The organism is Agrobacterium sp. CNPSo 3708 (assembly GCF_028674915.1).
Taxonomy (GTDB): Bacteria; Pseudomonadota; Alphaproteobacteria; order Rhizobiales; family Rhizobiaceae; genus Agrobacterium; species Agrobacterium cavarae.
Map to the genome: position 1 here is coordinate 55,749 of NZ_JAQZSF010000012.1, position 57,671 is coordinate 113,419.

49 protein-coding genes, 2 tRNA genes, 1 pseudogene, 1 riboswitch and 1 other annotated feature (1 of these 54 only partly in view) are annotated in these 57,671 nt (G+C 57.6%); of the genes and pseudogenes, 20 read left to right on the forward strand and 32 right to left on the reverse strand.

Annotated elements, in window-relative coordinates; genetic code table 11:
- Both PVA19_RS21605 and pcsA read right to left on the reverse strand, forming a co-directional pair.
- On the reverse strand, positions 1-1,399 hold the 5' portion of the coding sequence (locus PVA19_RS21605; RefSeq protein ID WP_274104135.1) for an ABC transporter ATP-binding protein. 191 nt of this gene lie to the left of the window's left edge; 1,399 of the gene's 1,590 nt are visible here — the first part of the coding sequence; its start codon is at positions 1,397-1,399; its stop codon lies beyond the left edge, outside the window.
- 166 nt (positions 1,400-1,565) lie between these two features.
- A complete protein-coding gene (pcsA, locus tag PVA19_RS21610) occupies positions 1,566-2,297 on the reverse strand; it encodes a phosphatidylcholine synthase (protein ID WP_062598080.1) in 732 nt (243 codons plus the stop codon).
- A 207-nt stretch (positions 2,298-2,504) separates the two neighbouring features.
- On the opposite strand from pcsA, the gene PVA19_RS21615 reads away from it, so the two are divergent.
- Positions 2,505-3,719 carry a UbiH/UbiF family hydroxylase gene (locus PVA19_RS21615; RefSeq protein ID WP_274104136.1) on the forward strand — a complete coding sequence of 405 codons (1,215 nt, stop codon included), beginning with the start codon at positions 2,505-2,507 and terminating at the stop codon, positions 3,717-3,719.
- Here the strand turns inward: PVA19_RS21615 and PVA19_RS21620 are convergent.
- Together PVA19_RS21620 and PVA19_RS21625 are read right to left on the reverse strand one after the other, a co-directional pair.
- A complete protein-coding gene (locus PVA19_RS21620) occupies positions 3,697-4,641 on the reverse strand; it encodes an AEC family transporter (protein WP_274104137.1) in 945 nt (314 codons plus the stop codon). The two genes, PVA19_RS21615 and PVA19_RS21620, sit on opposite strands and share 23 nt — an antisense overlap.
- Positions 4,642-4,678: 37 nt before the next feature.
- Positions 4,679-5,425 (reverse strand): cytochrome c biogenesis CcdA family protein, encoded by a 747-nt coding sequence (locus PVA19_RS21625; protein WP_111850599.1) that lies wholly within the window; start codon positions 5,423-5,425, stop codon positions 4,679-4,681.
- 183 nt (positions 5,426-5,608) lie between these two features.
- Here PVA19_RS21625 and PVA19_RS21630 point away from each other — a divergent pair.
- The 4 genes from PVA19_RS21630 to PVA19_RS21645 all read left to right on the forward strand — a co-directional run bounded on the left by PVA19_RS21630 (position 5,609) and on the right by PVA19_RS21645 (position 9,354).
- Positions 5,609-5,684, forward strand: a tRNA-Lys gene (locus PVA19_RS21630).
- A 347-nt stretch (positions 5,685-6,031) separates the two neighbouring features.
- Positions 6,032-7,393, forward strand: a complete 1,362-nt coding sequence (locus tag PVA19_RS21635; protein WP_274104138.1) for a hypothetical protein — start codon at positions 6,032-6,034, stop codon at positions 7,391-7,393.
- A gap of 47 nt (positions 7,394-7,440) precedes the next feature.
- Positions 7,441-9,030, forward strand: a complete 1,590-nt coding sequence (locus PVA19_RS21640; protein ID WP_274104139.1) for a hypothetical protein — start codon at positions 7,441-7,443, stop codon at positions 9,028-9,030.
- A 90-nt stretch (positions 9,031-9,120) separates the two neighbouring features.
- Positions 9,121-9,354 carry a hypothetical protein gene (locus PVA19_RS21645; protein WP_062425408.1) on the forward strand — a complete coding sequence of 78 codons (234 nt, stop codon included), beginning with the start codon at positions 9,121-9,123 and terminating at the stop codon, positions 9,352-9,354.
- A gap of 227 nt (positions 9,355-9,581) precedes the next feature.
- On the opposite strand, the gene PVA19_RS21650 is transcribed toward PVA19_RS21645, so the two are convergent.
- From PVA19_RS21650 to PVA19_RS21660, 3 genes are all read right to left on the reverse strand, one after another.
- Complete coding sequence (locus PVA19_RS21650) at positions 9,582-10,892, reverse strand: homoserine dehydrogenase (protein ID WP_274104140.1); 1,311 nt, start codon at positions 10,890-10,892, stop codon at positions 9,582-9,584.
- Between the two features lie 65 nt (positions 10,893-10,957).
- Positions 10,958-12,178 (reverse strand): LL-diaminopimelate aminotransferase, encoded by a 1,221-nt coding sequence (locus PVA19_RS21655; protein WP_062425410.1) that lies wholly within the window; start codon positions 12,176-12,178, stop codon positions 10,958-10,960.
- Between the two features lie 290 nt (positions 12,179-12,468).
- Positions 12,469-13,428 carry a nucleoside hydrolase gene (locus PVA19_RS21660; RefSeq protein ID WP_274104141.1) on the reverse strand — a complete coding sequence of 320 codons (960 nt, stop codon included), beginning with the start codon at positions 13,426-13,428 and terminating at the stop codon, positions 12,469-12,471.
- Between the two features lie 273 nt (positions 13,429-13,701).
- On the opposite strand from PVA19_RS21660, the gene PVA19_RS21665 reads away from it, so the two are divergent.
- Positions 13,702-14,505 carry a TSUP family transporter gene (locus tag PVA19_RS21665; RefSeq protein ID WP_274104142.1) on the forward strand — a complete coding sequence of 268 codons (804 nt, stop codon included), beginning with the start codon at positions 13,702-13,704 and terminating at the stop codon, positions 14,503-14,505.
- Between the two features lie 33 nt (positions 14,506-14,538).
- Here PVA19_RS21665 and PVA19_RS21670 read toward each other — a convergent pair whose 3' ends face one another.
- From PVA19_RS21670 to hemN, 9 genes are all read right to left on the reverse strand, one after another.
- Complete coding sequence (locus PVA19_RS21670) at positions 14,539-15,267, reverse strand: PAS domain-containing protein (RefSeq protein WP_274104143.1); 729 nt, start codon at positions 15,265-15,267, stop codon at positions 14,539-14,541.
- A 168-nt stretch (positions 15,268-15,435) separates the two neighbouring features.
- Positions 15,436-16,128, reverse strand: a complete 693-nt coding sequence (locus PVA19_RS21675; RefSeq protein ID WP_062426114.1) for a PAS domain-containing protein — start codon at positions 16,126-16,128, stop codon at positions 15,436-15,438.
- A gap of 304 nt (positions 16,129-16,432) precedes the next feature.
- Positions 16,433-17,374 carry a lipid A biosynthesis lauroyl acyltransferase gene (locus PVA19_RS21680; protein WP_062425414.1) on the reverse strand — a complete coding sequence of 314 codons (942 nt, stop codon included), beginning with the start codon at positions 17,372-17,374 and terminating at the stop codon, positions 16,433-16,435.
- 3 nt (positions 17,375-17,377) lie between these two features.
- The gene (locus tag PVA19_RS21685) at positions 17,378-18,406 is read right to left on the reverse strand and encodes a zinc-binding dehydrogenase (protein WP_062425415.1); all 1,029 of its coding nucleotides are present in this window, start codon (positions 18,404-18,406) and stop codon (positions 17,378-17,380) included.
- Between the two features lie 137 nt (positions 18,407-18,543).
- Positions 18,544-19,830, reverse strand: a complete 1,287-nt coding sequence (locus PVA19_RS21690) for a beta-ketoacyl-ACP synthase (RefSeq protein WP_274104144.1) — start codon at positions 19,828-19,830, stop codon at positions 18,544-18,546.
- A 12-nt stretch (positions 19,831-19,842) separates the two neighbouring features.
- Positions 19,843-21,039, reverse strand: coding sequence for a beta-ketoacyl-ACP synthase (locus PVA19_RS21695; protein WP_274104145.1), 1,197 nt, complete (start codon positions 21,037-21,039; stop codon positions 19,843-19,845).
- Between the two features lie 182 nt (positions 21,040-21,221).
- The gene (locus tag PVA19_RS21700) at positions 21,222-21,701 is read right to left on the reverse strand and encodes a 3-hydroxyacyl-ACP dehydratase FabZ family protein (protein ID WP_062598091.1); all 480 of its coding nucleotides are present in this window, start codon (positions 21,699-21,701) and stop codon (positions 21,222-21,224) included.
- 149 nt (positions 21,702-21,850) lie between these two features.
- The gene (locus PVA19_RS21705) at positions 21,851-22,129 is read right to left on the reverse strand and encodes an acyl carrier protein (RefSeq protein ID WP_027675812.1); all 279 of its coding nucleotides are present in this window, start codon (positions 22,127-22,129) and stop codon (positions 21,851-21,853) included.
- Positions 22,130-22,262: 133 nt separating this feature from the next.
- Complete coding sequence (gene hemN / locus PVA19_RS21710; RefSeq protein ID WP_274104146.1) at positions 22,263-23,612, reverse strand: oxygen-independent coproporphyrinogen III oxidase; 1,350 nt, start codon at positions 23,610-23,612, stop codon at positions 22,263-22,265.
- A 200-nt stretch (positions 23,613-23,812) separates the two neighbouring features.
- Here hemN and fnrN point away from each other — a divergent pair, with 200 nt between their 5' ends.
- Together fnrN and PVA19_RS21720 are read left to right on the forward strand one after the other, a co-directional pair.
- On the forward strand, positions 23,813-24,538 hold the full coding sequence (gene fnrN, locus PVA19_RS21715; protein ID WP_112519264.1) for a transcriptional regulator FnrN: 726 nt from the start codon (positions 23,813-23,815) through the stop codon (positions 24,536-24,538).
- A 350-nt stretch (positions 24,539-24,888) separates the two neighbouring features.
- Positions 24,889-24,944: a sequence feature (sul1 is cis-regulatory element that is thought to sense ions involved in sulfur or methionine metabolism; They are found in Alphaproteobacteria), on the forward strand.
- A 75-nt stretch (positions 24,945-25,019) separates the two neighbouring features.
- Entirely contained in the window at positions 25,020-26,507 is a 1,488-nt protein-coding gene (locus tag PVA19_RS21720) for a SulP family inorganic anion transporter (RefSeq protein WP_274104147.1), read from the forward strand.
- Between the two features lie 79 nt (positions 26,508-26,586).
- On the opposite strand, the gene PVA19_RS21725 is transcribed toward PVA19_RS21720, so the two are convergent.
- A complete protein-coding gene (locus PVA19_RS21725; RefSeq protein WP_246666335.1) occupies positions 26,587-26,928 on the reverse strand; it encodes a hypothetical protein in 342 nt (113 codons plus the stop codon).
- Positions 26,929-27,109: 181 nt separating this feature from the next.
- Between PVA19_RS21725 and PVA19_RS21730 the strand changes: the two genes are divergently transcribed.
- The 6 genes and pseudogenes from PVA19_RS21730 (at position 27,110) to PVA19_RS21755 (ending at position 33,763) form a co-directional block, all read left to right on the forward strand.
- Entirely contained in the window at positions 27,110-28,966 is a 1,857-nt protein-coding gene (locus PVA19_RS21730) for a PHA/PHB synthase family protein (RefSeq protein ID WP_274104148.1), read from the forward strand.
- A gap of 27 nt (positions 28,967-28,993) precedes the next feature.
- Positions 28,994-29,713, forward strand: coding sequence for a DNA/RNA nuclease SfsA (gene sfsA, locus PVA19_RS21735; protein ID WP_274104149.1), 720 nt, complete (start codon positions 28,994-28,996; stop codon positions 29,711-29,713).
- Positions 29,714-29,745: 32 nt separating this feature from the next.
- Positions 29,746-30,576 (forward strand): type I methionyl aminopeptidase, encoded by an 831-nt coding sequence (map, locus tag PVA19_RS21740; protein ID WP_062598095.1) that lies wholly within the window; start codon positions 29,746-29,748, stop codon positions 30,574-30,576.
- 174 nt (positions 30,577-30,750) lie between these two features.
- Positions 30,751-31,425 (forward strand): annotated as a pseudogene (radC, locus tag PVA19_RS21745) (RadC family protein); the annotation flags it as partial.
- A gap of 192 nt (positions 31,426-31,617) precedes the next feature.
- Entirely contained in the window at positions 31,618-32,031 is a 414-nt protein-coding gene (locus PVA19_RS21750) for a TadE/TadG family type IV pilus assembly protein (RefSeq protein ID WP_062425425.1), read from the forward strand.
- A gap of 1 nt (position 32,032) precedes the next feature.
- Entirely contained in the window at positions 32,033-33,763 is a 1,731-nt protein-coding gene (locus PVA19_RS21755) for a TadG family pilus assembly protein (protein WP_274104150.1), read from the forward strand.
- A gap of 67 nt (positions 33,764-33,830) precedes the next feature.
- Here the strand turns inward: PVA19_RS21755 and PVA19_RS21760 are convergent, their stop codons facing one another.
- Complete coding sequence (locus PVA19_RS21760) at positions 33,831-35,207, reverse strand: class II 3-deoxy-7-phosphoheptulonate synthase (RefSeq protein WP_062425427.1); 1,377 nt, start codon at positions 35,205-35,207, stop codon at positions 33,831-33,833.
- Between the two features lie 498 nt (positions 35,208-35,705).
- On the opposite strand from PVA19_RS21760, the gene PVA19_RS21765 reads away from it, so the two are divergent.
- Entirely contained in the window at positions 35,706-36,614 is a 909-nt protein-coding gene (locus PVA19_RS21765; RefSeq protein WP_274104151.1) for a LysR family transcriptional regulator, read from the forward strand.
- On the opposite strand, the gene gor is transcribed toward PVA19_RS21765, so the two are convergent.
- From gor to rpiA, 3 genes are all read right to left on the reverse strand, one after another.
- Positions 36,592-37,980, reverse strand: a complete 1,389-nt coding sequence (gene gor, locus PVA19_RS21770) for a glutathione-disulfide reductase (protein ID WP_274104152.1) — start codon at positions 37,978-37,980, stop codon at positions 36,592-36,594. The two genes, PVA19_RS21765 and gor, sit on opposite strands and share 23 nt — an antisense overlap.
- A 210-nt stretch (positions 37,981-38,190) precedes the next feature.
- Positions 38,191-38,787: a DUF2059 domain-containing protein gene (locus PVA19_RS21775; RefSeq protein WP_062437632.1), complete on the reverse strand. Its 597-nt coding sequence runs from the start codon at positions 38,785-38,787 to the stop codon at positions 38,191-38,193.
- A 17-nt stretch (positions 38,788-38,804) separates the two neighbouring features.
- Positions 38,805-39,503 (reverse strand): ribose-5-phosphate isomerase RpiA, encoded by a 699-nt coding sequence (gene rpiA / locus PVA19_RS21780; RefSeq protein WP_113179546.1) that lies wholly within the window; start codon positions 39,501-39,503, stop codon positions 38,805-38,807.
- A gap of 349 nt (positions 39,504-39,852) precedes the next feature.
- Here rpiA and gph point away from each other — a divergent pair, with 349 nt between their 5' ends.
- Complete coding sequence (gph, locus tag PVA19_RS21785; protein WP_274104153.1) at positions 39,853-40,542, forward strand: phosphoglycolate phosphatase; 690 nt, start codon at positions 39,853-39,855, stop codon at positions 40,540-40,542.
- A gap of 120 nt (positions 40,543-40,662) precedes the next feature.
- Here gph and rpsD read toward each other — a convergent pair whose 3' ends face one another.
- Positions 40,663-41,280 (reverse strand): 30S ribosomal protein S4, encoded by a 618-nt coding sequence (gene rpsD, locus PVA19_RS21790; RefSeq protein WP_062425433.1) that lies wholly within the window; start codon positions 41,278-41,280, stop codon positions 40,663-40,665.
- A 436-nt stretch (positions 41,281-41,716) separates the two neighbouring features.
- Here rpsD and PVA19_RS21795 point away from each other — a divergent pair, with 436 nt between their 5' ends.
- Positions 41,717-42,706 (forward strand): TerC family protein, encoded by a 990-nt coding sequence (locus PVA19_RS21795; RefSeq protein WP_274104154.1) that lies wholly within the window; start codon positions 41,717-41,719, stop codon positions 42,704-42,706.
- A 93-nt stretch (positions 42,707-42,799) separates the two neighbouring features.
- Here PVA19_RS21795 and PVA19_RS21800 read toward each other — a convergent pair whose 3' ends face one another.
- The 6 genes from PVA19_RS21800 to PVA19_RS21825 all read right to left on the reverse strand — a co-directional run bounded on the left by PVA19_RS21800 (position 42,800) and on the right by PVA19_RS21825 (position 49,654).
- On the reverse strand, positions 42,800-44,317 hold the full coding sequence (locus tag PVA19_RS21800; protein ID WP_062426118.1) for an ATP-binding protein: 1,518 nt from the start codon (positions 44,315-44,317) through the stop codon (positions 42,800-42,802).
- Positions 44,318-44,445: 128 nt separating this feature from the next.
- Positions 44,446-45,333, reverse strand: a complete 888-nt coding sequence (locus tag PVA19_RS21805) for an EamA family transporter (protein WP_062425435.1) — start codon at positions 45,331-45,333, stop codon at positions 44,446-44,448.
- A 42-nt stretch (positions 45,334-45,375) separates the two neighbouring features.
- A complete protein-coding gene (locus PVA19_RS21810; RefSeq protein ID WP_130979663.1) occupies positions 45,376-46,011 on the reverse strand; it encodes a LysE family translocator in 636 nt (211 codons plus the stop codon).
- A 104-nt stretch (positions 46,012-46,115) separates the two neighbouring features.
- Entirely contained in the window at positions 46,116-46,802 is a 687-nt protein-coding gene (gene bluB / locus PVA19_RS21815) for a 5,6-dimethylbenzimidazole synthase (protein ID WP_274104155.1), read from the reverse strand.
- A 90-nt stretch (positions 46,803-46,892) separates the two neighbouring features.
- Positions 46,893-47,072: riboswitch (cobalamin riboswitch) on the reverse strand.
- A gap of 33 nt (positions 47,073-47,105) precedes the next feature.
- On the reverse strand, positions 47,106-47,936 hold the full coding sequence (locus PVA19_RS21820) for a TolB family protein (RefSeq protein WP_274104156.1): 831 nt from the start codon (positions 47,934-47,936) through the stop codon (positions 47,106-47,108).
- Between the two features lie 38 nt (positions 47,937-47,974).
- On the reverse strand, positions 47,975-49,654 hold the full coding sequence (locus PVA19_RS21825) for an NAD+ synthase (protein ID WP_116493632.1): 1,680 nt from the start codon (positions 49,652-49,654) through the stop codon (positions 47,975-47,977).
- 283 nt (positions 49,655-49,937) lie between these two features.
- Between PVA19_RS21825 and PVA19_RS21830 the strand changes: the two genes are divergently transcribed.
- The 3 genes from PVA19_RS21830 to sthA all read left to right on the forward strand — a co-directional run bounded on the left by PVA19_RS21830 (position 49,938) and on the right by sthA (position 54,117).
- Positions 49,938-51,833: an LTA synthase family protein gene (locus PVA19_RS21830; RefSeq protein WP_313556486.1), complete on the forward strand. Its 1,896-nt coding sequence runs from the start codon at positions 49,938-49,940 to the stop codon at positions 51,831-51,833.
- A gap of 82 nt (positions 51,834-51,915) precedes the next feature.
- Positions 51,916-52,461, forward strand: a complete 546-nt coding sequence (locus tag PVA19_RS21835) for a DUF1003 domain-containing protein (RefSeq protein ID WP_274104158.1) — start codon at positions 51,916-51,918, stop codon at positions 52,459-52,461.
- A gap of 237 nt (positions 52,462-52,698) precedes the next feature.
- A complete protein-coding gene (gene sthA, locus PVA19_RS21840; protein ID WP_062598105.1) occupies positions 52,699-54,117 on the forward strand; it encodes a Si-specific NAD(P)(+) transhydrogenase in 1,419 nt (472 codons plus the stop codon).
- Positions 54,118-54,123: 6 nt separating this feature from the next.
- Here sthA and PVA19_RS21845 read toward each other — a convergent pair whose 3' ends face one another.
- From PVA19_RS21845 to PVA19_RS21860, 4 genes are all read right to left on the reverse strand, one after another.
- On the reverse strand, positions 54,124-54,777 hold the full coding sequence (locus PVA19_RS21845; RefSeq protein WP_274104159.1) for a hypothetical protein: 654 nt from the start codon (positions 54,775-54,777) through the stop codon (positions 54,124-54,126).
- 399 nt (positions 54,778-55,176) lie between these two features.
- Positions 55,177-55,701 (reverse strand): nucleoside kinase, encoded by a 525-nt coding sequence (locus PVA19_RS21850; protein ID WP_274104160.1) that lies wholly within the window; start codon positions 55,699-55,701, stop codon positions 55,177-55,179.
- Between the two features lie 162 nt (positions 55,702-55,863).
- Positions 55,864-57,339 carry a trigger factor gene (tig, locus tag PVA19_RS21855; protein ID WP_062425445.1) on the reverse strand — a complete coding sequence of 492 codons (1,476 nt, stop codon included), beginning with the start codon at positions 57,337-57,339 and terminating at the stop codon, positions 55,864-55,866.
- Positions 57,340-57,527: 188 nt separating this feature from the next.
- Positions 57,528-57,612 (reverse strand) — tRNA-Leu (locus PVA19_RS21860).
- Between the last annotated feature and the right edge of the window lie 59 nt (positions 57,613-57,671).

Consider the following 57,671-nt stretch of genomic DNA (forward strand, 5'->3'; position numbering starts at 1 on the left):
CGATGACAGCCGATCCGCCCTTCGCCATGTCCACGAGCGCCTGGCGAATACGGCTTGCCGCCCCTGCATCCACACCCCATGTCGGCTGATTGACGACGAGAACCGATGGCTGTCGATCGAGCTCGCGACCGACGATGAATTTCTGCAGATTGCCGCCGGAGAGCGAACCGGCGAGTGGGTCTTCGCCGCTCTTGCGCACATCCATGTGTTCGGAGATGCGTTTGGCGGCGTTCTTGATCACCGAATGACGGACGACTTTCAGGAAACCGCCGCTAAGGAATGCCTTCTTGTCGGATCGACAGCGCGCCAGGAGAAGATTGTCGGAGAGGCTCATATTCGGCACGGCGGCATGGCCGTGGCGCTCTTCCGGGACGAAGCCTGCCCCCAGCAACCGGCGGCCATTGATGCCCATGCGACCGACGGGCTTGCCACGCAGGAAGATCGCGTCGTCCTTCGAGACGGGATATTCACCGGATAGCGCGTCGAACAACTCGCCCTGTCCATTGCCGGCAATACCCGCGATGGCAAGCACCTCGCCCGCGCGCACCTTCATGGCGATATTTTTGAGTGACACGGCAAAGGGCGTGCGTGCCGGAACAGAGAGACCGATGATTTCAACGGCCACGTCACCGATGGTGCATTCGTCGTCGCGCTGAATGCCTGCAACATCGGAACCGACCATCATGCGCGCCAGAGAGGCGGGCGTTTCCTGGCGTGGGTCGCAGGCCCCCGTGACCTTGCCGTGGCGCAATACAGTGGCGCGATCGCAGATGCGCTGTACCTCTTCCAGACGATGGCTGATGTAAAGCACCGAACGCCCTTCGGCTTTCAGCTTCTCCAGCGTCTCGAACAGGCGGTCCGCCTCCTGGGGTGTCAGCACAGAGGTCGGTTCATCCAGAATGATAAGCCTTGGGTTCTGCAAAAGAGCGCGAACGATCTCGATGCGCTGGCGCTCGCCCACCGAAAGATCAGCAACATGGGCGTAAGGGTCGAGCGGCAGACCGTATGCCTTGGAGAGTGTTTCAGCTTCCCGCGCAATTTCCTTCAGAGAAATCTTGGGATCGAGCGAGAGCGCGATGTTTTCAGCGACGGTCAGCGCTTCGAAGAGGGAGAAATGCTGGAATACCATGCCAATGCCCAGCTTGCGGGCTTCACCCGGTGAACCGATCCGAACAGAATTTCCGTTCCAGACGATCTCTCCGCTGGAGGGTTCCAGCACGCCAAAGAGCATTTTGACGAGGGTGGATTTTCCGGCACCGTTCTCACCGAGAAGAGCGTGAATCTCGCCAGGTGCAATATCGAGATCGATCGCATTGCATGCGGCGAATGTTCCAAACAGCTTGGTCAGCTGGCGCACGGACAAGAGGGGCGAAGCCCCAGACGCAACCGTTTCCGTCACCTGTTCCCCTTTTCACCGATCGCCGCACTTCTATGAGGCTTAACGAGCGGATCGACACCCTTGCACTAAAATTGAGCACTGCTCTTTATGCGTACTAAATCCTTTTTTGTGACGCTGTACAACTGAAAAACAACGATCCAGGGATGGTTTTAAACCACTGTTTTTCTCAGCGGGTTTTCGCCCCAAGAGACGGAGCGAACTGCATAATACCGCCAATGCAATAGAGATAGATGCCGGTGATGACGACCCCGGCAACAAGCCAATCAGGCGACTGAAAATGCAGGAGAAGCGAGTATCCGCTCAGCACGCACCAGAGCAGGAAAACCGCCATGTTCAGCCACCGGAGCCGCTTCACTCTGACTGGATGCAGGAAGTTGATCGGCAGGAAAGTCAGGATCACCGATACCGTCACGATGATCATGGCCGTGGTGGCGCTTGCATCGATGACGAAGAGCGTGAACACCACCATATTCCAGACAACCGGGAAGCCCGAGAAGAAGTACTCGTCGGTTTTCATGCCCATATCGGCATAATAGATCGCGCTGGAGACCACGATCATGCCGGCGGCGACGAAGGACCATGGCTCCCCGATCATGCCACTTTGATAGAGAGCAAAGGCAGGAAGCAACACATAGGTGACGTAGTCGATGATGTTATCCAGCGTGTCACCGGACCAGTTGGGAAGGACTTCCTTGACCTGCACCTTGCGGGCGATCGGCCCGTCGATGCCATCGACGAGAAGCGCGAGGCCGAGCCACCAGAACATGTCGACAAAACGATGTTCAGCGGCGGCGACGACACCAAGGAAGGCAAGAAAGGAACCGGAGGCTGTCAGGATGTGAACGGAGAACGCCCGGATTTCGGCATAGGGTACGCGTCTGTAGTTGAAGATCTTCATGACAGCGTAACGGCCCCGCTCTTATTCATTCTCTCTATCCGATATGCGACCATTCACCGCTCTTTGCAACCATGCGGGAATGCTTATCCTCGAACTTAATCAGTATCCGGCTGCGCCGATATGGCAATCTCTGACCAGATGGCTTCTGGATTCGACGGCGCAAAGCCACTATGTGTTGAGCCTCGACTGCAGGAATGGAACAGGACGATGAAGAACTTCGAAGTTGCCGTTGTCGGCGCTGGACTTGCAGGACAAATCGCAGCTCTTGCCATTGCACGCGCTGGCCGAAACGTCGCGCTCATTGCGCCTCAATCCGAGAGAACCGACCGCCGCACGACGGCTCTGATGGATCAGTCCATCCGCTTTCTTGACCGGCTTGGGGTTTGGTCCAAAATCGAACCATCCGCTGCGCGGCTCTCTACGATGCAGATCATCGATGGCACCGACCGTTTGCTGCGCGCGCCGACGGTCGCCTTCCGCTCGTCGGAGATCGGGCTTGCCGCCTTCGGCTGGAACATGCCGAATAGCGCATTGCTCAGCGTTCTTTCGCAAGCTGTTGCGCAGGAAAACAACATCACCCTCGTCGATGCCAGCGTCGATACGGTGGAAGTCGGATCTCATGACGTCTCACTCATGCTGACAAACGGAGAGACGGTTTCGAGCAGCTTTGTCATCGGCGCGGATGGCAGACATTCCAAGGTTCGCGAGGCGGCAGGGATCGGAGTTCGAAGCTGGTCCTATCCGCAAACTGCCGTCGTTCTCAATTTCTCGCACACCCGCCCGCACGGCAATATCTCAACAGAGTTTCATACCCCGACGGGACCCTTCACGCAGGTTCCGCTACCCGGCGATCGATCCAGCCTTGTATGGGTGGTCAAACCAGAGCAGGCAGCAGAACTTGAAGCGCTGCCGCTGGAAACGTTAAGCAAGCGCGTTGAAGAGCGCATGCAGTCCATGCTCGGCACGGTTTCCGTTGAAGAGGGCGTGCAGACATGGCCGCTTTCCAGCATGACGGCCCGCGCCTTCGGCAAGGGACGCGTGGCGCTCATTGGCGAGGCTGGGCACGGCTTTCCGCCGATCGGCGCGCAGGGGCTCAATCTCAGCCTTCGCGACATCATCGTCTTGACCGACATGCTCGGCACATTGACCGGTGGCGCGATCCCGGCAGACGCCGGCGCGACATTCGATCGCCGACGCCGCGCCGACGTTTTCAGCCGCACGCTCAGTGTCGATCTTCTCAACCGGTCACTTCTGTCCGGCATGCTGCCGATGCAGATGGCCCGTGCGGCGGGACTTCACGTTCTTGGCAATGTCGGGCCGCTCCGCGGTCTCGTGATGCGCGAGGGCATCGAGCCAGGCCGCGGTATCAAGGCCCTGCCCTCGCTGATTATGGGAAGCCTCAGACGCTCGTTGCGCGAATGACATAAAGCACGAGCGAGACCGTGAAGACGGAGAGCACGGTGGAGATCAGAATGGTCGCCGATGCGCGTTCCTGCCAGACCTGATAATGCTGGCCGATGACGAAGACATTCGTGGCCGTCGGCAGTGCTGCCAGAAGAACCGCCGTCGACACCCAGATGGGGTCGAAGTTGCCAAAAGATGACATCAGAACGTAAGCCAGCAGCGGATGCAGGATCAGCTTGGCCGGCACGATATAGCTGATCTCTATCGGTACCCGCTTGAGCGGCCGGAGCGCCAACGTCACGCCCATGGCGAAGAGTGCGCAGGGTGCTGCCGATTGTGCCAGATAATCCACCAGTTGCTGCACAGGCTGAGGTGGCCGCCAGGAAAGCACGGCAGCGACGAAACCGACGATTACCGAGATGATGAAAGGGTGCGTCAGCACCTTGCGGGCGACATCGCCTGCAAGTTTCAAGCGGGATCGCTTATCGCCGCCGGCAATGGCCATCAGAGCCGGTGCGGCGATGAAATGCGCGGCGTTTTCGAGGCAGACAATGAGGGCGACAGGAACAGCCGCGCGCTCTCCAAGTGCCAGCAAAGCAAGCCCCGGGCCCATGTATCCAATATTGCCATAGGCGCCTGCGAAGCTCTGTATGGTGCAATCGGCAAAACTGTTGCGCCGTACATAGTAGCCGATGAGAAAGAGGCAGAGAAAGATCGTGTAGGTGGCGGCGAGGCTGAGCACGACAAAATCCATCCGCGCCAGTTGATCGACCGGTGTGCGGGCAACAAGCTTGAAGAAGAGTGCCGGAAGCGCGGCATAAATGATGAAGGTGTTCAGCCAACCGAGTGCTTCGGCGGGCTGGCGCGTGACCCGCGCCGCCACATAGCCGATCAGGATCAGCCCGAAAAACGGAAACAGCAATCCGGCGATTTCAGCCATGGCCCCCTCGCCGTGCAGCTCGTCCTCCTAAGAGGGTCTAGCCGATTTTCATCAGGATTGGAAAGCTCTCCTGAAACCAGATCGCCACATTGGTGATGAAGCCGGACATGAAGGCGATACCAGTCAGGATCAGCAGGACGCCCATGACCTTTTCAACAAGCCCCAGATGGCGGCGAAAACGAGCGAGAAAGCGCATGAAACTGCCGGAAAAGGCAGCTGCTATCCAGAAGGGGATGGCAAGGCCCGCGGAATAGACCGCAAGCAGCATCGCGCCCTCGCCGACCGTGTTGCGCGAGGCCGCAACGCCCAAGATGGCACCAAGTACGGGACCGATGCATGGCGTCCAGCCAAAGGCGAAAGCCAATCCCATAACATAGGCGCCGGAAAGCGTGGCGGGCTTGCCGCCGCTTTGGAAACGCGCCTCGCGCGAGAAGACGCCAATCCGGAAAACGCCGAGGAAGTTCAGTCCCATCAGGATGATGATCAGACCGCCGATTTTGGCGAGAATGTCGAGATTTTGGCGCAGCACCATTCCAATGGTGGACGCACCGGCACCAAGCGCCACGAAGACCGTCGCAAAACCCAACGTGAAAAACAGCGCCGCCAGAAGCACCGCCTTGCGAACCTGCGGCTTTGCCTCGAAGCGCTCATCCCTGAACTGCTCCACCGAGATGCCCGCCATGTAGCAAAGATACGGCGGCACGAGCGGCAGCACGCAAGGAGACAGGAACGACAAAGCACCGGCGAAAAGCGCTGTGAGGAGGGAAATATCGGCGATGGACAATGCGGCACTCCGGACGGTTCACGATGCCTTGTAGCCCCACCAAACCCTTGCCACCAATCACCTTTTTGCGGTTGCGGCAAAAAAACGCGGAAAGATGATATAATCCTGTTTTTTTGGGTTGACCGCAAACGTGCCTCTACCTATGTTCCGCCCACTTCCGAGGGGCGCTTCGCCCCCATTTGGGAGAGCGTAGCTCAGCCGGTAGAGCAACTGACTTTTAATCAGTAGGTCCAGGGTTCGAATCCCTGCGCTCTCACCATTAATCTTCCATAAAAATCAGCTACTTCAGAGACAATGACTGTCCTCTTTGGGCTTCTTCGGTATCGAGGAGTCATAATGGAAGTCGTCCATAGGTGAGGCTTAACGTCGGCCTTTTTGACCAACCGGCCATCTATCAGGACACAGTGGAGCTTCGCTTTCAAGCCTGTCTGAAGCCGCATATTTGGTTGGCACTGAGACCATCCAGCAGATCTGACATCTGATCCTGGTCCCACTTTTCATCACCAGAACACTCCACAATACTCGCAAAACGTGTTTCAGGTTGCGTATTTACAATCCCAAATTCTTCACCTTACATCAACCTCCCGTCCGTCCGCTGGAGACTCAATGATGAAAGCACGCCTCCTTAGTTTCGCTCTTCTTTTCTTCCCGGCCTCCTTCGCGTTGGCTGACTGTCCGACGCCTGCCGACGCTAGTTTTGCGGCGGCCGCCAAAGCGAAGTTCGACTGTTCCAGCAGCCTGCCGCTGAAGGGGCACGAGACGGATCGCAAGTTTCAAATCCATTATGATTTTCCCAAGACCTTGCCCGACAACAGTAAGCTCCCCTGGTTGACGGTAGATCCGTTTAAGAATCCTGCGGACTATATGCAGTCGATCCTCAACTACGTCATCAAGGTCAATGCGCGGCCGGATGTGGATTGGCGGATCGAGGACAATAAGGAAGAGCAGTGGTGTGATGCGCCGTGGTTCTTCATGTTGCGCGAGCCGTTGCGTGGGATGACGACCGAGCGGTGGTCCCGGCCGAAGGAACTTCACGCGCTACAAATGGACTGGGAGCGCAATTTTGCGGTCGGCATTTATAATGACGTGGCGTGCTATGGCTTCGGTCAGATTTGGGGTGATCCCGCCTTCCCCAAGACCCGGGATTTTGCATTTGCGGAAGGTGCGGTGTCGGCGAAAATGCTGTTCACCACCGCCACACCTTCCAGCGTTCCTTATCTTGCGGGCTCAAAAGAATGGGATGTTGCCGGGCAGAAGGATGGCGGGGTGATGACCATGCGCCTTCTCCAGCTGGACCTTTCGGTCAAGGACAAGCGCTCGCCGAACGGCTGGTTCTTCGGGACCTTCATGTACAACGCCATGCAGCCGGGCAACACGCCTTATGAGCGATTGGTGCCTGTCGGTCTCATTTGGGGTAGCGACCCAGGGCTCAACGCCAAGGCTTATCTTGAGCAGGCAGCGACCCCAAAGGAAAGCTGGGTCAATCCGGATGTCGCCTCCATGTTCTATGCGCTTCCCCGCCAGAACCTCGGCCTCTTCGGTCGCGCAAATGGCCCTGTCGATAATCCCACCTCGGCATGCATCACCTGCCACCAGCGTGCCAATGACTGGGGCACGGCCGTGCTGCCGGATACGCCTGAAGCGACCCAAGCGGCAGCACTTTTGCCTGATGTGCCCGCCAACCCTTACGACGACGCGGCCATTGCCGCCTACTTCCGCAACATTGGAACGAACTCGCCGGTCGCGAACACCCAGTCGCTCGACTACGTGCTGCAGGTCTCAAAGGGAATTGCGGCATTTCGCAACTGGGTGAAGACCGATTTCCCCGATCACGCTGCGTCGACGACCGATGTCACGCCCTACCCGTTCAAGCCGGCTGAAGCGCGCCTGTTGGCACCAGCAGATGCCAACACCGCACGGCCGGACGAAAATGAGCAGGATCCAACGGGAAGGCTTTTCCTTCGCTAATATGACCTGATATGCATAGGTGTGATTTGCCTTCGGAGGGCGCGCCTATGCTGTCGTTAAACGTCTTTGGTCGATTCCGGATCGCTGATCCGGATGGGAATGACCGGGGTCCGCGATCGGCCAAGGCTCGCGGCCTCCTCATTCTCCTGGCGACGGCGCCGCATCACTCCAGAAGCCGTGTATCGCTGCAGGACAAGTTGTGGAGCGATCGCGACGCCAAAAAGGGTTCGGACAGCCTGCGTCAAACGCTTGTCGAAATTCGAAAGGCGTTCGGGCCCTATCAAGACATCTTGCAGGCCGACCGCGAAAAGGTCGCGCTCGACTCGTCACGGTTCAAAGTCAGTTACCGCCTTGTCGAGTCACCGGGCGATTGGAGTGACGAGCAGGACGCCTTCGCCGATATCGACGTCCCTGATCCGGAGTTCGAGGAATGGATTCGCGATACGCGATCGTCACTTGCTGAAAAGGCCAAAGTCAGCGCTTTTGAGGCGCCGCGTCAATCAGCACCGCCGAAGCCAGCCATCTTCTTTCAGTTTCACTCCGACAATCAGTCGGCGAGCGAGTTGATCAACGCCCGCATGATGACGCTGACGACGGCGTCGCTTCATGACTTGGACGACTTTCAAATTTTTCCCCATATCCCGCATGCATCGCCGGCTGTTGCGCGTCAGCCTGTCAGCGGTCTTGCCGTCTCCATCCGGACCGCGACGATGGGGCGGCATAGCCATATCACCTTCACGATCAGCCATGCGGAGACCGGCAGGCTCTATGCTTCCCGTACTGAAAAGCTCGTCAGTTCCTCGGAAGAGGCGTTGCACCATTGGTGCGGAACGTTGGTTCAGGCCATTCTCATCACCTTGCGTGAAAGGAAAGATGACCTCGCCATTTCGAACTGCGCAGCGCTCCTGGCAAGCAACGCTCGCAACCTCATCTTCCGCTTCGACCGTCAAAGCCTGTCTGAGGCGGACAGGCATCTGAGCTATGCCTATGAGCGCGACCCTCGTCCGCAATATGTCGCGTGGCGGGCTTTCCTGCGCAACATGGCGCAATTCCAGCATCGCAGCACGGCATTCCTGGGTGACGAAATCACTTCCACGGAACTGGTACAGGAGGCATTGCGCCAGGACGGCAATAGCCCAGGCATCCTCAGTATCGGTGCACACCTGGAGTATCTGGGTGGAGGATCCAGCCGCGGATCTCTGAAGCTCGCTGAGCGGGCCGCTGAGCTTGATCCGCTCAACCCGATCAACATGGCGATCCTGTCCAATGCCGAACTCGTTCTCGACAAGTTGAAGGCAAGCCGCAGGTCTGCAACAAAGGCGCTGGAATTGACCGGAGGTGGGGAACATCGCGCATTCGTCGAGTTCTTTTGCTGCATGTCAGCCGCTGCTGTCAGTGACTATGATGCAGCCATCGGCCATGCGGAGGCCGCGCTCATTCTGCGACCTGCCTTCCGCGCGCCTCTGCGCTACCTGATTGCCCTCTACATCCAAAAGGGGATGACGGCGCATGCGGCACGAGCGATCGAACAGTTGCGGTTGCTTGAGCCAGACTTTACGCCAGCTCGTTTTCTCGACGACGATTATCCTGTCACCACGATGCGGCGCATCCGATTGATCGACACTATTCCCGTGTAAGCCCAGATATCCCTGACACCCTTGGTTGATTCACGCTGCAATCACGATGATGCGCTAATTTTAGCGCGTTAAGACATATGAGGGCAGACTATGAGTGACACCAATATCGTGATGGACCATTTGCGCGCAGCCTTGCTTGCCACGCCGAAGGAGAGCACGTTTCTCACCTATCTCATTCAGATGGCTCTGATCGAGGGAGGAACCCTCTCCCAGGGTCGTGTCGCAAACCAGAGCATCGCTTTGGATGATGAGGCAGACCCCAGCCGCGGAACATACCCGATTGCGTCGGACCCAAGCTATCGCGCTCCAGCCTACGCGTCGTAAGCAGACGGCGACGCTGACCTGAATCGATCTTGGCGATCAAATTTCGCCAAGAGCTTTTTGATCGACATCTTCATAGCTGAGCGACAAGGCGCAGGCGTGTGCGCTTTTCTCATCCTCCGAAGCAACTTGTATGAAATAGAAAAAGCCCGGGGAGCACATGCACCCGGGCTTTTTATCAAAATGTCTGTATTACCGACACAACCTTAGCCAAGCCAAGGCGCTAAGCCTCACGTGCGCTCAATGCGGATCACCTGCGGTTCGCTGACCAGATACTTTTCGCTCTTGATCGCTTTGACCGCCTTGCGGATCGCATCTTCCATAGTCGCATGGGTGACGAGGATGATGGTCTGAGCGCCCTCCTCCGTCGGCACCTGAGAGCGCTGAACGATCGATTCGAGCGAGATATTGTTTTCTGCCATGCGGGTCGCGATGGAGGCAAACACGCCGGCCTTGTCCTTGACCGTCAGACGGATGAAGTAGCCGCCTTCGTGGCTCTTCATCTTGGCACGACGATAATCCGTCAGTGACTTGGCTGGTCGACCGAGAACCGGCACCTGCTGGGCACCTGGGCGGCTCTTGGCGATATCGGCAACATCGCCCAGCACCGCGGACGCCGTCGCATTACCGCCGGCCCCTGGACCAACCATCAGCAATTCACCGAGAATATCGGATTCCACAGCAACCGCATTGGTGACGCCATCAACCTGAGCGATGACGGAATCGAGCGGTACCATGGTCGGGTGGACGCGCTGCTCGATGCCGGACTCGGTCAGTTGCGCGACACCAAGAAGCTTGATGCGATAGCCGAGATCAGCGGCTGCCTGAATATCTTCGATCGAAATATTGGTGATGCCTTCGAGATAGATATCATCGGCCGCGATCTTGGAGCCGAAGGCGAGCGTCGTCAGGATCGCAAGCTTATGCGCCGTGTCGTTGCCTTCGATATCGAAAGCCGGGTCCGCCTCCGCGTAGCCAAGCCGCTGCGCTTCCTTCAGGCAGGCTTCGAAGGACAGGCCTTCCTTCTCCATCTTGGTCAGGATGTAGTTGCAGGTGCCGTTCATGATGCCGTAGATGCGCGACACGTGGTTGCCGGTCAGCGATTCACGCAGCGCCTTGATGATGGGGATACCGCCGGCGACAGCCGCTTCGAAGTTGAGCAGAGCGCCCTTTTCTTCCGCCATCTTTGCCAGTTCCACGCCGTGCTTTGCCAGCAACGCCTTGTTAGCTGTCACGACATGGAGACCGCGTGAGAGAGCCGCCCGAACGGCTTTTTCCGCAGCGCCTGAGGCGCCACCGACCAGTTCGACGAAGACATCGATGTCGGCCTTCTCCGCCATGTCTTCCGGCGTATCGAACCAGGTAATACCCGAGATATCAATGCCGCGGTCGCGCGAACGGTCGCGCGCGGAAACAGCAATAATCTCAATTGCGCGTCCGCAGGTAATCGCAAGTTCGTTGCTTCTCTGCTGGAGGATGCGCACGAGCGAAGAGCCGACAGTGCCGAGTCCCGCTATGCCGATTCTCAATGAATCTGCCATGGGTATATTCCTGATTTGCTTTAATGAAAGAGGTGGCCGGAACCGGCCACCTTGGCGGGTTGCCCTTATCTGTGGGCGTTGAGCGAGACGACGTTGTGCAACGTATCATCCGCAGTCGACAGGAAGCGCTTGAGATTGCGCGCGGCCTGGCGAATTCTGTGCTCGTTCTCGACGAGCGCGAGGCGAACATAATCGTCACCCATCTCGCCGAAGCCGACACCCGGAGCAACCGCAATGTCGGCCTTCTCGATCAACAGCTTGGAAAATTCAAGCGAACCGAGGTGGCGGAATTTCTCCGGAATTTTCGCCCAAGCGAACATGGTAGCAGCCGGAGGTGGAACCTCGAAGCCGGCCTTGCCGAATGTATCGACCATGACGTCGCGACGGCGGCGATAGACATTGCGCACTTCTGCAATATCAGAGCCGTCGCCGTTCAGCGCGTGCGTGGCCGCAACCTGGATCGGCGTGAAGGCGCCGTAATCGAGATAGGACTTTACGCGTGTCAGTGCGGCGATCAAACGTTCGTTGCCGACCGCAAAGCCCATACGCCAGCCAGGCATCGAGAAGGTCTTCGACATGGAGGTGAATTCCACCGATACATCCATGGCACCGGGCACTTCCAGGACAGATGGCGGCGGGTTCTTCTCATCGAAATAGATTTCCGAATAGGCAAGGTCGGACAGCACGATCAGATCGTGCTTCTTCGCAAAAGCGATCACGTCCTTGTAGAAATCCAGAGACGCCACATGTGCCGTCGGGTTGGATGGGTAGTTGATAATCAGTGCCAAGGGCTTCGGGATCGAATGGCGCACGGCGCGCTCAAGCGGGCCGAAGAAGGTTTCATCCGGCTCGACATTCATCGAACGAATGACGCCGCCTGCCATCAGGAAGCCGAAGGCATGGATCGGATAGGTCGGGTTCGGACACAGGATCACGTCGCCGGGCGCGGTGATTGCCTGCGCCATATTGGCGAAGCCTTCCTTTGAACCGAGCGTGGCGACAACCTGTGTATCCGGGTTCAGCTTCACACCAAAACGGCGCGCATAATAAGCGGCCTGGGCGCGGCGAAGGCCTGGAATGCCCTTGGAAGAGGAGTAACGATGCGTACGTGGGTCCTGGACGACTTCGCAAAGCTTGTCGACGATTGCCTTGGGTGTCGGCAGATCTGGATTGCCCATGCCAAGGTCAATGATATCCGCGCCACCCGCTCGCGCGCTCGCTTTCAAACGGTTGACCTGTTCGAAGACGTATTGCGGCAGACGCTTGACCTTGTGAAACTCTTCCATCTCTTTCCTCATGGAAATGGACCGGATCGTCCGGCCCACAGTAGCGTTCGTTTTTTGGTTTGAAACATAAGCCGACACGAACAAATCGGACCTGTGCTGTCTATTGTAGCGCAAGCGCCGGAAAACACGAATTGGTTTTCCCGAAACGCCAAGCGATCACCGTGCTTCGCCGAAACATTTGTCGTGACGAGTCTGGCGCAGAACGCGGCTTGCGCCAGTCGTGCTTGCATAACGCCAGATTCTGATAAAATGCAAGGCAAAGCCGCCGCGCGAACGGCGGCTCAATTCAATCAGCCACGTTCACCCCGCACAATTGCAGAGCGAATGACCGACAGCACACGATCCGGCTCGATCCTGGTGCACACTTTCTGGCTTGGATAACCGTCCCAATTGCCCGGTGGGAAGGTGACGCCGTCGGGCTTCTGGATGGTCTGCCCGTCCGCAAGACCGCCACAAACAACACGGATTGCGCCGCTTCGTGTTTCGAACAGCTCAGGATTCGTCAGATAGACGCAGGCACAGGAATCGTGAACCACCATGCCGTCGCCGGTGCGCATGTTGTAGAAGTTGATATAGAACTGCGAGAGATCCGACAGAAGCTGCACGGCTGCGCCATTCTCCTTGACCATGTCCGCCAGGAAACCGGAGGTCATCACGGTTTTCGTCGTGACGTCCAGGCCGATGACGGTAACCGGCCAGGCTGCGGTGAAGACGAGATCAGCCGCCTCCGGATCACCGTGAATATTCGCCTCTGCCGCGGGGCTGACATTGCCATTGATGTCGAAGGCGCCCCCCATGATGATCACCTCTTTCACCAGAGCAGCGAAATCGGGATCGGTCTTCAGCGCAAGCGCCAGATTGGTCATGCGACCGACCGCGATCAGCGTCACTTCACCGGGATTGGCCTTGACCGTGTCGATGATGAAATGATGGGCCGCGCGCGGATCGAGCGGCACATCGACCGTTTCAGGCACGCCGATATTGCCAAGCCCATCATCGCCGTGGATGAAGGTGGGGAAGTGGCCGTCCGGACGCGACGGATCGAACGTCTTGCCGGCGCCCTGTGCTACGGGCGCATCAATCATCCATTGCTGTTTGAGGAACTGCGCATTGCGAGTGGTAATCTCGATCGGCGCGTTGCCGAAAACGGTCGTGACCCCAATGAGATCGATATCAGGGTGGCGGTGCAGAAAAAGCAACGCCATTGCATCGTCAATACCCGGATCCGTGTCGAAAATTACTTTATGCATATGTTCCTCATCAATGCGGCTGCATGCTTCGCGCTAGCGTTCGGCGCACAATAGCTTCCTGTGCAGCCTGCGCAATCTTTTCCATCCGACCAATAAAGCGCTGTGAGTCCTATTGGACGCACAGCGCTTTATATTTTTGAATCTACGCATCGTGCTTTCCGAAAATCGAGTCGGATTTTCGGGCCGATGCTGTAGCCTTGCCCGCAAAAGCGGTTGCGGGGCAAGGCATTCGGTGCCACAAGCGGCCAGCAAAACCCTCCGGATCCCTCCCCAGTGCAAGACGTCGCTCTCCAGCTTTTCATCATACTGTTTTTTGTTGCCGTCTTTGCCGGCTTCGTCGATTCTATTGCCGGCGGCGGCGGGTTGATCGTGCTGCCGGCTATGCTGATTATGGGCATACCGCCGCTGGAAGCGCTCGGGACCAATAAGCTACAGGCTCAGTTCGGCTCCGCCTCTGCGACGATTGCCTATGCGCGCAAGGGCCACGTCAATCTCAGAGAACAATTTCCGATGGCGTTGATGGCTCTGCTCGGAGGGATGGCTGGAGCATTTACCGCATCCTTTGTTCCGGCCGACGTTTTGAGGGCAATCATGCCCTTCCTGCTCGTCGCCATCGCCATCTACTTCGCCTTCAAGCCCAACCTCAGCGACATCGACAGCCAGCGCCGTATCACGCCGTTTGTCTTCGGTCCGACGGTGGTTCCATTGATTGGTTTTTACGATGGCATTTTCGGTCCAGGAGCCGGTTCCTTCTATATGCTGTCATTCGTCGCGCTTGCCGGCTTCGGCATGCTGAAGGCGACCGCGCATACGAAGCTCTTGAACCTCGGCTCGAATTTCGGTGGCTTCCTGGTGTTCACACTTAACGGTGCGATTCTTTGGAAGCTCGGGCTGGTGATGGGATTTGGGCAGTTCCTGGGAGCCCAGATCGGGTCCAGACTGGCGATGAGGAACGGTGCAAAGATCATTCGCCCGCTCCTGGTGATATCCTGCCTCGCCATGGCGGCCAGACTTATACTGGATACGAATGCGCCCTACTCGCTCGGTTGGATCATCGGTAAGCTCAGCGGCACGTGATAACGACGCAAAGCGAGGGCTCAGGGCCCTCTCTCAACCACATTCCAGTGTCGCCATCTCATCGATATTCCTTAACACCACAACGGCACCCATGACGTGATTTTTGGGTCCGCGCAGCGGCGTCATTCTGCATCGGGTGGCAAATCTCTGTCCGTCCCGGTACGCATGATGAATGTATCCGATCTCCTCACCTGCAAAGCAACGATCAAGGGCGGGCTTTGCCTGGAGGTAAAACCCATCTTCACCAATGAACTCGGTGACGTGGCAACCGATCAGCGATAAGCGGGTCCGGTTCTTCAATTTTGCGTAGGCATTATTGGTATAAAGATAGCGGTAGTCGTTTGTGACGACGATGATCTGATCATCCAGACTATCGAGAATTGCTTCGTTAAAAAGCGGCTGCTCATAATAGGCCGGTGCTGGAGCCCTGGCTGGTCGAGCGATTGCCGGAGACAAATCCACATCGGACCAATCCGAGTGATCACGGAAATATCGGTCGATCAGCCCGGACATCATCACGCTTCTGCGCACAACCGCCAGCCGGTCGTCGGCTTCGTCACGAACCAGCGTGCAGAGAAACTGGAATTGTCTGTAGAGCTCTTCGCGGCTGGACGCCTGGTAGGCCAGAATGTCGTTGACGATCGCCTGAAGCTCCCTGTCAAACAACTGAACCAGCTCATCCTCACTTTGGTTGATGGCGTATCGCAATTGACTGCTTTTGATCGCAAAAGCTTGAAAAAAATCCTGGAGCACAGTGTCCATCCACGCTTACTCCGAAAAACCGGAACTATCCCCGGCCAACCTCAGGCCGTACAACTACGGTACACCAGTACCGAGTGTTTCTCCGCCGTCAATATACGATTTATAGTAGTGCCGCGATAAAAAGCGCATTGTGGACTGCAATGCGGCATTCGCGGCACATCGCGTGCGTTACGCAACCACGCGTGTACGACGATCTTCCAACTCCTTGACCACCACGATAGCGCCAACGAGTTTGTAGGATGGCGAATAGCACGGCGACATCTCGAAAGACTTCACCACCGTATGCCCAAGGGCGTCCTCGGCATAGGTATACTTCTCAGCCTCTCCCTTGAAGCACGCGTCGAGCTTCTCGCGGAATGCCTGCTGGAAGTGATGGATGCCGACAAACTCGGCAATATGCTTGCCGATGATCTCACTGCGATCCGAGTGGAGCGAGGCAGCATTGGCGGAGTTAGTATAGTTGATGCGGTAACCGGGAGACACGACGACGACGCGATCGTCCAGGTCTTCCAACCTGTCTTCATCCAGAATGATATAGGGGCTCCACGGCGCATCCTCGCCATCCGGGGTGCTGCCGTCGCGTGGCAGCCCAGCTCCGATATAGCGATCGACAAGTTTGCGCAGGACGTCGGCATTTCGCTGGACACAGCCGATGTCCTCGGCTTCCTCGTTCAGGAGGTCGATGGCGAAACGAAACTGTTCGAGAATTTCCGACGACGAAGCGTTCTTTCTGCCGATAATGCTATCGAGCAGAGTTTCGAGCTCTTTATCAAGAGCGGCAACCTTGGGCGCTTCATTGCGAATGACTGCGCTTTTCAGTTCCGCATAGTTCTGCCAGAACAATTCGATTTTTCTTTTCAACCCAAACACTCCCGAGACGCAGGCATTCCAGTTGCCCAATCCTCCCCGGGCGCACGCGTGACTATCTGCACGATGTGCCCGTAAAGCATGATGTAAGGAGTTGCAAGATCACCACACCAGCGCATTCACCCATATCACAATCGGCTATGTTATTACAAATCCGAGAAATAGTAAGGAAGAATAAGCACGGTATTGTCTCGCGACACGCCGACTAAATCATCACATCACGTCAACCGGCCGGTATTTTGTGGTTTAATAATACCCCACCGATCGATCAAAGTTATTAAAATTGACCGTTTAGTCTTCAACCGTCCGTCTTGACCTGATCCTTGATATGCCAACGGTCGTGGTACCACAACCACTGGCCGGGATATTCGCGCACCCAGCTCTCGACCTTGTCATTCAAAAGCTGTGCGGTCTTTTGGATATCGACACTGCCTTTTTCATTGAGCGGTATCTCGACCTTGGGTTCGATTTCCAGACGGTAGCGATTGTCCGGCAGGCGGATGCATCTTGCCGGATAGACGTCGCAGCCAAACTGGCGCACCAGCTTGGCGAGCAGAGGATTGGTCTGGACATTATGTCCGAAAAACTTGGTGAGGAGACCCTTACGGAACTTCTGATCGACCAGCACACCGACGCCCGCACCACGTTCCAACTGCCGCGCAAGCGCGAAAGACGAGCCCGCATGCGACGGAACGAGCTTGCCCATGCGCTCCTTGCGGAAATTGTAGATCTTCTCTGCCACGTAAGGATTGTTCGGTGGACGGAAGAGCACCGTCACATCGAGGCCGAAGGCAGATCCTGCCACAGGCAGAAGCTCGAAGTTTCCGGTATGGGCCGTAAAGACGATGAATGGACGCGGATTGTCGCGCAGCTCCAGAAAGTTGTCGATGCCGACGACTTCGATACGACCGGGTTTCGTTTGCTCCGGATCATAATCGAACAGTCGGTCGAGGAAAACATATTCGGCGGCGAGACGCCCCATGTTTCCCCAGCTGTCGAGCGCGATTTCCAGACGCTCTTCTTCGGTCTTTTCCGGATAGGCGCGAGCCAGGTTGAAAAGCATCAACTTATGACGCGGCGTCTTGGGCCCGAGTTTACGCGCAAGGCGATCGGCAAAGTGAATTGCTGGATCGGCCGGTAACAATTTCAGCATGTTCAGAAAGCCGAACGCAATGGTCGCGTTCAGCCACTGGCGAAAGTTCTCAAGCGCCAGAACAATGCGCGTAATAAAAAGCTTCACTGATCAATCCATTCGCAGAACGATCTTACCGAAGACCTGACGGGTCTCCATGCGTTCCAGAGCCTTGTCGATATCGTCGAAGGTTACTTCGGTATCGATCACCGGATGTACAAGACCGCGCGCCATTTTCTGCATGGCATCGGCCATGTTCTGCATGCGGCAGCCAAAGGAGCCGAGCAACTTGAGCTGCTGCTGGAAAAGCATCATCAGGTTGATTTCGGTCGAGACACCCGAAGTCGAGCCGCAGGTGACGAGGCGACCGCCGCGCTTCAGCGAGAACATGGAACCTGCCCAGGTATCCTTGCCGACATGCTCGAAAACGACATCGACACCCTTCTTCTTGGTGATCTTGCGCACAACGCCCTCGAAGCGGTCCACGCGGTAGTTGATGACGTGATCTGCGCCCAACGCCTTGGCGCGTTCGATCTTGTCGTCCGAACCGACCGTGGTGATGACCGTGCAGCCCATCTTCTTCGCCAGCTGAATGGCGGCGGAGCCGATACCGGAACCGCCAGCATGGACGAGGATCGTTTCACCGGGTTGAAGTTTGGCATTGTCGAACAACATGTGTTCGACGGTGCCAAAGGTCACAGGTGCAAGTGCGGCCGCCACGGCATCGACGCCGGGCGGTGCCAGCACCAGCTGGCGGGCCGGAATGTTAATCTTTTCCTGAGCAAAGCCATCCAGGTGGAAACCATGAACGCCGCCGACATTCTCACAAAGGTTGTCTCGTCCGGCGACACAGTGGTGGCAACGACCACAGATGCGCGCGCCGTAAATGGAAACAAGCTGACCGGGAAGAACGTTGGAGACACCAGGACCGATGGCTTCCACCACGCCCGAGGCTTCGGCACCAATCGTCAAAGGCATCTTGCGCTTGGCAAAGGCCATGCCGCGCCAGCCCCACACGTCGATGTGGTTCAGCGCAACGGCTTTCACGCGCAAGGTGACCTCGCCCGGCGCCGGCGCTTCTGGCTCCGGCAGATCCACTTTCTCGAGCTTACGGTCGTCGACGAGTTGAAGAGCGCGCATAATAGAAGTCCTTCGCCCGGAGGCGTTAAAGCGTTTTCGATTGAGAGCGCCGCTCATCCAACTGGGACATGCGAAGACAGCTCTCCTTCACTCAAATAGACATCGCCCACTTGCGGACAGATGCGTTGGGGAACCGCTTAAGCCGGTTCCCGCGTCATGACAAGGCTTGCGTTCTGGCCACCAAAGCCGAAGGAGTTCGACAGAACGGCGCTGACCTGAGCCTCACGCTTCACATTCGGCACGACATCCAGCGCGATGGTCGGATCGGGATTGGTGTAGTTGATCGTTGGCGGAAGGGTGCCGGTCAGCATGGTCTGCAATGAGAACACGGCTTCGACCGCACCTGCTGCTGTCAGCGTATGGCCGATCATCGACTTGTTGGAGGAGACCGGGATCGCCTTCAGACCTTCGCCGAAGACCGCCAGCATGGAGCTATACTCCATCTTGTCGTTTTCCGGCGTGGATGTACCATGTGCGTTGACATAGCCGATATCGCTTTCGGAGAAGCCAGCATCGGCAAGCGCTGCGCGGATGGTTGCGATCGCTGGGCCGCCATCGGGCGACGAGCGCGTGCGGTGGAAGCTGTCTGCCTTTTCGCCCGCGCCCTTGATAATGCCGAGCACCTTTGCACCGCGGGCTACCGCTGCTTCCAGCGATTCCAGAACCAGGGTGGCCGCACCCTCTGCAATCACGAAGCCATCGCGGTCCTTGCTGAAGGGCTTGGACGCCTTTTCGGGCGGCTCGTTCTGTGTGGACAAGGCAGACAGAAGCGAAAAGCGGATCAGCGCTTCGGCGCTGACGGATCCGTCCGTCGCAACGGTCAGTGCGCGATCGGTGCGGCCCTGGCGGATGGCTTCAACACCAAGTTGGATGGCCGTCGCGCCCGAAGCACAGGCCGTCGAAAGCGTGACCGGGAGGCCGCGTGTACCGAACTGATCGGATAGACGCTCCGAGATCGCACCAAAGAGCGCGGCCTCCTGAAAGGCTGGATCGGGGCGCTGACGAAGAGCGGCCATGAAGCGATCATAGGCGTCGCCCGGCTTTGCAGCAGGTGGAGACCGATCGGCAAGCTCGAAGCGGGCGCTCCATTCCGGTTCGATCGGCGGCGCAGCCAGAAACAGCGGACCGTTGAAATCGCCGGATAGTCCTGCTTGAGCCAGAGCTTCGATCGTGGTTTCGCGCGCAAATGCGAAGGACCGCTCGACGGAATTGGGTGCCGGGATATCGATGAAATCGACCGTGCCACAGATCTTCGTCGAGAGATTGTCGGTCGGGAAGCGGGTAATCTTGTGGATGCCGGATTTGCCGGAGGTCAAAGCCGCCCAGTTATCCGAGAGCCCTTGCCCCAACGAGGTGATGATGCCCATACCGGTGACGGCAACGATGGGGCGTCCAAGGTGATCCTTGAAATTGCTGGATGCCATGGTCTGAACTCCTCAAGCGTCTCTGGAAAGAACGGCGACACCTTCGCCGCGCACATGGCCAACCGTGGTCACGACCGCTTCCGTTGCGGCAGCCGCCATCGGCTTTTCGACAGCGCTGTCAAAGGCCGGAACCATCGCACCGCTTTCAAGCGCAAGAGCTGCAAGCGCAAGGCCCAGCGGAAACTGCGCTTCAAGTCCATGGCCGGTAACACCGCCAAAGCCGCGAATTGTAGCATGTGGCAAGGTCTTTTCGAGAATGTCCTTTTCGCGGGACGTCAGGCCGTCATAACCGCTGGCACCAGAGAAGACGACGGTTTCAGCCGCGTCCTTGGCAGGCGCGAGGAGGCGTTCGAGACGCGCCTCAAGCTTGCCATCGTCGCGGTTGCCACGATCGCCTTCGATCGCGTCGATACGCGCGTAAATCTTCGCGCCACGCGCTTCGGCGCGCTTGCGCGATTCCAGCACGAGGAAGGCGCCGACGGATCCCGTGATCATGCCGCCGCCCTCGCCTTGCTCGCGCGACCAAAGCGGCTGCCAGCCACCTTGAGCATGCGCGCCGACGGCTTCGAAAAGCAGCGTCATGTCCGGGCGTTCGGCCGCAAATGCGCCGCCCACAAGGGCATGGCTCGATTCGCCTGAGCGAATACGATAAAATGCGGTCTCGACGGCGGAGATACCGGCACCTTCTTCACCCATGAAGGTGCGCGAAGAGCCGGTGACCTTATGCACGATCGAAATATTGCCAGCCATCAGGTTGGAAAGCTGGGCGAGAAACAGCGTCGGGCGAAGCTCCGTCGTCAGCTTTTCATTGAGCATCACTTCGCGGTCGTTGCGCTTGAGGCCTTCGTCGACAATCAGCGTATCGACATTGATGTCGCGTTCGCCGCCACCGGCAGCCACGATCATGTCCATCGTGCCACAGGCGTCCGCGTCTTCTTTCAAACCAGCATCGTCCAGCGCGAGACCGGCTGCAAACACGCCGAGGCGCTGCCAGTTTTCCATCTGGCGCTGATCCTTGCGACCGATTTGCGCAGACCAGTCAATCTCCGGCAGCGGATGAATGGGATAAGGCGCAAACTTTTCCGTCTCAACGATCGCCTCTGGCGTCGTGGTGCTGGAGAGCAGCGCAATATGGGCATCTTTACCAACACCATGACAGGTCACGATACCGACCCCGGTAATCACCACATCATTGTCAGACTTCATCATCCGTGATCCTTCGTCGCTTTTTCGGAACGCAGTCCCGGGCCAGCTCTCAAAAACGGCAGGTACGCCGCACTTGCCATGCGGAATAATGCGCGCGATGCGGCTTTGCAATGGCGAAAGCCTATCGGACCTTCCGCACCGCATGACTTTTCAGCATTTTAAACGCGAAGATAGCGCTTTTTCGATCAGGCGGAGGTATCGGCAGCGATCGCCGCCATAAGGCCTACTTCCTCGGCGCGCTTCTTGACGATCGGCGCAAGCGGAATTTCAGAGAAAGGCATGGTGCGAAGCTTCAGTTGCGCGTCGCAGACCTTCTTGCCGCCTGAAGTAATCTTTGCCTTGGTGACGGCAAAGCCCGATCCATCATGCTCGAGATAGGCCTCGATATCGAGCACGGCATTTGGCTCGACAAAGGTCCGCATCTTGGCACTGTCGACCGACATCAGGAATGGCATGGCGGCGAAATCCGTCATGGCAAGAACCAGCATTCCGGACGTCTGCGCCATGGTTTCGATCAACAGCACGCCTGGAACCAGCGGCATACCCGGGAAATGCCCCTCGAAAACCGGGCTCTTGTCCGGCACGACCGATCGCGCCTTCAGGATGCGGGCTGATCTGTCGATAGACTCGATTCGGTCCACCATCTGGAAATATTCGAGAAGCATATCTTGTCCGTGAAATAGGCCAGGCTGTTTCGCCCCAAGACAGCGTCAGATGGGCAAACGTCCTCAGGCAAGTCCTGAGGATCGAGCTCTGTCAAAAAGCAGCATGCAGGTCCCATTTTGCTGGAACCCGCAGAAGCGGAACGAAAAGATCAGCCCTTGGCTGCCTTCAACTCGTCAATCTTGGCGCAAAGGTTCTTCAGAACGAAGTATTCTTCGGTCGAAACCTTGCCTTCGTTGACTTCCTGCGTCCACTGCTCGAGCGGGATCTTGATGCCGAATTCCTTGTCGATGGCGAAAACGATATCGAGGAAGTCGAGGCTGTCGATGCCGAGGTCGTCAATCGTATGGCTTTCCGGCGTAATGGTTTCGCGATCGATTTCGCTGGTATCAGCGATGATGTCGGCAACCTTATCGAATGTAGCTGTCACGCCCGTAATCCTTTGTGTTCTTAATTATAAAGGTCTCTTCAGACGCACCACATAGGGAAGTTGCACCAAAAAGCCAATGCTTTCGTGATGCTTCGCTCTATTTTGGGCGATGTGTGTTGCCTACACCCTACACTCAAACCGCCAGAGAATGACGCCCTCGCCCGTTGGAGAGATAGGTATCGAAGGTTGCGGCAATGCTGCGAGCAAACGGCTTGCCCGTTTCCGTCAGGGCAAAACGACCGGCCTCGATATGGACAAGCCCGTCGCGATCACCTTCCGCAAATTGCTGAGCTTCCTCCACGGCTGGGAGAGACGCAGGACCGAAGAGCGCGGCAAGCGCCGACAGATCGAACGAGAAATCGCACATGATCCTTTCAATCACGAAGGCCCTCACCCGGTCTTCGACAGAAAGTGCAATGCCACGAGCGATGCAGAGACCATCGGTTTTAGCCATGCGTTCATACTCACCCGTCGCAACCATGTTCTGGACGTAGCCTTGCGGCAACTTGCCAATGGACGAGGCACCAAGCCCGATCAGGGCGTCGGCGCTGTCATCGGTATAGCCCTGGAAATTGCGGCGAAGCTCTCCCTCTTCCATCGCTTTCGCCAGTGTGTCACCTGGCTTGGCGAAGTGATCGATGCCGACCGCCTCATAACCCGCCTGCACCAGCATTTCGCCTGCGGTTTTCATCTGCCTGTATCGCGCAATAGCATCCGGCAGCGCCTCTTGCGGGATCATCGTCTGGTGCTTCTTCATCCACGGCACATGCGCGTATCCAAAGAGAGCCACGCGATCGGGGTCCAAAGAGATGATCTTGTCGACGGTATCGCGCAGTGTTTCGAGCGTTTGATACGGCAGGCCATAGAGCACGTCGCAATTGACAGAGTGCACGCCACGCGCCCTGACCGCATCCACCACCGATCTCGTCTGTTCAAAGGTCTGTATGCGGTTGATTGTCTTCTGCACTTTCCGGTCGAAGTCCTGCACGCCAAGACTTGCCCGCGTCATGCCGATTGCAGCCAGGGCATCGTAGCGCCCCTGATCGAGATCGTTCGGGTCCATCTCGACGCTGATTTCGGCGTTATCCGAAAATGAGAACGTCGAACGCAGAGCGTCCATCAGCGCAATCAAGTCCTGCGGCCTGACCATCGTTGGCGACCCCCCACCAAAATGTACGGCGGTAACGCGGACGTCTTTCGACACCAGCCGCCCGACCGCTTGAATTTCGCAGTGCAGCGCTTTCAGATAAGCGGCAATCGGCTCGTAGCGAAGCGTGTGTTTGGTGTGGCAGGCACAGAACCAACAGAGCCGGTCGCAATAGGGAATATGGATGTAAAGCGAGAGGCGATGCTGCGAATCAAGGGCTTGCAGCCAGGATGAATAGTCCCTGGCTCCTATACCCAGATGGAAGTGAGGCGCCGTTGGATAACTCGTGTAGCGGGGAACGGCCGCGGAATATTTCTTCAACAAATGCTCAGCCATCGCGCTCGCTTCCTGACATGTATCAATTCTGCGACTTAGGGATACATGCTGCGACAGTTTGCAACTTTGACTTCGATCAAATTAGCTAATAAACAAACGTATCAGAAGCGATGTGGGGACATGGGCTTCGGGGGCTTGATTTGACGGGGATTTTTGAGATCGCGCCTGCGATCGGACCCGTTCGACTTGGACGTGACGCGATGGACACGCTGCAGAGAACTATCCACAATTCAGACATGCCCGTCGTGTGCCGTTCCTGTGAGGCGCGCCATGGCGGCCTTTGTGGAGTTCTTACGCCAGCGCAGCTTCTGGAGCTCAACCGTCAGTCCAGCCGCAAGAGGTTCGAAACCGGCAACGAACTGCTTGGCCAGGGCGAACTCGTGCCCTACTACGCCAATATTCTCAGTGGCGTCATCAAGTTGTCGAAGATGATGTCGGACGGCCGTCAGCAGATCGTCGGCCTGCAGTTCGCACCTGATTTTCTCGGGCGCCCTTTCAATGCCGAAAGCAGCATGACCGCCGAAGCCGCCACCGATGTGGAGATCTGCCTGTTTCCACGGCGTGTGGTGGACCGGATGATTGGCGAAGTGCCGAACATGGAGCGCAAGCTTCACGGCCAGTCACTGAAGGAACTGGACGAAGCGCGGGACTGGATGCTGACGCTCGGTCGTAAATCCGCGCAGGAAAAGGTCGCAAGCTTTCTGCATCTCATCGCCACGCACATCGATCCTGAAAAGGGTGACGTGTCCTGCTTCGACCTGCCGCTGTCACGCGCCGATATTGCGGACTTCCTTGGTCTTACGATCGAGACCGTCAGCCGTCAGATGACCAAGCTGAAAAAAGAGGGCATTATTCAGATCGAGAACAACCGGCATATCACTGTGCCCGATCTCGATGCGCTTAACGACGCCGCCGGTAACGACTGACGGGCCTTACTTATCCCACTTCAAATGTGTCAGCGAGGCGCCAAACATGTAAGGCGCCTTGGCTTCTGCTGGTGTAAACACCGTTGCGGTCAGGATCAAAACTACAAATAAGCACTTCATCATCACGCTCCCCAGCGCCTGCCATCAAGTGGCCTCCCTGGAAACAAGTTTTAGACGATAAGATACTCTTTTCGTTTAAGAAAATGGGTTATCGCCAGATTGGCGGGATGGGTCAAAAACAGCAGATCCAAGTAGGATTTCGTTAACGGACAGCGACGGTGCTTCAGGCGTTTCAGCAAAACGATGCCGGTTGCAGCACGTCGACATCTCGATTATAGAGCAATTATCCACAAGGACCCGGTGAAAATCCGGGTGGCTCTTCTGGCCGCCGATCCGCCAGACAACACAGCAACGCAACCTGTTTCATCTTTTGAGGACCGAGTTCTGCTCGGCCCGTTGCATCAACTGTGGTAACTCATCTATGCAAACTTTCTCACACTACCGTCAGGAGTGGTTCTCCAATATTCGTGGAGACGTGCTCTCCGGCATCGTCGTCGCGCTTGCGCTGATTCCCGAAGCGATCGGTTTTTCCGTCATCGCCGGCGTCGATCCCAAAGTCGGGCTTTACGCCTCGTTTGCCATTGCCTGCGTCGCAGCTTTCGTCGGGGGACGTCCCGGCATGATCTCTGCTGCGACGGCTGCGACAGCCGTGGTCATGGTCTCGCTCGTCAAAGACCATGGGCTTCAATATCTTTTCGCCGCAACCATCCTGATGGGCCTGATCCAGATCGTTGCAGGCTGGCTGAAAGTCGGACGCATCATGCGCTTCGTCTCTCGCTCGGTCATTACCGGCTTCGTCAATGCACTCGCCATCCTGATCTTCATGGCGCAGTTGCCTGAACTGATCGGCGTTCCGGCATTGACCTACGTGATGATCGCGGCGGGCCTCGCCATCATCTATCTCTTTCCCTACGTCACGAAGGCGATCCCCTCGCCGCTCGTTGCCATTGCCGTGCTGACTGCGATCGCATGGTGGACGGGCATGGATCTTCGCACTGTCGGAGACCTTGGCGAATTACCATCGACCTTTCCAGTCCTGATGATTCCACAGGTTCCCCTGACATGGGAAACGCTGCAGATCATCTTTCCTTATTCCGTCACGCTCGCAGCCGTCGGTCTCCTTGAGTCCCTTCTTACGGCTCAAATCGTCGACGACATGACAGATACACCAAGCAACAAGAGCCAGGAATGCGTCGGCCAGGGTGCCGGCAACATCGCCTCCGCCCTGATCGGCGGCATGGGTGGCTGCGCCATGATCGGCCAGTCGGTGATCAACGTCACGTCCGGGGGACGTGGGCGGCTCTCGACCTTCGTCGCCGGTGCCTTTTTGCTGTTCCTTATCGTCGTGCTGGACGACCTCGTTCGGATCATTCCGATGGCCGCACTCGTCGCGGTAATGATCATGGTGTCGATCGGCACCTTTTCCTGGCGCTCTATCCTCGACCTGAGACGCAACCCGCTGCCCTCGTCTGTCGTCATGCTGGCAACGGTCGTCACCGTGGTGGCAACTCATGACCTTGCCAAGGGCGTTATCGTCGGCGTGCTGCTGTCGGGCATCTTCTTCGCAGGCAAGGTCTCGAAGCTCTTCCGTGTCACGCGAAGCGAGGATGTGGGCGCCAAGACGGTCACCTATGTCGTCGAGGGTCAGATCTTCTTTGCCTCAGCGGAAAACCTCATCGGTGCGTTCGATTTCGCCGAGCAGGCCGAGAAGATCGTCATCGACGTTTCGTCCGCGCATCTCTGGGATATCACCGCAGTGGGCGCACTGGACAAGGTCATCTTGAAGTATCGCAAGGCGGGCGTCGAGGTCGAGGTCATGGGCTTCAACAAGGCGAGCGCCGACATGATCGACAAGTTCGCGCTCCATGACAGACAGGAACGTCCGGCGGCGAGTGCATCGCTGCATTGATCGGTGATGGGGCCGTGGCAACGCTGCGGCCCATCCTCATCTCCAGTTAGAAGCGACGAAGAATGTTGATTTTGTTCGCTTACTGGGAGGCAGCGGGCGTTGCCGTCGGCTGCTGCTGCGCTGAAAGCGCACGAAGCTCTGCAACGCGGCGCTTGTATTCCGCCTCGGTGATCTGACCACGGCGACGGGCAGCGCCAAGTGCAGTCAGGTTCTGCTCCATGGTGGAAGCTTCGTTTTCTTCCATCTGCGGCATGGCAGCCGTCATCGGCTTGGCAAAGGTCGGGAAATTGCCGGTATCACGCTTCTGCAAAGGGCCGCTGCTGACAGGCTGTGGGCCGACAATCTGCGCCTTGGGGCGCTCCATATGGGCCGGATTGACGAGAGGCTTGGGCGTGGTGCAGGCAGCCAAAGGAAGGACCAAGCCGCAAACCAACAGCATAGATGCTGTTTTTACGCTTCCCGAATGCTTGCCCATTTTCCTGCCCCACCTGTAAGGTATCTATCGCGTGTCGAACGCACTGTCCCGGCGCCCGTGTTGCTGGAACTTGTATTCGTTTTCGTACAGAATGTGCAAATACAAAAATTGCCGCGGAGGAGAACGTATGGCCGGCAGTCGAGGCGGACCCGACGATGCTGAGGACAAAGGGTTCAGTTTCGATCCCAAATCTGCCGATGCCTATATTCTCCGCGATCCGCAGGCCTTTGCCATGAACATTGCAAGGGCTGTGGAAAATCTCGGCAAGGCTGCTTCCGAGTGGCTCGCTCCCAGAGAGCGCGGCGAGATTCCGCAGACGAGCCCAACTCCAATAAGCGATGTCTTCCAGACATTGTCGGACGTGGCCGAATATTGGATGGCGGAGCCGCAGCGATCCGTGGAGGCGCAGACCCACCTTCTATCGAACTATTTCGCGATATGGCAAGAATCGGTAATGCGGCTATCCGAGCAGCAGACCAAAGCTGGCGCGCAAAAACCACAGACCGAAACCCGAAGCGCCCACAAACGGTTTGCCGATAGTGACTGGCAGGCGAACCCCTTTTTCGATTTTCTGCAGAAGGTCTATTTCGCCACCGCCGACTGGGCGGAGAAGATGGTCACAGAGGCCGAGGGTCTGGATGAGCGGACCCGCGAAAAGGCGCGCTTTTATATGCGGCAGGTGACGGAGGCGATCTCACCAGCCAACTTCGCCTTCACCAATCCTCAAGTGTTTCGCGAGACGGTTGCTACCAGCGGGGCAAACCTCGTCAAAGGAATGGCACAGCTGGCGGAAGACATGGCGGCTGGCAACGGACACTTAAGGCTTCGCCACACCGACTACAGCCAGTTCGTCATCGGCCAGAACATCGCGATCTCTCCAGGCAAGGTGATTGCCCGCAGTGCGCTCTGCGAGGTTATCCAATACGCCCCCTCAACGGAAAGGGTGTTCAGGCGCCCTCTTCTCATCATCCCGCCATGGATTAACAAGTTCTACATTCTCGATCTCAACGCACGAAAATCCTTTGTCAAATGGTGCGTCGATCAAGGCCACAGCGTCTTCATGATCTCCTGGGTCAATCCTGACGCGCGCCATGCGGAAAAAGGTTGGGACGACTATATTCGTGAGGGCATCGATTTTGCGCTTGGCGCAATCGAAGAGGCCACCGGCGAACGGCATGTCAACGCGGTGGGTTACTGCATTGGCGGTACCCTTCTTGCTGCCACCCTCGCCCTTCACGTCAAGGAAAAAAACGATCGCATCCGCAGTGCCACGCTGCTTGCCGCACAAACCGACTTCACCCATACGGGCGATCTGAAGATCTTCATCGACGAGCCTCAGCTTGCTGCGCTCGATGTACATATGAAAGCGGTCGGATACCTCGATGGCGCGATCATGGCGAGTGTGTTCAACATGCTGCGCGCGTCTGATCTGATCTGGCCCTATATGGTGGACAACTATCTGCGTGGTACCCAGCCTCCACCCTTCGATCTGCTCTACTGGAACTCCGATTCCACCCGCGTCGCCGCGGCCGTTCATTCCTTCTATCTGCGCAACTGCTATCTGGAAAACAATTTGGCCGAAGGGCGGATGGTGGTGGATGGCAAGGTGCTGAACCTCGGGGACGTCACTATTCCGATCTATGATCTCGCCACGCGCGACGACCATATTGCTCCGGCAAAATCGGTATTCGAGGGCGCAAAGACGTTCGGCGCGCCGGTCGAATTCGTGCTGGGTGGTTCGGGCCACATCGCAGGTGTGGTGAACCCGCCTGACGCTGGCAAGTATCAATATCTGACCGGAGCCTCACCTGTCGGTGACTTTGACGACTGGCAGCGGGAAAGCAGCGTTCATCCCGGCTCCTGGTGGCCGCATTGGCAGGACTGGCTTGAACGACAGAGCAAAGACATGGTCGGAGCGCGCATTCCAGGAGATGGTGGGCTCACCCCGCTCTGCGATGCACCAGGCACCTATGTGCTTGAATGACCGACGCCATGGGAAGACACTTGCGCCATGCGCTTTGATTCTCCCCTCGTGCCCGCCACGCTCGTCTCCCGCTATAAACGCTTCCTCTTCGACGCCATTCTGGATGACGGAACGGCGATCACCGGATCATGCCCGAATACGGGCTCCATGCGTGGACTGACGACCCCCGGGTCCAGGATTTGGCTCTCCGAGCATGACAGCCCGACGCGCAAATATCGTCACATGCTGGAAATGGTGGAAGCGGATCAAACGGTGGTGGGCATTAACACAGGGATGCCGAACCGGCTTGCGGAAGAGGCAATCCTTGCAAATCGAATTCCGTCGCTACGCGGCTACGACGTGCTGAAACGCGAGCAGCGATACGGCATCAATTCTCGCATCGATTTCCTGCTTTCGGCGCCTGGAAGACCGGATGCCTATGTCGAGGTCAAGAACGTGCATTTCGTGCGGGAGGCCGGGCTCGCGGAGTTTCCGGACACAGCGACGAAGCGCGGCGCCAAACATCTTGAAGAACTGGGTGATGCGGCAGAAGCCGGTTACCGCGCCGTCATGCTCTATCTGATCCAGCGTCCAGATTGCCATCAGATGCGAATCTGCTCCGATCTCGACCCGGTTTATGCCGTCGCGTTTCAACGCGCGATGCGGCGCGGTGTGGAGGCCTATGCCATGGCTTGCGAGGTTTCGCCGCTGGAAATCGTCGCGAACCGGATGGTTGCAATAGACGACTGGCCCCCTGCTGCTTTATGAACGCAGGTGAAAGTAAGACAGAAAGCGATAGAATGGTCACCTATATCGAAGCGGCATCCGCCCCCATGAAGAACACGGGCGTCATCCGCCTCTATAATGCCGAAGACTTCGAGGGCATGCGCAAGGCAAGTCAGTTGACGGCACGTTGCCTCGATGCGCTTGCCGACATGGTCAAGCCAGGGATCACAACCAACGCAATCGACCGCTTCGTCTTCGAATTCGGGGCCGATCATGGCGCGCTTCCCGCGACGCTGAATTACCGCGGCTATACCAAATCCGTCTGCACCTCGATCAACCACGTGGTCTGCCACGGAATTCCAGACGACAAGCCGCTACGCGAAGGCGACATCGTCAATATCGACGTGACCTATTTGCTCGACGGCTGGTATGGCGATTCGAGCCGCATGTATCCCGTTGGACAGATCAAGCGGTCCGCCGAGCGCCTGCTCGAAGTCACTTACGAGTGCCTCATGCGCGGCATTGCTGCGGTGAGACCTGGCGTGCGGACCGGCGCCATCGGTGCTGCCATCCAGGCCTATGCTGAAGCGGAACGCTGCTCGGTGGTGACGGATTTCTGCGGCCACGGCGTCGGGCGCCTTTTCCACGATACGCCGAATATCCTGCACTACGGCAAGGAAAGCGATGGCCCGGAAATTCGTGAGGGCATGATCTTCACCATCGAGCCGATGATCAACCTTGGCAAGCCGCATGTGAAGGTTCTCTCGGACGGATGGACGGCGGTGACGCGTGACAGATCGCTGTCCGCCCAATATGAGCATGCCGTTGGCGTGACGGCGACAGGCTGCGAAGTCTTCACCTTGTCGCCGGGCGGCTTCGACCGGCCCGGCCTACCACCGCTCTAACGGGAGAGTTATCGCCAGATGGCAAAAGGTCCCTCGCCCGACACCGGAAAAGCATCAGCATTTGGCGAAACCTCTGGGGCGGGTGACCTGTTTGGCACTTCGGTAGACCTTGGCCTTCCCAGAGAGACCTCACCTGCCCCAAATTCCGCCAAGACGAAGGCCAGAGGCGGTGAGGAGATCGCGCATTATCACGGTCATCGAGAACGACTACGAGCCAAATATCGCGATATTGGCGATGTGGCGCTCGCCGACTACGAACTCCTTGAGCTTCTGCTCTTCAGGCTCATTCCGCGCCGCGATACAAAGCCGATCGCCAAGGCGCTGATCGCCCGGTTCGGCACGCTTGGCGGCGTTCTCGGCGCACCGCCAGCGCTTTTGCAGGAAGTCAGCGGCGTCGGAGAGGCTGTGGCACTGGATCTGAAACTCGTCGCGTCGGTCTCACAGAGAATGCTGAAAAGCGAAATCCGCAACAAGCAGGTGCTCGGTTCGTGGTCGTCTGTCATCGATTACTGCCATGCCGCCATGGCCTACGAAACGCGAGAGCAGTTTCGCATTCTCTTTCTCGACAAGCGCAACGTGCTCATCGCCGATGAAGTGCAAGGCTATGGCACCGTGGACCACACGCCCGTCTATCCACGCGAGCTCGTGCGGCGCGCACTGGAGCTTTCCTCAACGGCGATTATCCTCGTCCACAATCATCCCAGTGGAGACCCGACGCCGTCCAAGGCCGATATCGATATGACGAAGACCATCATCGATACAGCAAAGCCGCTTGGAATTGTCGTGCATGATCATATCATTATCGGCAAGGACGGGCATGTGAGCTTCAGAGGCCTGCGGCTGATCTGAAGACGACGAATGATGTCCGCCTGTTATGCCGGATAACCGTTACCCATCATCTTCGCTACTTATGAAGGCATATTGGGACCATCCCAAAGTGGCACACAACCCAAAGCTTTGCCATTAAGAAAAAAACAACCCGCTTGAATTAGCATATCCGAAAATAACGCAACAAGCGTATCGGAGGGTGCCGTGGGACTTATGGCAAGAATGCTTCGTAATCGTGCTGGCTCATCCGCCGTCGAATTTGCGATTATTGCCCCTATCTTTCTGCTGGTCCTGCTGACCATGATTGCCTACGGCATCTATCTGATGACCGCCTATTCCGTGCAGCAGGTGGCGGCCGATGCCGCCAGAACCGCCATTGCCGGATTGAACAACAACGAACGCGAGGCGCTGGCAAAGGACTTCGTGTCCAGAAGCGCTCTCGGCTACGCCTTCATGGACAAGCGCTATTTCCATGTGACGGTCGGCAGCGATCTCAGCAATAGCAATCAGTTCACCGTGACCGTGGAGTACGATGCGACGGAGCTACCGATCTGGAGCCTCTACTCCTACGCCCTTCCGGAAAAAACCATCAAGCGTTTCTCGACAATCCGGATCGGAGGGGTCTGACATGGACAAAGCAGGATTTCGGCAATCGCGTTTCTGGCAAAACACATCCGGCAACATTGCCATCATGGCCGGGCTCACCGCACCGCTCTTTGCCGGCATTCTGGCACTCGGCGTCGATTACGGGGCGCTGACGCTGCAAAAGCGGGAGCTTCAACAGACGGCGGATCTTGCCGCTATTTCTGCTGCTGGCGCTCCCAATCCGGAACAGGCGGTGTTGCAGCACTTCAAGCTCAATGGCAAAAAGCTGGGCGTCAAAATTCCGGCCGGCGTGCTGACGGATACGGGAATCGTGCCTCTCGATATAAACGGTGAAGTGCCTGGTATGGACGGCTACGCCGAGCTTACCAAGGGGCGCTATGTGCCTGACCCGAATACTGAGGTCGGCCAGCGGTTTGTTGCAAATGCCACACCGCCCAATGCGGTGAAGGTTGAGATCGTTGAACGAGGGGCGCTCTTTTTCGCGTCGAGCTTCACCACGCCACCTAAGGTTTCGGCAGTCGGAACGGCGGCAGCACAGCGCGTAGCGGCCTTCTCCGTGGGGTCGCGTCTGCTGTCACTCAATGAAGGCATCCTCAATTCGCTTCTCAGTGGACTCCTGGGTTCGTCCGTCAGTCTCAAGCTGATGGATTATCAGGCGCTCGTCAGCGCCGACGTCAATTTGTTGAAGGTCATCGATGTCCTGGCGGTCGACCTCGGCCTGCAGGCTGGCACCTACCGCGAGGTGCTCGCCACGGATGTGACCGTCAGCAAGTTTCTCAGCGCCCTTGGGCGCACCAGCGGCCTGTCGCCCTCCGTCGCGGCTGCCATCAAGACCCTGGAGCGGACGGCAAACAAGAGCAGCATCAGCCTTCCTCTTGAGAAGATCGTCAATCTCGGTCCATTTATGGACTCGATGGTCGGAAACAGCGAAAACCTCAAGGTCACGGCAGGTGTCTTCGACTTGATCTCCGCTGCAGCCGTTGCCGGCAACGGAAGCAAGCAGATTGCGATCAATGCGGGCGCGTCCGTTCCGGGGCTTGCGGGAACCAAGATCACGCTTGCCGTGGGCGAGCCTCCGGTCAGCACCCCGCCCTTGGCTGTTGGCGCATCCGGCACCGTTGTGCGCACGGCACAGACACGCCTCGCCGTCGATACTTCCGTGATAGGATTGAAAGCACTTCTCGGCCTGCAGATTCAAATCCCTCTTTATGTCGAGGTGGCGAATGCGGAGGCACGGCTTGCCGACATCCGTTGCATGACGCCTGGTAATGGCGCGGTGGATATTGATGTGGTGCCGGGTCTTGCTGAGATATCGCTCGGCAATGTCGACACCGGTGCATTCAATAATTTCGGGCGCACGCCACGCGTTACCAAAGCGTCGATCGTCGATTCTGCCGTGGTCAGGATCAACGGCATGGCGCAGATCAACAGCGGCAACATGACGAAGAGCCGACTGACCTTCTATCAATCGGAAATCCAGCTCGGCAAAATCAAACAGGTCTCGACGAAGGATGTCTCCACATCGCTCGTTACATCGCTTCTGAAGAAGCTCGATCTCGATATCAACGTGCTGTTCCTGACGATTGGCTCACCAACGGTTCTCCAGGCAGCGCTTGCCGATACGCTGGGTGCTGCGACGAAACCGATCGATGAGCTACTTTACAACACCTTGCTCGTGCTGGGCGTGAAGATTGGTGAAGCGGATGTGCGGGTGACGGATCTGCGCTGCATGCAGCCCGTGTTGGTTCAATAACTCTGCTTAAAACAAGAAAGCCGCCGGATCGCTCCGGCGGCTTTTGTATGCCTGCATGTCAATGAGATCAGGCGTTGGCGACGGCCAGGCGCTTTTCGTCGCGACCGCTCTTCATCCGCTCGGACAGGAGGAACGCCAGTTCCAGAGCCTGATCGGCGTTGAGGCGCGGGTCGCAGTGCGTGTGGTAGCGATCGGACAGCGAGTCGGCGGTCACGGCGCGCGCACCGCCGGTGCATTCCGTCACGTCCTTGCCGGTCATCTCGATGTGGATGCCGCCTGGATGTGTCCCTTCCGCGCGGTGGATCTGGAAGAAGCTCTCCACTTCCGACAGAATGCGCTCGAATGGGCGCGTCTTGTAATGGTTGAGCGTGATGGTGTTGCCGTGCATCGGGTCGCAGGACCAGATGACCTTGCGACCTTCCTTCTCAACGGCGCGGATCAGCTTCGGCAGATGGTCGGCGACCTTGTCGTGACCAAAGCGGCAGATCAGCGTCAGGCGTCCTGCTTCGTTGGCAGGGTTCAGAGCGTCGATCAGCTGGATCAGATTGTCCGGCTGCAGCGACGGGCCGCACTTCAGACCGATCGGGTTCTTGATGCCGCGGAAATATTCCACATGCGCGTGATCGAGCTGGCGCGTACGGTCACCGATCCACAGCATGTGGCCGGAGGTCGCGTACCAATCGCCCGACGTGGAGTCGATACGGGTCAATGCTTCTTCATAGCCGAGAAGCAGCGCTTCGTGGCTGGTGAAGAAGTCCGTTTCGCGAAGGCTCGGATTGTTTTCGGCGCTGATGCCGATCGCCTTCATGAAGTCCATGGTTTCGGAGATGCGACCAGCAAGCTTGCGGTAACGATCCGCCTGCGGGGAATCCTTGACGAAGCCGAGCATCCACTGATGCACGTTTTCCAGATTGGCATAGCCGCCCATGGCGAAAGCGCGAAGCAGGTTCAGCGTGGCAGCCGACTGGCGGTAGGCATCCAGCTGGCGCTCGGGGTTCGGAATGCGCGAGGCTTCGTTGAACTCGATACCGTTGATGATGTCACCACGGTAGGACGGCAGCTCCACGCCATTTTGCGCTTCGATGTTGGACGAGCGCGGCTTGGCAAACTGACCGGCGATGCGGCCGACCTTCACGACGGGCAGTTGCGCGCCATAGGTCAGGACAACGGCCATCTGCAGGAAGGCACGGAAGAAGTCACGGATGTTGTCGGCACCATGCTCCAGGAAGCTTTCGGCGCAATCGCCACCCTGCAGAAGGAAGGCTTCGCCTTCTGCAACGCTGGCAAGCTGCTTCTTCAGACGGCGTGCTTCGCCGGCAAAAACCAGCGGGGGATAGCTTGCAAGCTGGGCTTCCGTTGCTGCAAGCGCAGCAGCGTCCGGATATTGCGGAACCTGCTGGATGGGCTTCTGTCTCCAGCTACCGGGCGTCCAATTCTGTGCCATTCTACTCACCTGTCTCCCCGCCCGAAAAATTGCGCGGGCGTGCGCACCTTTAAAAATTGAGCGGCTTATAAACCTTTGCAGGGAGCTTGCCTAGTCAATTACCGACGCTTTTGGACCTGCGGAAAGTGCTTGGAATTCTGGATTATCCTAGAATTGAAGCCCGTGTGCTTCACGTCGTTGTTTCTGCAGCTAATCGCGACTGCACAACCGCTGCACTACGCGCCAGAGAAACAAGCCGAAATGGTCGAGACGGGTCGATGGCCATGTCTCCCATCGGTGATCATCGCCACTGTTCCTCTCTGTGACCTGGTTACGCGTCATCCTCTCCATTGCAAACATCGTTTCCGGCAACATGATCTTTCTCCTGTGTTCCCGACAGGAGGTAAGGCAGAGGCTGCGACGGGCGTAGATGCAGGAATGAAAGGCGCGTTTCACCGGCAAACGATGCAAAGCCAGACGGATCCGGCTATAAATGCCCTATCAGCCGGAGAGCCTTCCATGACAGATGTAAACTGGGACGATCTGAAACTCTTCCATATCGTTGCGTCCGAGGGTGGTCTTGCAGGCGCGGCAAACCTGACCGGCATCAGCGCGCCGACGATCGGCCGCAAGATGCTCTTTCTCGAACGGATGATGGGACGCACGCTCTTCATCCGCAGCCAGCAGGGCTACAAGCTGGCGCCCGACGGCGTGATCCTGTTTGAACGCGTTCAACATATGAGGCGGACGGCAGCAGAGATCAGCCAGTGGCACGGCGATGCCTTCTCGCTACCCATCGTTTCGATTTCCTCCAACATATGGCTGATGGGTTTCATCGCAGAAAACACGAGCGCCATTCGCGGACCAGACGACGCTTTTCGACTTTGCTGCAAGCACTTCGGTCCCGACGATGATCTGACCTACCGACGCGGAATGATCGGGGTCTTTGACGCACCCCCACAGCATGGCAATTTCGCAGTGCGCAAATCCGTTACGGTCAATTACTGCGCCTACCGGTCGGAGGGACTGACAACGACCGCATCCGCCCCCTGGATTTCAATCGGCACAGAAGTCGCGGCGTCTGATGCGGAGAAGTGGGTGTTTCGCAATCGGGAGCAGATGATCCACACATGGACAAATGCGCCAGCGCTCTTGCCGCGCCTGATCCAGAGCGGGGCCGGCAAGGGCGTGTTGCCCGCCTATATCGGCGACACTCTGCCAGGCGTGGTGCGAGACGGTGAGATCATTGAGGAGCTCGCCCACAACCTGTGGATCACCGTCAACGACGATGATCGACACACAGCGGAAATGCGGGTTGCCATCGACCGGCTCGCTGCGCTGTTGAAGCACAACGAGCGACTATTCGAGGGCGTGCAAGCCGAGCCTGTCGACAGGCAGAGCCCGGTTATACTCTTTCCCCGTTCTTGATACGGTAGCTTGGCGAATACATCGTCACCAGCTCCTCCGCAGCCGTCGGGTGGACGGCCATGGTGGCGTCGAAGTCGTCCTTGGTGCAACCGGCCTTCAGCGTGATGCCGAGAAGCTGTGCCATCTCACCGGCCTCATGCCCCAAAATATGCGCGCCGACGACCTTTCGGTCGGCAGCGTTCACAAGAAGCTTCATGATCGTCTTTTCCTGACGACCGGAAAGCGTTGCCTTCATCGGGCGGAATTGCGCGCGGTACACCTCGACCTCTTCGAATTTCGAAGCCGCCTGCTCTTCCGAAAGCCCGACCGTGCCGATTTCAGGCTGGGAGAAGACGGCAGTCGCAATCAGGTGATGATCGGGCTTTGTCGGGTTGTTCTTGAATTCCGTCTCGATGAAGCACATCGCCTCATGAATGGCGACGGGCGTCAGCTGTACCCGGTCGGTGACGTCGCCGAGTGCGTAGATGTGCGGGACGTTGGTGCGCGAATAGTCATCGACAATGATCGCGCCCTTCTCATTGATCTCGACTCCTGCCTTTTCAAGCCCGAGCCCCTTGGTGTTGGGATCGCGACCAAGCGCCAGCATGACGAGACCAACATGAACCGACGCGCCCTGCTTGGTGCGGGCCACGAAGCCGCCTGCCCCATCCTTGCTCACCTCCTGGATCACGTCTTCCAGGATGATGCGGATGCCCTTGGCTTCCATCGCTTCATGCAGGCCCTTGCGCATGTCGGCATCGAAGCCGTTCAGGATTTCCTTGCCGCGATAGATCAGCGTCGTTTCGACCCCAAGGCCATGGAAGATGTTGGCGAATTCGACAGCGATATAACCGCCACCAGCAATCAGGATGGATTTCGGCAGTTCCTCCAGATGAAACGCTTCGTTGGAGGAAATTGTCAGTTCATGGCCTGGCAAGGATGTGTGAGCATTTGGCGTGCCGCCGACGGCAATGACGATGCGCTCTGCCGTCACCGTCTCTCCGGTGCTGAGAAGCTTTATAGTGTGTGCATCGACAAGCTCTGCACGGCTATCGAAGATCTCGGCCTTGGCGTTTTCCAGACCCTTGCGGTAAAGACCCTCAAGGCGCTCGATTTCCTTGTCCTTGGCAGCAATCAGCTTTTTCCAGTCGAAAGTGCTTTCGCCGACAGTCCAGCCAAAGCCTTTGGCATCGTCAAAATGCTCAGGATATTGCGACGCGTAGACGAAAAGCTTCTTAGGCACGCAGCCTCTGATCACGCAGGTGCCGCCATAGCGATATTCCTCGGCAATGCCGACACGCTTGCCAAGCGATGCTGCCACACGAGCGCTGCGCACACCGCCGGAGCCGCCGCCAATAACAAAAAGATCGTAATCATAGGACGTCATCATAAACCCCTGTCATCGGCCGAGCCGCTCGAACGACGTACACTATCGACTGTCGCAGCGTGGAAAATCAGCCTGTTAAGCGAAGCTAGCGCCTTATAAGCGCGCAATGCCGAGGCATCTTCCTGATGCTCATATAGGTGCCGGTAGCGGCAAAAGAAAAGCCCGGAATCTCTTCCGGGCTTTGAAAAATACTGATTGATCAGCCAGCGATCATGGCTTTGGCGCAGGGGCCGCAGGTGGAGCAGTCGTCGCCCCAGGAGCGCCGCCAATGTTGGATGCGTTTGCAGGAAGTGGCTGCAGATCAGCGCCGGCAACCTTCTGAAGCTCTGCCATGCTGGAGGCGTTGAGATCGCGGTTGATACCAGCTGCCCAGATGTCGGCGGCCTTCATCAGTTCACGCGTGGCGATCGGTCCATCCTTGAGGAGCTTCTTGCCAGCATCGCTGCTGTAGAAGGTGGAAATGGCCTTCAGCTCTTCGACCGAGAAGGCGCGCGCATAGGTGAGCGCCGCTTCGCGTTCCAGGTCGGCACGGCGTGGTGCGAGTTCCAGTGCCTTGGCATCGACCGTCGCAGTAATCTGGTCTTCGACGTTTGGCGACGACTGAATGAGTTCAGACTTCAGACGCTCAGCAAGACCCGGCAGAATGTTGTCAAAGCGATCGGTCACGCCCAGTGCCGTGATTGCCTGCTTTGCAGCAGCGATATGCTCTGCAGAAATTTCCTGCGCACGTGCGGCAGTGCCGAACACGAGGCCGGAAATAAGGATCGAAGCAGCGGCAGCTTTGCCCAGTCCCGCTATTTTACCCATGAACTCTCTCGCTCCTATTATATTTTCGCCTGCATAACGCGGGCGCCATCCGGCCCTGCTATGATGGCAAGCGATGCCAAATTAATGAAAAGTCCGTGCTCGACGATCCCGGGAATCGTATTCAGCTGACGTGCCAGCGCTTCTGCATCAGGAATACGGCCAAATGATGCGTCGAAAATGAGATGACCACCATCGGTTTTGAACGGTCCGTCCTCGGAAGAACGCAGCTTCAACTCGCCCGAAAGGCCCATTTTGGAAGCCAGTTTCTCGATTGCGATGCGGGTTGCGATCTGGCCGAAGGCATTGATTTCGATGGGAAGCGGAAAGGCTCCCAGCGTCTCGACCACCTTCGTCTGATCCGCAATCACGATCATGCGGGCCGAAGCGGCCGCGACGATCTTTTCGCGTAGCAGAGCACCACCGCCGCCCTTGATCAGACGAAGACCGTGATCGACCTCGTCGGCGCCATCGATCGTCAGATCGAGTTCGGGCAGCTCATCCAGAGATTTCAGCGGAACACCAAGCTCGACGCACAGACGCGCGGTGCGTTCCGATGTCGGGACACCCTGGACTCTCAAACCGTTCGATACTTTTTCAGCAAGCAGGCGGACAAACTCTTCCGCGGTGGACCCCGTACCGATGCCAAGACGCATGCCGTCTTCAACATGGGCAAGGGCAGCCTCTGCTGCCTTGATCTTCATTTCGCGGGCATCCATACGCCTGCAACTCCGATTGACTCATGGGCTGCGCGGTGACTATCCGCACCAAATCGCCCTGGTGGTTGTGCATCGGAGAGGACAGATGACTGGTCCCGACCTTTGCGACTGCGTGTGTTTACACGTCTAGAAACTCAAACGAAAGCCCCTTTTGCTGCTTCAAAATCGACCATTCAAGGGTTTCGTTCGAAACGAGATCACGTGCTGTACCAGATCGGTCGAGGGAAGGTCCCAAAGCTCTGTTCAGACCTTGAAAAGACGCATCGTGCTTTTCCGAAAATCGGTTACGATTTTCGGGCCGATGCTGTAGGTTCTCGCAATATTGACACAGACAGACGAGGTTTCCTCTTTGACTTCACCCCTTGTTATTTTCGATCTCGACGGCACACTGGTCGACACCGCCCCCGACCTGATCGACAGCCTGAACCACACGATCGCTGCCGCAGGCCTTATGCCCGTAACCTTCAACGACCTGACGCATCTCGTCGGTCAAGGCGTTCGTGTCATGGTCCAACGCGCCTTTGCGCTGAGGAACAAGGAGTTGCCGAAGGAAGACGTGGAGCCGCTGCACCAACGGTTCATTGCCCATTACAAAGAAGAGATGCCGGGTCAGAGCAAGCCTTATCCCGGCGTTCCCGAAGCTCTGGATCGGCTGACTGCGTCAGGTTTCCGGCTTGCCGTTTGCACCAACAAGACGTCTGATCTGGCCCTTCCCCTGCTTGAAAAACTCGGACTGAAGGACCGCTTCGCGACGATTACCTGTGGAGACACCTTCGAGTGGCGCAAGCCGGATGCCCGTCATATCCTCGGAACCATCGAGAAAGCTGGCGGCGATGTGGCCCGTAGCGTGATGGTGGGCGATAGCGTCAACGATATCCTTGCGGCCAAGAATGCCAAGATCCCCTCCATCGGCGTGACCTTCGGCTACACCGATGTTCCGATGGCAGAGCTTGGACCTGATGTGACGATCGATCGCTACGAAACGCTGGATGCAGCACTTGTCGAAAGACTTCTGGCGCAGCGCGTCGCCGCGGCCTGAAGGCGCGGCCGACCGTGAAAGTCCTTGGCCTCGCGCCAAGGACTGAAATTTTCTCATCAAAAAATGCGCACAAAAAAGCCGGCCACAGGGACCGGCTTTTTTGCTGAACTTGGACGCGGATTAACGCGAGTAGAATTCGACGACCAGATGCGGTTCCATGATGACGGCGTAAGGCACGTCAGCGAGAGCCGGTACGCGAGCAAACGTCGCGGTCATCTTGTTGTGATCGACTTCGATGTAGTCCGGAACGTCGCGCTCTGCGAGCTGAACAGCTTCAAGAACGATTGCGAGCTGCTTGGACTTCTGGCGAACTTCGATAACGTCGCCAACCTTGCAGCGGTAGGAACCGATGTTGACGCGAACGCCGTTAACTGTGACGTGGCCATGGTTGATGAACTGGCGAGCCGCGAAAACGGTCGGTACGAACTTGGCGCGGTAGACGATGGCGTCCAGACGCGACTCGAGCAGACCGATCAGGTTCTCGGAGGTGTCGCCCTTGCGGCGGTTGGCCTCGTCGTAGGTTGCACGGAACTGCTTTTCGCGGATTTCGCCGTAGTAACCCTTCAGCTTCTGCTTGGCGCGCAGCTGCGTGCCGAAGTCGGACATCTTGCCCTTGCGGCGCTGGCCGTGTTGGCCGGGGCCGTATTCGCGACGGTTGACCGGGGACTTCGGACGACCCCAGATGTTTTCGCCCATGCGGCGGTCAATTTTGTACTTGGACGATTCGCGCTTGCTCATCGTATTTCCTTCTCAACAGTTTATACCGATCTGTTGCCAGATCGGATTAAGGAAACACGCCCTCCTCTGAGGTTCTGTTGAAGAACCTCTGACAGGCTTCTCACATGCGATATGGAGAGACCACGGGACATGTCGGTGATGTTGACCGCCGAACGTCAGCTATTTACTGCAAGGCAGTCAACGAAACACACCGGGCATTGCTACCCGGCGTTGGAGCGGCTTCTAGGGGCGCTTCATAAAAATGTCAACGATAAAACGATAAAAGCCTCTTGAAACCTGCGCCGCGCCTCCCATTTCATCCTGGTGATCAGGACTCGGGCCCCTCTGGCGTATTACCGGACAATACGCGATGTCGAGTCTCCAAGGTTGGGGCGTCGTCTATTTCTCATCACGTTCCCGACCATTGAGCCAACCTCGTCCGGACAAAGGTTGACTGATGGACTTTCTGTTTACGGATTTTCTCGGTACCCCCACATGGATGTGGGGCATTTTCATCACTCTCGTTTTAGGCCTCCTGGCGCTCGATCTTGGCATTCTGCATAAGAACTCCAAGGAAATCGGCATCAAGGAAAGCCTGCTGATGTCGGGCTTCTACATCGCCATCGGCTTGGCCTTCGGCGGCTGGATCTGGTTCCAGTCCGGTCAGCAGCCGGCGATGGAATATGTCACGGGCTTCGTGGTGGAAAAAAGCCTGGCGATGGACAATATCTTCATCATCGCCATGATTTTTTCCTACTTCTCGATCCCGCGCCAGTATCAGCACCGCGTGCTGCTCTGGGGTATTCTCGGCGTGATCGTCCTGCGCGGTATCATGATTGCCGCAGGCGCTGCGATCGTCGAAAACTTCCACTGGGTTCTCTACCTCTTCGCCGCCTTCCTAGTGTTCACGGGCATCAAGATGCTGTTCTCGGCAGATCACGAGGAACAGGACATTGGCAAGAACCCGATCCTGAAGTTCCTGCGCTCGCGCCTGCCTGTCACAGAGAAGCTTCATGAGGAGCGTTTCTTCGTCAAGCAGCCCGACCCCAAGACCGGTCGGTTGAAGACCTTCGTCACGCCGCTTTTCCTGGCGCTTATCATGGTCGAAATCGCCGACCTGATCTTCGCGGTCGACTCGATCCCTGCGATCTTCGCGATCACCACCGATCCGTTCATCGTCTACACGTCGAACATCTTCGCGATCCTTGGACTGCGCGCCCTTTACTTTGCGCTTGCCGCCCTGATCCACCGCTTCGCATACCTCAAATACGCCTTGGCTGCGGTTCTGGTCTTCGTCGGCTCGAAGATCTTCCTGGCGGACATGCTGGGCATCGCAAAGATCCCGCCGTCCATCTCGCTCGGTATCACCGTTGCGATCCTTCTGACAGGCATCGTCGGCTCGCTGTTTGCCACGAGAAACGACAAGAAGGTCATCGACGAAGTCTAAAAGACTTCACCTTCACGACCTGGAAAGGCGGGGCGACCCGCCTTTTTCTTTGGGCCGGCGATTCTGGCTATTTGGAGATTTACAAGGTCGACGTCATTCCGCGGCCAGGCTCACATCACCGTCGGGCGCATCTGCGTCGCCGGGCGCGGTCTTGGCGTCAAGCTCAGGGAAAGCCACGATGCGCTTGCCGGAAAAGTCCGCATGCACCACGACCAGTTCCTTCTCCTCGAAGTATCCAAGCAGTCGTCTTGCGCGGCGCGCCGAATGGGTACCGTAGGCGCGTGCAATCCGCGCATCAGAGGGGCATGGCTCTTCCGCAAGAGCTGCCTTCACCAGAAGCAGGAAGACGCCCTGCAGGTCATCCGAGACGCTGCGGGACAGCTCCAGAGCCTTCTGCCAATTTTCGCTTGCCGCCATCTCCACATCCACACCAGAGCGCGTAATCGCGATCTGGCGACGGAACTCCGATAGCGCCATGGGCGTGCCCGGAATACGGCGCATGCGGGCGCGAACGAGAAAGTCCTGATAGAGGACAGCATCGGTGCGATAGGCCGATTGCGGGTCATCGAGGATTTCGGTCAGAACAGCCGTAATCTTTTCCTCACGCTCTTCCGGCGTCAATTCCGGCTGGCTCGAACGTGAAGGTTGTTCAGAGGCCGGTGCGATGGCCGCTGGTGTCGAGCGCGAAAGTTCGGCGAGAATGTCAGTCGTGGGCCGCGGTGCTGGCGGCGTGCGACGGACAACAGGACGATTGAACTCTTCCGGATCTGGCGTGAAGATCAAATCCTCCACATCCTGCGGCGCGTCCGGCAGCGGCATGAGTTTCGGCGACGAGGAGCGCGCCGAGGTCTCCACCGGGCCGATAACGATCGGCAGCGGACGCCGCGAGAGAGCGGGACCAAGGGCGACGAAATTGCCGCGCTGAAGATCGCGGAACATTTCCGCCTGACGACGGTCCATGCCGAGAAGATCGGCGGCGCGCGCCATGTCGATATCGAGGAAGGTGCGGCCCATCAGGAAGTTGGAGGCTTCTGCCGCCACGTTCTTGGCAAGTTTCGCCAATCGTTGCGTGGCAATCACACCGGCAAGACCGCGTTTACGCCCACGGCACATCAGGTTGGTCATCGCGCCGAGTGAAGCCTTGCGGGCATCTTCGGTGACTTCGCCACCGACGGAAGGCGCAAACATCTGCGCCTCATCCACAACGACCAGGACCGGGTACCAATATTCGCGATCGGCATCGAACATGCCATTGAGGAAGGCGGCGGCGGCGCGCATCTGCTGCTCGATATCGAGCCCCTCCAGCGTGAGCACGCAGGAGACACGGTGCTGGCGAATACGGTTGGCAATCCCTGCAAGTTCGGCTTCGGTGCGCTCCCCATCCACCACAACGTGACCGAACTTGTCGGCCAGCGTGACGAAATCACCTTCGGGATCAATGATGACCTGTTGCACCCAGGGGGCCGATTGCTCCAGCAGTCTGCGCAGCAGATGCGACTTTCCGGAACCGGAATTGCCCTGAACCAGCAAACGCGTGGCGAGCAGTTCCTCAATATCGAGCTTGGCACTCTGCCCGCCCGAAAGCGTTCCCATGTCGATACCGACCTGCACGTTGACCCGTCCCTGCACTGCAATGATCAAAAGCGCCGCTTCATCGCGCGGCGAACACTCTCTTTACCAAAGTTTTCCACAAATGCCCCGCCGCATCGCAACAATGCACAGGGAATTGCAGATCGCTCTCACGCGTTGCCGGACGGCGCACGACCGAAAGACAGCCGGCGGCCAAACACATTCAGTGCCAGCCCGGCAACGACAAGCGCACTACCGACAATTTCCAGCGTGGTGATGTGTTCGGCGAAGGCAAAGTAGGCGCCAAGGAAGCCGACGATCGGCACCAGCAGAGAAAACGGCGCGACGGTTCCTGCCGGATAACGCAGCAGAAGAAAGCTCCATATCCCTGCCCCGACAATCGTCGCGCCATAGGCCATATAGGCAACGACGGCCACCGTCATCATGTTGGCATTTGCCAAACCTTCGCCAATCGCCTGCGGGCCTTCGAGCAGCAGCGAAAGCGCGATCAGCGGCAGAACGGGTGCGAGACTCGTCCAGGCAACGAAGGAGATCGCGTTGACCCGTCCGACCTTGCGATTGACGATATTGCCGATGGCCCAGCTGAAAGCGGCACCGACGCACATGAGGAGAGGCACAAGAGCGGTTAGTTCCAGACGTTCAAGGCCGATCACTGCGAGACCGGAAAAGGCAACAGCGGCACCGGCGATATGAGATTTCAGCGGAATTTCACCGAGCATCGTCACGGCCAGCGCCATGGTGAAGAACGCCTGCGACTGCATGACGAGCGAGGCAAGTCCTGCAGGCAGGCCCCATTTGATCGCCGTATAGAGCAGGCCGAATTGCGCGCAGCCCATGACCATGCCGTAGACGACCATGTGCTTCCACGGAACCTTGGGACGCGGCAGAAAGAAGATCAGCGGCACGGCTGCGAAGAGATAGCGCAAGGCTGTGAGAAACAGCGGCGGCATATCCATGACGCCGACCTTGATCACCACGAAGTTGAAGCCCCAGAGGAAGACGGTGACCAAGGCAAGAAGGATGTGCGGCACTGACATTGATATATTCCAGAACTCGGCGCCGCACGGAATGGCGACGGTTTAGGCGACGGCTTTCTTCCAGCCCGCCGCGAGCAGTCCGGCACCGATCAAAAGCCCACCACCGGTGCGATTGACGACGCGCTGGACGGAGGGCTTGCGAATGGTGTTGCGGGCCGCACTTGCCAGCAACCCATAAAGAGCGGCGTTGCAAGTCGCAAGCACTAGAAAAGTAACTTCGAAAATAAGCACCTGCGGCCAGAACGGCAGGGTTGGCACCAGGAACTGCGGCAGGAAGGCGACGAAGAAGATGATGCTCTTCGGGTTCAGTGCCGTGACGATGTAGGTGTGGAGGAAGATCTTCAGCGGACGCTCGCGACCCGTCACGTCACCCTCACCTTCAGCCGACGTGCCGACAGGCGCGCGCCAGAGCTTGATGCCGAGATAGATCAGATAGGCAGCACCCACCCACTTCAAGACAGTGAAGAGAGCGGCGGAGGTCGCGAGCAGTGCACCAAGACCCAGCATGGACGCCGTCATGGCGGTAAAGTCTCCAAGCGCTACACCGGCAACGGTGGCGCTGCTTGCCTTGCGTCCGTGGCCAAGCGCGTAAGAAATGACCAGCAAGATCGTTGGTCCGGGAATGGCGAGCATGATGGCAGATGCGGCAACGAAGGCCAGCCAGTTTTCAATCGGCATAATATGATCCCCTCTCGAAATGAGAGTGAACTAAGCCACCGGCCATGAGGACTGGCAAGTGGATTTTTGGGTCGTAATACGCCTGCTAGCAAGTCGGCTCTTTGCTATTTCTCGCCCCACCGGTCTTTGAAAATCAGTTCGTCCAGCGGCAAACGCTGACGCCAGCCCTTCACCGCTAACTCAGGCTCAGCATAGAGTTCCGAGACATAGCCGACGCAGAGCCATGCGACGATTTCGATATGCTCAGGGATACCCAGGATCTTTCGAATATCGTCGTCATGGAAGATACTGACCCAACCGACGCCGACGCCTTCGGCGCGTGCCGCCAGCCAGAGGTTCTGCACGGCGCAGACGGTGGAGTAGACATCCATGCGCGGATTGTGCGTTCGCCCGAGCACGACATCGCCACCCCTTGTCGGATCGCAGGTGACGCAGATGGAGAGCGGCGCCTTCCGGATGCCCTCTAGCTTGAGGCTTCGGTAGAGCGACTGCTTATCGTCGGGAAACATCAAGGCCGCTTCCTCATTGGCGCGACTGAAAGCCTGCCACACGGCATTTTTGATGTCTGCATCGCTGACGAGAGTAAAATTCCATGGCTGCATGAAACCCACCGAGGGGGCGGAGTGGGCGGCGGAAAGCAGCTTGTGGATCAGTTCATCAGAAACCGGATCGGATAAAAACTCGTTGCGGACATCGCGGCGGGTCTCGATGGCGCGGTAGACCGCAGCCTTTTCGTCCTTGGCAAATTCATAGGCCGGCACCGGGCCATGTGCAGTATCATCAGGTCGCATCGTCAATCCCCAACAATGCAGAAAGACCACGTGCGCGCCTGTCAGATAGGCACAAACGCTCTTCCTCACAACCTGCCGCCGTCCGCGCGGACTGGTCTATCGTGTCAGGCCGGTCTTCTGACTTGGCTTCGTTTGCCGGTTGCCGCCTTCCCGATTGCTCAGTGGCTTATGGCAACAGGCATCCGCCTTACAGCGTTGGGCACGTTGCGGTCTTGCACCGCATTCCCGATTCTCCTGCCAAGAGCAGGCACCTGACGACGTTGCGTATCGGCAATTGCCGATCGGAAGGCAAGCGCCGTAGGTCTATCCAACCGGAAAATATAGCACATAGGCGAACTCATCACCGTCCGGTGACCAGTTGGGCGAGTTCATCGTTCCCTGCCCGCCAAAGAGATCGAAGAGCGTTTCGACGTTGCCACCATCCGGGTCCATCAGCCGCACGCGAACATTGAGGTCACGCGGGTGGTCGAAGACGTCGCCATCATAGGAAATGAAGACGACCTTGTCTCCCTTTGGAGAGGGGTGCGGGAACCAGTCGCCATATGGGCTATCGGTGATCCGCTCGACGCCCGATCCATCCGGTCGCACCCGCCAGATCTGCATCTGTCCTGTGCGGCTGGAGTTGAAGTAGATCCACTGACCGTCAGACGAATAATCCGGACCGTCGTTTCGCCCCTCGCCATGGGTCAGACGTGTTTCGGTGCCGGTTTCGATGTCCATGGCATAGATATCGAAAACCTGATCCCTGATCCCGCAATAGGCGAAGCTTTTGCCGTCCGGCGCCCAACCATGCCAGTAGGAGGGAAGGTTCCGCGTCATCAGTTTCGGCGTGCCGCCTATGGATGGAAGCACATAGATCGCGCTCTTGCCGAACTCGACCTTGTCGGAAATGGCATAGAGAGAACCGTCGGGCGAAATGCCGTGGTCGTTGTTGCACTGAACCGCGAACCCGGTATCTACCTTATCGACCGAGATGTCTCCAGCAAGGGACAGGCGGTAGAGCACGCCATCACTGTTAAGCAGCAGATATTGCCCATCTGGAGACCAGTTCGGCGCTTCGAAAAGCTTCTCGGTCTGCCAGACAATCCGATCTTCGCGGGTACGGATATTGAATATCTCGACTGAACTTCGCATCGTCCCTCCCGTTGCGATTGCCCACTGACCCGTCGGACCTACCTGTCGCGGAATCGATTGGTAATAGGATACCTGCGATCGCGACCGAAGTTCTTCTTGGTAATCTTCACGCCAGGTGCAGACTGCCGGCGCTTATATTCGGCCAGGTACAACAGATGCTCGATGCGATGAACCGTTGCGACGTCGTGACCGCGCGCCACGATTTCGTCGACGGACATTTCCTGCTCCACCAGGCACTCGAGAATATCGTCGAGAAGCGGATAGGGCGGAAGCGAGTCCTGGTCGGTCTGATTGGGACGCAACTCGGCGGACGGTGCCTTGGAAATGATGTTGGCCGGGATGACTTCGCCCGAAGGCCCAAGCGCGCCAGGCGGCACGTGGGCGTTGCGCCATCTGGAGATGGCATAGACCTGCATCTTGTAGAGGTCCTTGATGGGGTTGAAGCCACCATTCATATCGCCGTAGAGCGTGGCATAGCCGACGGACATTTCCGACTTGTTGCCGGTGGTTACCACCATCGAGCCAAACTTGTTGGAAACACCCATCAGGATCGTGCCGCGCGCACGGCTCTGCAGGTTTTCCTCGGTGATGCCCTCTTCCGTTCCTTCGAACAGATCCGACAGCGCCGTCATGAAGCCATCGACAGGTTCGGCAATCGGAACGATGTCATAACGGCAGCCGAGCGCCCTGGCGCAATCGGCGGCGTCCTTCAGCGATTCTTCCGAGGTATAGCGGTAGGGCAGCATGATGCAGCGCACCCGCTCCTCGCCCAGCGCATCAACCGCGATTGCTGCGCAGATGGCCGAGTCGATGCCGCCGGAAAGGCCGAGAACGACGCTCTTGAAGCCATTCTTGTTGACGTAGTCGCGGAAGCCCAGCATGCAGGCCCGGTAATCGGCCTCCTCGCCTTCGGGAATATGGGAAACCGGACCATGGCTGCAGTGCCAGCCATTCTCCGTGCGTTTCCAGTCCGTGACCGCCAACGTTGCTTCGAACTGGCTCATCTGGAAGGCCAGCGTCTTGTCGGCATTGAAACCGAAGCTCGCGCCGTCGAACACCAGTTCATCCTGGCCGCCGAGTTGGTTGACAAAGACCAGAGGCAGGCCACTTTCAATGACCTGGCGGAGGGCGACCTGATGACGGACATCGACCTTGCCGCGATAATAGGGCGAGCCATTGGGCACCAGCAAAATTTCGGCGCCGGCCTCGGCCAGCGTCTCGCACACGCCGAAATCGTTCCAGATTTCTTCGCAAATCGGAATGCCGATGCGAATGCCCCTAAAATTATAGGGGCCGGAGATAGAGCCTTCGCTAAAGACGCGCTTTTCGTCGAACTCGCCGTAATTCGGCAGGTCCACCTTGTCGCGCAACGCGACGATCTTACCGCCATCGAGCAGAGCTACCGAATTGTGCCTGCCCTTTTCGCCCTGGCGCGGGAAGCCGATAACGACGCCCGGCCCGCCATCCGCGGTCTCCGCGGCCAACTCCTCCACTGCCTTGAGGCAGGACTTCAAAAATGCCGGTTTCAACACCAGATCTTCTGGCGGGTAGCCGGAGATGAAAAGCTCCGTCAGCAGAAGAAGATCGGCGCCTTGCGCTGCCGCATCGGCTCTTGCCTCGCGCGCTTTGGCAAGGTTGCCTGCGACATCGCCGACGGTCGGGTTGAATTGTCCAACCGCAATCCGGAACGTGTGGGGAATGGTCTGTGCTGTGCTCATGCCTTCCTCAATATCGTGCCGGCTCTTACAGTGCAACGCGCCGCATAAACTGTTTCAAAACAATGGCCAGTCAAGAAGGGTCCGGCGGGTGCATGCGCGAAATAAACGGCTCACGCGATGGTTATCCTCGAGACCTGTGAATTTTGCATAGTTCATGTCGCGTTCATTGCGCGCATGTGACAGTTAGATGACGCTTATATGACAGGTGATTCACACCTGCTTTCGAGACTGCCGGAGTAGAAACGTGACGAAATCGGTACCTAGAACAACGGTTACCGAAAGGATGAAGCTCGTCCTTTCAAAGCCGTGGACACGGTCCCCTGCCCGCCTCGCAAACGATGCACAAATGCTGGCCAATCTGGTCCTCGCAGCGGTGCTGCTCGTCGTCTGCATGGAATGGATCGCGCGCGGCACCTTGCATGATGTCGGCTCCTTTTTGCTGTCACCTGCACGACCTGGGCTGACGACGGTCGTAGCAGTCTTCATCGGCCTCATGGCGCTTGATGCCGTCTTCGGGCGTCATTACCAGTCGCTTCTGGTTGCCGTCCCGCTAATGATCCTGCCGGCTTTCATCTCGAGCCAGAAGCAGCTTTACCTTTCCGATCCGCTCTATCCTTCCGACCTGCTGTTCGGCCGCCAGATCCTTCAGCTTTTGCCTGCCATGCTGAAGGCTCAGCCCGTGACCGCAATCGCCGTTGGGGTTGCACTTTCGCTCTCTGCGTTTGCCATTGTGATGCTGTGGCGCCTTTCGCGGCGTGCCATGCCTGTGATGTCGTTCAAAGCTAGAATTTGGAGACTGGCGCTTGCCGTTCCACTCTTCGTCAGCTTTGGCTCCATGATGGAATATTCTAGCTATTCCTGGATCAGAGACCGCCTCAACATCATTCCGATGATGTGGGATCAAAAGGAAAACTATCGCCATAACGGTTTCCTCATGGCCTTCGCCTTCAATATCCCGATGGCGAAAGTGACAGCACCTTATGGCTATGGCGAGGCGACGATCGCGGACATTGCGTCCGACAGTTCCGCCTTCGCGGTCAACCATTCCAAGCGTCCCGATGTCATCATGATCATGAGCGAATCGCTGTGGGATCCGACGCGTCTGGAGAATGTCACGCTCTCGAAAGATCCGATGCCGCGCATCCGCGCCATGCAGTCAGGCCATGTGTTTTCGCCCGAGTTTGGCGGCATGACGGCAAATGTCGAATTCGAAGCGCTGACCGGCTTCAGCAATGCGTTCCTGCCCTATGGCAGCATTCCCTATCAGCAATATGTGCGCCGCCCTGTTCCTTCGCTTGCGACCTTCTTTCGCTCGGAGGGATATTCCGCAGTCGCCGTCCACCCATTCCAGGAATGGTTCTGGAATCGTCGTGAGGTCTACAAGCATTTCGGATTTGAGGAGTTTCGCTCCGAAGAAACCTTGCCGCCGATGGAAAAGCGTGGGGCGTTCGCGTCGGATGCGGCACTGACGAACGAAATCATCCAAACGGTTGATGCAGCCGAAAAGCCGCAGTTTCTCTTTGCCGTCACGCTTCAGGGACACGGCCCCTATGAAACGAACCGCTATGCTGAGAAAGCCGTCTCCGTCAGAGGTGATCTATCCGACAATGCACGCGATGCGCTCGCCACCTACGCGCAGGGCGTTTCGGAAGCCGACGAAAGCTTTGCAAGGCTTATCGCCTGGGCCAAGGGTCGCGAGAGGGAGACCGTCATCGTGCTTTTTGGTGATCATCTGCCGCCGCTCGGGCAAGCCTTTGTCGAAAGCGGCTATATGCCGGGCATGGTCGCAACCCGCCGCGCGCCGCTTGCCACGATGAAGACGGAGCATGAGACGCCTCTGGTGGTCTGGTCTTCAAAGGCAGGATTGCAGAACCGGATCGGCACGATCAGCCCCTCGTTGCTGCCCTATCACATCTTAAAAACCGCGGGCTTTGACGATCCCTTCTACACCGGCGTGCTGGGCAAGGTGCATGCGTCCTACTCCGTCATCGATCGCCATATGCTGATGCAGCGAAACGGTTCGGGCGTGCCGGACTGGTCGATTGCGCCTGCGACTCTACCATCTTCACTCAGCGAATATCGGCAACTGCAGTTCGACATGATGTTTGGCGACCAATTCGGAAAAGAGCGATTCTTCCCCGGCTTCAACTGGATCCACGAGACCACGCCATCCGGTTAAGACGCCTTCGAACCCGCGATTTTGTTTGAACTTGCCGGCACCTTGGGCTTATCTCCAGCCAACGCATTGCCGGAGATGAATCATGTCTGCCATTCCAGATTACGTCCTGTCCCACTTCAAGCGATCCTCCCGACAGATCGGTGAGGTCGAAAAGCGGATTCTGGAGGTGGCGCATCAGAAGCAACTGATTTCCACCGACACCAATGCTGAGTTTTCGAAGGGATCCACAGTCGGCGAGAGGCTAGCGGACAGCATCGCCCGCGTCGGTGGCTCATGGGGCTTCATCATCAGCTTCCTGGTGTTTCTGGCCGTATGGGCCGTCATCAATACAATTGTTCTGACAACAAAGGCCTTTGACCCCTATCCCTTCGTGTTCCTCAATCTCATTCTGTCCATGCTGGCCGCGATCCAGGCACCCATCATCATGATGTCCCAGAACCGGCAGGCGGAACGCGATCGGTTTGAGGCAGCCAAGGACTACGAGGTCAACCTCAAGGCCGAGCTCGAAGTTCTCTCTCTCCACGAGAAGATCGATCTCAAGGTTCTGGCCGAACTCGCCGCATTGCGGGAAGACATCGCAAAGCTGCACCAGCATCAGGCCCAGCAAAGCGACCGCCCCTCGTCCTGATCGATCGATAGCCGATTTGCGGCTTTTTCTGTGCCGGTTACGAATCCGTCAGATTTCTGCGCTACAGATTGACGCAGGCATTTGTTGCATTGCACTCTGCGGTCTCACGACATCCGGATGTGCGAATGCGGAGATCATTTCCGCAGGCTGAGAGCATCACGCTTTTCGCGGCAAATCCTCACATCGGATATTCACACATCCCGGCATTCTACCGGGCTTACGTCCAGAGGCTTTTTCATGAACCAGTACGATCTCATTGTTGTTGGCAGCGGTCCCGCCGGCAGACGTGCTGCCATCCAGGCGGCAAAGCTCGACAAGAAGGTCCTGGTCATCGAGAAGGGCAGCCGCGTCGGCGGTGTCTCGGTTCATACCGGCACCATCCCCTCCAAGACGATGCGCGAGACGGCGCTCAATCTTTCCGGATGGCGCGAGCGCGGCTTTTATGGCCAGTCCTATCGCGTCAAGCAAGAGATCAGCGCCGAAGATCTGCGCCAGCGCCTACTGATCACTCTCAACCACGAAGTCGAAGTGCTGGAGCACCAGTTTGCCCGTAACCGCGTGCAGCACGTGCGCGGCAAGGCAAGCTTCCTCGCGCCCGATACACTCCAGATCACCAAAGACGATGGCGAAGTGATGCATGTGTTGGGCAAGAGCATTCTGCTCGCCGTCGGCACTCGCCCATTCAGACCGGACTACATGCCGTTTGATGGCAAGACCGTCATCGACAGCGATGAATTGCTGCAGATGGAGAGGCTACCGCGCTCCCTGGTAGTCATTGGTGCCGGCGTCATTGGCATCGAATATGCGACCATTTTCAGCGCGCTCGATACCGCCGTCACGCTGATCGATCCCAAATCCACAATGCTCGACTTCATCGACAAGGAAATCGTCGAAGATTTCACCTACCAGCTCCGCGACCGGAACATGAAGCTGCTTCTCGGCCAGAAGGCCGAGAAAGTGGAACACACGCCGGAAGGCAAGGTGTCGATCACACTGGATAATGGCCGCACGATCGTGACCGAAATGGTGCTTTTTGCCGCAGGCAGAATGGGCGCGACCGACACGCTGAACCTCGCGGCAGCCGGACTTGAGGCCGACAGCCGTGGCCGTCTTTCCGTCAATCCGGAAACCTTCGAAACCTCCGTACCAGGAATTTTCGCCGCAGGCGACGTTATCGGCTTCCCGAGCCTTGCCTCCACCTCCATGGAACAGGGCCGTATTGCGGCCCGCGTCGCGGTCGGCGCAATCGGCATGGAGCCGCAGAAGTATTTCCCATACGGCATCTATGCCGTCCCAGAAATCTCCACCTGCGGCCTGACGGAAGAAGAAATGAAGGAACGCGGCATTCCTTACGAATGCGGGATTGCCCGCTTCCGGGAAACCTCGCGCGGCCACATCATGGGTCTTGATACTGGTCTTCTGAAGCTGATCTTCTCATTGAAGACGCGCCGGCTTCTCGGCGTTCACATCGTCGGCGAAGGCGCGACCGAACTGGTTCACATCGGTCAGGCTGTGTTGAACCTCAAGGGCACGGTGGAGTATTTTGTCGAAAATACCTTCAACTACCCGACGCTTGCCGAGGCCTACAAGATCGCGGGTCTGGATGCGTGGAACCGCATGGGTGATATCAAGAATAGGAATGAAGCGGTCAAGTGAGCCGCTTCACCACCTGATCTTGTAGTTTGCATGCACCGCCGGGCGGAAACGATCTTCAAAGCCCCGGTCGAAACTGCCTGTTACCGTCAGATTGTCGGAGAGCTTCTGTTCGAGCGCGACGCTGGAACTGAACTCGTCGAATGTCTCGCGGCTCGCGCCCGTCAAGACGAAGGCAGTGCCGGTCGCCGAGCGCGTCAGCCGCAGGGACTGCGTCACATCGAGCCCGCTCCACTGCTGACTATGGCCATCATAGCGCAGCGTGACGTTTCGGTTCGATTCCACATCGAAATCGGCTGTGGCGACGCGCTTTTGCGTCATCGTCATCGTCACGGCGGCCGAGCCCGTCAGCGCGTTCATCAGAATGCCCACGTCTCTGGCGATCTTGACACCCGGCAGATTGGTGGACATCAACGTCATGTCACCCCAGAACTTCACCGGCGTGTCGACCACAGCACCACCCTCAGACGCGCTCATGCCCATCTCAAGGCCGGCGCGCAGCGGCGTTTCCGTCGGCAGCTTTGTACCCAGCCGCGCCGAATAGGAGCGGTCGGAATTCTTGGCGGGCGCCCAGATCAATCCCCGCTCCTGTGCCTTCACCTCTACCGGGGACAAAAGGATGAGCGAGGCAGCGGCGAGCGTGCCCAGTATCTTGACCAACATGTCATTTCCTCAAGCTTTAAAAAGACCAGCCGCTCTTGGGAGGAAAACAGCAGGTCTCGTTTCGGCTTGGGCGATCCAGAAAACGGAGATCACCCGGACTCAATTCTGCCGGCGCTGGGCGCCAGACTTAACCGCACTCGCTGACAGGCGACGCGAATCGACAAGCGCGACATCACACCCGCGCTCGAAAGAAAGATGAAACTGAAGGCTTAAAGCCAAGCCGCGTTTGGCGGCAGATCGCTCTCGACGCACAAGCGCGTCCGGCAAATCACTCCCAAAGGGTGCCAGATGAACGGGAGATGAACAAGAGCATGTGCAGCAAAAAGTCATTGTGCACTGCATTGTGACCGTCGGAACACAGTTGGTGGACGTGCTGCCCTGTCGGAAATGCCGGAATTGCTACGCGTTGGTGTGGGATAACAACTCCGCAACAACCGCTTCGACGGGCTGGGTGGAATCGATTGCGATGAATTCCTTCGAAACGTCATCCTCACTCTCGTGGAGCGCCAGGATGAACGCCCGCTCCTCAGCTTTGCCACCGAACTCGTCTTCTGGCCTCGCGGACAGGCGCTTCTCCAAGGCGGCTCGATCAAGCTTGAGAATGAACACGGCGTCAAAGAGGCCGATGAAAGTGGAAATGTTGCGGGCGCCGCCGCAAAAGAAGGTGGCAGCATGGCTCTGATCGGCCGCCAAATCTTTTACTCTCTCGACACACCAGAGGTGATGACGGTGAGCAAAAGCGACATCCGTGGCCCACGCGCCACCCTGCCGCTCTTGCAAAGGTAAGCCGGTCTTAGGGTCACCTTTATAGGCGAGTTCCCTGTCGCCATGAATGACATGGTAACCTTGTCGCTGAAGCTCTGTTGCCACAGACGTTTTGCCCGAACAGGACACACCTTCAACAAGGTCGTTTTTGACGCCCATGACACCTCTACTTCAGCAAGATGCAGCAAAGGTCGCCCATACACTCTTCGGATGACGACAGGATGTCTTTTCGGCGTGAACGCAAACGCCTCTCGACACTCCTAAATGAAAAGGCCGCAGCTTTCGCCGCGGCCTCTTCGAAACAAATATGAGAAGAGCAGATTACTCTGCGTCGCCTTCGGCTGCCTTCTTCTTGGCAGGCGCCTTCTTCTTTGGAGCGGCTTCTTCGCCTTCAGCAGCGTCAGCCTTGGCTGCAGCCTTCTTCTTGGCCGGAGCCTTCTTCTTGGTTTCTTCGCCTTCTTCGGCGTCGTCAGCCAGAAGCTCTTCCTTCGAAACCGTCTTGTCGGTAACGGAGACTTCGGTCAGCAGCTTGTCGATGACCTTTTCTTCGAAGATCGGTGCACGCAGCGAAGCGGAAGCGCCAGGCGTGTTGCGGAAGTAATCGAGGATTTCCTTCTGCTGGCCCGGGAACTGCTGCAGCTGCTGGAACAGAGCGCGCTGCATTTCTTCTTCGGTGACTTCAACGCCAGCCTTCTCGCCGATTTCGGAGAGAACGAGGCCGAGGCGAACGCGGCGCTCAGCGAGCTTGCGATATTCTTCGCGCGCTTCTTCTTCGGTCGTGTCTTCGTCAGCAAACGTCTTGCCGGACTGTGCGAGATCCGTGTTGATCTGGCGCCAGATGTTGTCGAACTCAGCGTCGACGAGACCGGCAGGCGTGTCGAACTTGTAGAGTTCGTCCAGCTGGTCGAGGATCTGACGCTTGACCTTCTGACGGGTCACGTTGCCGTACTGGCTTTCGATCTGGCCGCGAACGATTTCCTTCAGCTTCTCAGCCGATTCGAGACCGAGCTTGGTTGCCAGTTCGTCGTTAATTTCAACGTCGGCGGCGGCAGCAACTTCCTTGACGGTGATGTCGAAGGTGGCTTCCTTGCCAGCCAGCTCAGCAGCCGGATATTCGCTCGGGAAGGTAACGGTAATGGTCTTCTCGTCGCCAGCCTTGACGCCAACGAGCTGGTCTTCGAAGCCTGGGATAAAGCGGCCGGAGCCGATAACCAGCTCGGCATCTTCAGCAGCGCCGCCATCGAAGGCTACGCCATCGACCTTGCCGAGGTAGTTCATGGTGACGCGGTCGCCTTCAGCGGCCTTGCCCTTCTTCGTCTCGTAGCTACGAGCGCTTTCGGCGATCTTGAGGATCTGCTCGTTGATTTCGTCTTCGGTCACTTCAACGACTTCGCGCGTGACCTTGATGCCGTCATTCGACTTCAGTTCGATCGGCGGGATGACTTCGTAAGCAATGTTAAATTCGAAATCGGTTTCGGCGGCCAGAATCTTGTCGGCTTCCTTCTCGTCTTCCGTCATGGAGATGGAAGGCTGAGTCGCAGACTTTTCGCCGCGGCTGGAAATGATCTCGGAAGGCTTTTCGCGAACCAGCTCGTTGACGAGATCAGCCATGATCGACTTGCCATACATCTTCTTCAGATGAGCGGCAGGGACCTTGCCGGGACGGAAGCCGTTGATACGAACCTTATCCTTGGCTTCGGCGAGGCGCTCGTCAAGGCGAGCCTTCATGTCAGCGGCCGGAATAACGACCTTGATTTCGCGCTTCAGCCCTTCAGCGAGCGTTTCGATAACCTGCATTTTCATACCTTCACATCATGGCGGCAGTGCTCAGACAGCCGTCGGTTTACTTTCGAGCACAGCGCCGGAATCTGAATTCACCGGCCGTGACTATAAAACTTGCATGCACAGGCGCGTTGCGGAGCAATTATGCCTGAGCCAGGGAAAGGGCAAAACGAAACGCTTTACCTGGCTTTCCCGGCGATTTGTGGTGCGGGTAGAGGGACTCGAACCCCCACAACTCTCGTCGCCAGAACCTAAATCTGGTGCGTCTACCAATTCCGCCATACCCGCGCTCTTTAAATCCTGCATAAACAACATCTGGCACATGAGGCCTTCCGGAGCGCGGCGTC

Excerpts from the sequence above, each read along its gene's own strand:
- PVA19_RS21640 (WP_274104139.1), top strand. The coding sequence starts at position 7,441 with ATGCTGTCGTTAAACGTCTTTGGTCGATTCCGGATCGCTGATCCGGAT.
- fnrN (WP_112519264.1), top strand. The coding sequence starts at position 23,813 with ATGGACACGCTGCAGAGAACTATCCACAATTCAGACATGCCCGTCGTG.
- PVA19_RS21755 (WP_274104150.1), top strand. The coding sequence starts at position 32,033 with ATGGACAAAGCAGGATTTCGGCAATCGCGTTTCTGGCAAAACACATCC.
- PVA19_RS21795 (WP_274104154.1), top strand. The coding sequence starts at position 41,717 with ATGGACTTTCTGTTTACGGATTTTCTCGGTACCCCCACATGGATGTGG.
- PVA19_RS21670 (WP_274104143.1), bottom strand. The coding sequence starts at position 15,267 with ATGGACACTGTGCTCCAGGATTTTTTTCAAGCTTTTGCGATCAAAAGC.
- PVA19_RS21830 (WP_313556486.1), top strand. The coding sequence starts at position 49,938 with ATGAAGCTCGTCCTTTCAAAGCCGTGGACACGGTCCCCTGCCCGCCTC.
- bluB (WP_274104155.1), bottom strand. The coding sequence starts at position 46,802 with ATGCGACCTGATGATACTGCACATGGCCCGGTGCCGGCCTATGAATTT.
- PVA19_RS21810 (WP_130979663.1), bottom strand. The coding sequence starts at position 46,011 with ATGCCGATTGAAAACTGGCTGGCCTTCGTTGCCGCATCTGCCATCATG.
- PVA19_RS21650 (WP_274104140.1), bottom strand. The coding sequence starts at position 10,892 with ATGGCAGATTCATTGAGAATCGGCATAGCGGGACTCGGCACTGTCGGC.
- pcsA (WP_062598080.1), bottom strand. The coding sequence starts at position 2,297 with ATGAAGATCTTCAACTACAGACGCGTACCCTATGCCGAAATCCGGGCG.
- PVA19_RS21695 (WP_274104145.1), bottom strand. The coding sequence starts at position 21,039 with ATGATGAAGTCTGACAATGATGTGGTGATTACCGGGGTCGGTATCGTG.
- PVA19_RS21615 (WP_274104136.1), top strand. The coding sequence starts at position 2,505 with ATGAAGAACTTCGAAGTTGCCGTTGTCGGCGCTGGACTTGCAGGACAA.
- sthA (WP_062598105.1), top strand. The coding sequence starts at position 52,699 with ATGAACCAGTACGATCTCATTGTTGTTGGCAGCGGTCCCGCCGGCAGA.
- PVA19_RS21835 (WP_274104158.1), top strand. The coding sequence starts at position 51,916 with ATGTCTGCCATTCCAGATTACGTCCTGTCCCACTTCAAGCGATCCTCC.
- PVA19_RS21645 (WP_062425408.1), top strand. The coding sequence starts at position 9,121 with ATGAGTGACACCAATATCGTGATGGACCATTTGCGCGCAGCCTTGCTT.
- PVA19_RS21820 (WP_274104156.1), bottom strand. The coding sequence starts at position 47,936 with ATGCGAAGTTCAGTCGAGATATTCAATATCCGTACCCGCGAAGATCGG.
- PVA19_RS21850 (WP_274104160.1), bottom strand. The coding sequence starts at position 55,701 with ATGGGCGTCAAAAACGACCTTGTTGAAGGTGTGTCCTGTTCGGGCAAA.
- PVA19_RS21845 (WP_274104159.1), bottom strand. The coding sequence starts at position 54,777 with ATGTTGGTCAAGATACTGGGCACGCTCGCCGCTGCCTCGCTCATCCTT.
- PVA19_RS21825 (WP_116493632.1), bottom strand. The coding sequence starts at position 49,654 with ATGAGCACAGCACAGACCATTCCCCACACGTTCCGGATTGCGGTTGGA.
- tig (WP_062425445.1), bottom strand. The coding sequence starts at position 57,339 with ATGCAGGTTATCGAAACGCTCGCTGAAGGGCTGAAGCGCGAAATCAAG.
- PVA19_RS21775 (WP_062437632.1), bottom strand. The coding sequence starts at position 38,787 with ATGGGTAAAATAGCGGGACTGGGCAAAGCTGCCGCTGCTTCGATCCTT.
- PVA19_RS21805 (WP_062425435.1), bottom strand. The coding sequence starts at position 45,333 with ATGTCAGTGCCGCACATCCTTCTTGCCTTGGTCACCGTCTTCCTCTGG.
- gor (WP_274104152.1), bottom strand. The coding sequence starts at position 37,980 with ATGACGTCCTATGATTACGATCTTTTTGTTATTGGCGGCGGCTCCGGC.
- PVA19_RS21660 (WP_274104141.1), bottom strand. The coding sequence starts at position 13,428 with ATGCATAAAGTAATTTTCGACACGGATCCGGGTATTGACGATGCAATG.
- PVA19_RS21635 (WP_274104138.1), top strand. The coding sequence starts at position 6,032 with ATGATGAAAGCACGCCTCCTTAGTTTCGCTCTTCTTTTCTTCCCGGCC.
- rpiA (WP_113179546.1), bottom strand. The coding sequence starts at position 39,503 with ATGGATGCCCGCGAAATGAAGATCAAGGCAGCAGAGGCTGCCCTTGCC.
- PVA19_RS21690 (WP_274104144.1), bottom strand. The coding sequence starts at position 19,830 with ATGGCATCCAGCAATTTCAAGGATCACCTTGGACGCCCCATCGTTGCC.
- PVA19_RS21720 (WP_274104147.1), top strand. The coding sequence starts at position 25,020 with ATGCAAACTTTCTCACACTACCGTCAGGAGTGGTTCTCCAATATTCGT.
- sfsA (WP_274104149.1), top strand. The coding sequence starts at position 28,994 with ATGCGCTTTGATTCTCCCCTCGTGCCCGCCACGCTCGTCTCCCGCTAT.
- rpsD (WP_062425433.1), bottom strand. The coding sequence starts at position 41,280 with ATGAGCAAGCGCGAATCGTCCAAGTACAAAATTGACCGCCGCATGGGC.
- PVA19_RS21620 (WP_274104137.1), bottom strand. The coding sequence starts at position 4,641 with ATGGCTGAAATCGCCGGATTGCTGTTTCCGTTTTTCGGGCTGATCCTG.
- PVA19_RS21700 (WP_062598091.1), bottom strand. The coding sequence starts at position 21,701 with ATGCTTCTCGAATATTTCCAGATGGTGGACCGAATCGAGTCTATCGAC.
- PVA19_RS21760 (WP_062425427.1), bottom strand. The coding sequence starts at position 35,207 with ATGGCACAGAATTGGACGCCCGGTAGCTGGAGACAGAAGCCCATCCAG.
- PVA19_RS21730 (WP_274104148.1), top strand. The coding sequence starts at position 27,110 with ATGGCCGGCAGTCGAGGCGGACCCGACGATGCTGAGGACAAAGGGTTC.
- PVA19_RS21685 (WP_062425415.1), bottom strand. The coding sequence starts at position 18,406 with ATGCGCGCTCTTCAACTCGTCGACGACCGTAAGCTCGAGAAAGTGGAT.
- PVA19_RS21655 (WP_062425410.1), bottom strand. The coding sequence starts at position 12,178 with ATGGAAGAGTTTCACAAGGTCAAGCGTCTGCCGCAATACGTCTTCGAA.
- PVA19_RS21765 (WP_274104151.1), top strand. The coding sequence starts at position 35,706 with ATGACAGATGTAAACTGGGACGATCTGAAACTCTTCCATATCGTTGCG.
- hemN (WP_274104146.1), bottom strand. The coding sequence starts at position 23,612 with ATGGCTGAGCATTTGTTGAAGAAATATTCCGCGGCCGTTCCCCGCTAC.
- PVA19_RS21750 (WP_062425425.1), top strand. The coding sequence starts at position 31,618 with ATGGCAAGAATGCTTCGTAATCGTGCTGGCTCATCCGCCGTCGAATTT.
- map (WP_062598095.1), top strand. The coding sequence starts at position 29,746 with ATGGTCACCTATATCGAAGCGGCATCCGCCCCCATGAAGAACACGGGC.